Origin of the sequence: Neolewinella aquimaris, from assembly GCF_014197245.1 — a bacterium.
GTDB classification, from domain to species: Bacteria; Bacteroidota; Bacteroidia; order Chitinophagales; family Saprospiraceae; genus Neolewinella; species Neolewinella aquimaris.
The window spans coordinates 57,672-115,342 of the sequence record NZ_JACIFF010000006.1 but is presented as its reverse complement, the minus strand read 5'-3'; the positions used below and the strand labels follow the sequence as shown (position 1 = coordinate 115,342).

Below are 57,671 nucleotides of genomic sequence, written 5' to 3'. Positions count from 1 at the left end.
TTCTCCTCTCCCTGAAACGGACCCTGCACCGGGTTTCCGGCAGCATGACGCGGGAAGACGTGCGCGCCATCATGCAACTGGCCGCGATCGCCTTCATCATTCTACCCTTGCTGCCCAATGAGGAATACGGGCCATATGCCGTGCTCAACCCCCGCGAGATCTGGCTGATGGTCGTGCTCATCGTCGGACTCAGCGTGACGGCCTACTTCATCTATAAGTGGGCGGGCAAGGGCGTAGGCACCATTGCCGGGGGAATTCTGGGTGGCCTGATTTCGAGCACGGCCACAACCGTTACCTACGCCAAACGGACCGCCGGGGCGGAGGGCGCGGGCCGATTGGCGGCGCTCGTCATTTTCATCGCATCCACCGTCTCCTTCGTGCGGGTACTGCTCGAGGTCGGGGTGGTTATTCCGCAGCACCTGGGCGTGATCGGTCCGCCGATGGGTGCCATGGTGGTTTTCATGGCCCTGATTTGCCTGGGCCTCTACCTGTTCAATACCGAGAAGGACGAAGAGGAGCTGCCCGATCCCGACAATCCCGCCCAGCTCAAGGCTGCCCTGATCTTTGGTGGCCTGTACGCGCTCATCATCTTCGCCGTTGCGGTGGTGAAGGACTATTTCGGTCAGCAGGGGCTCTACGTTGTTGCCATTATTAGCGGCCTTACCGACGTGGACGCCATCACCCTCAGCCTGAGCAACACCATTCGCAGTGGTGGCCTTACCGCTGAGCGGGGCTGGTCGCTCATCCTCCTTGCCGCCCTCTCCAACATGGTATTCAAGGCCGGCATGGCCGTCGTCCTGGGCTCGCGCAGGCTCGCTACTTACATCATCGTGGCAACGGGGGCTACGCTGGGGGCGGGCGCGCTGGTGCTGTGGCTATGGCCGGAGAGCTGGGTCATTGGGTAGGCTCCGTCGAAGCGGAATCCGATGACCGTGATCGTCGCGGCACCGTGCCATCCGGTAGGACCCAGGGGCGAATCGGTTCGAGCGGCATGGAGTGCAGGCGACCGACGGTAAGGGCATCCGGATCGAGGTAGGCGGGAAGCCCGATGGTGATCTCCTCCTGCGGGATGTCCGTGCGGCGGGTACCGTGCAGCCAGTCCCAGAACGGGAGTACTACTCCGAAATTAGCGTTGAACTCCTCCTCCACGATGCTATGGTGAATGCCGTGTACCCGGGGGGTAATCATTACCTTATCCAGTGCAGCCTCTACGGTTACTGGTAAGCGCAGATTGCTGTGGTGAAAGGCGGTACACCCCTCGAAAACGGCTTCGTAGCCGAGCACCAGTTTGGCGGGGGCACCGATCAGGGCGATCATACCGCCCCGGAAGAAAATGGAAAACACCTGTTCGCCCAGGTGGAAACGGAAGCCGGTGGTCACGTCCATATCCAGATCGCTGTGGTGCACCCGGTGCATGCGGAAAAGCAGGGGAACGCGGTGGGTGAGTACGTGCCAGAGGTAATTGGTGTAATCCAGCAGCAAAAAGCTCACGGCATACTTCATCTCCCGGGGAAGACCCAGCCACTGCACCAGACCGAAACGGCGGCGGTCGGTCAGCTCTCCCGCCCACACCATTGCCGGTAACAGCGCCGCCCGCACTACGGCAAATCCGGTGGCGGCGACCGCCGTATTTATCACCGAGCGTTTGGCTTTGGATTGGTGTTGTTCCCGCAGGACGAGCACCTCCTCGAGTAGGTACAATCCGGCAACGATTCCCGCCAGTACGGGAAAGGCCTTGCGGTCGAACCAGGGAAAGAAAAACCGTAATTTGGGCATACCGATTGAATGCGGCTACGCCCGCCAATGTTCCACCAGCACAACGCGGTCTCCCCCGATAACCATCGGGGCGCCAGTACAACGCGGTCTCAGACCGCGAAAGCACAAAGCGGTCTCCGACCGCGCAAACAAAATGTGCCCCCCCCCGATAGCTATCGGGGCGTCAACTTAAACTATGCGCTATCTACTTTTACTTCTCCTCGCCACGACCCTCCTCCACGGCCAAACGCCCATTCCCGACTACACGCCCGTCGATCCGGAGCTCTACCGCACCATCCTCAACCTGGACAAGCAGTACTTCGATGCCTACAACAGCTGCGACTTAACTACCCAGGAAGTGATGTACTCCGACGACTTTGAATTTTACCACGACCGCGGCGGCCTGGCTACCTCAAAGGAACAGCTGCTCGCGGCCCTGAAGGCCAACATATGCGGCAAGGTTACCCGGTACCTGCTGCCCGAGACGGTGGAGGTGTACCCGATTCCCGGTTTCGGGGCGGTACAGCTGGGGTATCACCGCTTCGAAAACGCCGAGGAGCCGGATGCCCCTTCGCTGCCAAGTCGCTTTTTCGTAATCTGGAAGCAGGACGGCGACAACTGGCAGTTGCACCGCATCGTGAGTTTGCACTAATCCCCGTTGCCACGGCACACCGCTTCCTGGAGTTAACCCTGCACCCGCGTACCCGCCCAAACAGTGAACCAACCAGACCGGTGGAACCGACGTTCATAACAAAACATCTACACCGTATGGGCGCCGACCTCCAAAGCAACACTTACCTATCTCCCGGAATTCAGGCAATGCTTCCGTTTTTGTATGCAGCGTGGTCGGACCGTCACCTGAGTGTGCCGGAAATTCAGTCGTTACGACGGGAAGCGGGCAAGTTGCCCTTTCTTACGGAGGAAGACCGGCAAATCCTCAGCGACTGGAGCGATCCCGTGCACCCGCCGAGCCGCGAGCGTTTTCAACAATGGCTGACCAGTGGTCGCCGCGCCGCAGAGGACCTGCCCGAAGACCGCACCGCCAGCCTGGCCGAACTGGGTATCTGGCTGGGTCTTGCCGCCGAGGACGAACCGGAAGCAAAGACTACCTTCTGGCAGGAGCAACTGCCCGCCCTCCACCAGATCGAGGCGGGCCTCGGCGGGATCCGGGAAGACACCTACCGGGCGCTTTTTCCCCAGTACGATCAGCGCGAAAAACTCCACGAGGCCATCCGGGAATCGACCGTCGACCCGGCCGAACTACAACGAATTCTGGAAGGGGACCACGCCGCGACTATTGCCCGGGTGAGGGAAATACTGCTGCGCCCCTCCTTCGAGCGAACCACCCTGCGCATTAAAGAAGATTACCGCGAGCAGGTCCTGCGCTGGTGCAAGGAACTGGCCCGGGAGGGCATTGGCGCCCTCTCCTACCCCCGGGAGTACGGCGGTCAGGACAGCATGGCGGACTACGCGGCGGCCTTCGAGACCATTGCGTACCACGACCTGAGCCTGACCATCAAATTTGGGGTACAATTCGGCCTCTGGGGGGGCGCGATCTATAACCTCGGGACGAAGCGGCACCACGATGCCTACCTGGAAGCTACCGGCAAGCTGGAACTGCCCGGCTGCTTCGCCATGACCGAGACCGGCCACGGGAGCAACGTACGCGGACTGGAAACCACCGCCGTGTACGACCATGAGAACCGCGAACTGATCGTACATACCCCCAGCGTCGCCGCCGGTAAGGAATACATCGGCAACGCCATGCACAGCCGGATGGCGGCCGTCTTTTGTCAGCTGATCGTGAATGGGGAAAGCCACGGTGTACATGCCGTGGTGGTGCCGATCCGCGACGAATCCGGTCATACGTTGGCGGGAATTCGCGTCGAGGACAACGGCTATAAGCTGGGCCTCAACGGTGTGGATAATGGCCGCCTGTGGTTCGATCAGGTGCGGGTGCCGGTCGATAATCTGCTCGATAAGTACGGGGGAATTGATGAGGAGGGGCGTTACGTGAGTCCGATCGAGAGTGCTAGCCGTCGCTTTTTCACCATGTTGGGAACGCTGGTGGGCGGCCGGGTATTCGTACCCCGGGCGGGACTGAGTGCGGCCAAGTCGGCCCTGGCGATCGCCGTGCGGTACGGGTTGCGGCGGCGGCAGTTTCCCTCCGAATCCATGCGGTCGGAGACTATTATACTGGATTACCCGAATCAGCAGCGCCGATTGTTGCCCCTCGTCGCTAAGGCATACGCCGTCCAGTTCGGCCTCGATCACCTGCTCGACCGCTACGTCAGCCGGACGGAAGAAGAAATGCGCGAGATCGAAGCGATGGCGGCCGGCATGAAGAGCTACGCGACCTGGTTTGCCACCGCCGCAATTCAGGAGTGCCGGGAAGCTACCGGGGGGAAGGGCTACCTGGCCGAAAACCGCTTTGCCGACCTGAAGGCCGATACCGACATCTTCACCACTTTCGAGGGGGACAATACCGTGCTGATGCAGCTGCTCGCCAAGAGTTTGCTGACGGAGTTCAACAAATCCTTTCAGGAAGACGGCAACATTGCCGTACTGAAGTACCTCGGTCGGCGGGTCACCACCATCGTCACCGAGCAAAACCCCTACGTGGTGCGGCAGACCGACCGTGAGCACTTGGAGAATCGCAGCTTTTACGTCTCCGCTTTTCACTTCCGGGCCCGGCGGCTGCTGAGTACGCTGGGATCGCGGTTGCGGGCCTACATCAAGGGGGGAATGAGCAGTTACCAGGCCGGTCTGCTTTGTCAGACCCACATGATCAAGGCCGCTGAGGCTTACGTAGAGCAATTGGTGCTGGACGAAAGTTTGAAGCGGGTGGAAATGGTACGGGAGCAGCAGCATCTGTCGGACGGTTTGGAACCGTCCGACGGAACTGCTGCTACTACTGCGGATCTGCTGGAAAAAGTGATCACGCTATACGCCGCCCATACCATCGAGGGGCACGCCGCCTGGTACCTGGAGAGTGGCTACATCAGCGGGCAGAAGAGTAAGGCGGTGCGTAAGCTGGTCGATATTCTTTGTGCCGAGTTGCGACCGGAGGCGGGGGCGCTGGTGGATGGGTTCGGGATACCGGATGGGTTGCTGGGGGCGCCGATTGCGCTGTGAGGGGGGTGGAAACCGTCCGACCGCTTTCATACCGACGGGGTCACCCGGTCCGCTATTTGAAATGCCGGACGGGGTGACCCCGTCCGACGGCTTAAGCGGTGGGACGGCTCACCGTCATCCCCCCGTAATCATTCCCGTGTAGCTACATCAATTAGAACTCCCGCGTACCCACTCCCGTTACACCAGCAAACCCGAACCAAATGTTAAACCATCTCCTCTCCGAGTACCAACTCGGCAATACCACCCTGAAGAACCGCGTCGTCATGGCCCCCCTCACCCGCTCCCGCGCGGAGGGAAATGTGCCAAACTCCCTGATGACCACCTATTATGCCAACCGCGCTACCGCCGGCCTAATCATCACCGAAGGCACCTCCCCCAGTTTCAACGGACTCGGCTACCCCCGCATTCCCGGCAATTTTTCGACCGAGCAGGCGGAAGGCTGGAAGAAAGTGACGGAGGCCGTTCACGAAGACGGCGGCAAAATCTTCCTCCAACTGATGCACTGCGGCCGCGTCAGCCACCCCGATAACCTGCCCGCCGGCGGTCGGGTACTCGCCCCCAGTCCGGTCGAGATGACGGAAACCCAGATGTACGTCGATGGAAAAGGTATGCTCGACATCCCCGTTGCCCAGGAAATGAGCATCGACGACATCACCTTCGCGGTAAAGGAATACGCTACGTCAGCTAAATTGGCGATCGACGCCGGCTTCGACGGGATAGAGCTACACGCCGCCAATGGTTACCTGCTCGAGCAATTCATTCACCCCAAGACCAACCTCCGCACCGACCAGTTCGGCGGCTCGGTAGAAAATCGCCTTCGCTTCATCCGCAATGTAACTGAGGCCACCGTGGCGGCCATCGGTGCCGACCGCGTAGGTATGCGCATCTCCCCCTACGGCTACTTCAACGAAATGGGCGAGTTTGACAGCGTAGACGAAACCTTCACCACCCTCGCCGAAATGATGAACGAGATCGGCATCGCCTACCTCCACCTTGTCGACCACGAAGCCATGGGCGCCCCGGCCGTCCCCCAGTCGATCAAAACCCAACTCCGCGAAACCTTTAAGCGCACCATCATTCTTTCCGGTGGATACACCGCCCAGGATGCCGACAGTGACATCGGAGCCGGTAAGGGAGACCTCGTCGCCTTCGGCCGCCCCTTCATCGCAAACCCCGACCTCGTCGAGCGCTTCCGCGAACAAGCCGAACTCAACATCCCCGACCAGGATACTTTCTACACCCCCGGTCCCGAAGGATACATCACCTACCCCACCCTGGCCGAAACGGTCTAGAGTAGGTAGCTACCATTAAAAAGGGCCGAACGTCAGTTGACGTTCGGCCCTTTTGTCTTTGCTATCGCTTCGCCTTGAAGTCTTTCACCTTCGCCCCGAGGTCGTACACCTTAACCCCGTCGTCCAGGAACTTTCGCAGCAGACTGGCTCCGATCGCCGACTGGTATCCGCCCCCGCAGTGGACTACAATAGGCCGATCCCGGGGAATCTCCTGCCAACGGTCACGCAGTTTCCAGACGGGTACGTTAATGGCCCCGTAGAAGCGAGTGTCTTCCATAGCCGCTTTCGGCGGACGTACATCGACAATAGTATACCTGCCAACGTGCCCCTTCTTGAAGTCCGCCATATCCAGCGGTTCTTCCGTTTCCGCAGCGAGTCCGCCCGCCCACAGCACGGCTCCCCTGACCTGAGCGTCGTAGCCGATTTTGGCGATACTCTGGGCTACATTATAGGCGTGCTCCGAATTATCGACCAGCACGTAAAAATCTTCTCCCGGTCGCACGATCGAGCCCAGCCACAGCGCAAAGGGACCCTCGGCCTGCACATTAATGGCATTACGGGGATGTCCGGCGCGGAAATCGGCGGCGGGGCGTGTGTCAATAATCAGTTCATCCGTACCGAGGGGAAGAGCAACGGGCGCGGACGCAGGAGCAATGTGCTTCCCGTCAGCAGCATCTTCTGGCGTCAGGATCACGGCTCCCCCCTGACTATTGACGATGGGTTGGTTGAGCTTAATTGCCTCCTGGTGTTCCGGTGCGAGCAGTTCGCGGAAGGGGGCCAGTGCCTGGGCCCAGACGGGATAGCCTTCCGGGTTTTTCGCCTGGCAACCCGCAACGTAAGCCGGAACGAATGGGTAGTCCTCAAGTAGCCAATCCGCAAACAGGTCAGCCGTTTTGTGCTGAAATAACGGATTCTCAGACTGCGCCTCGGTCAGATTAAATTGGCCATGGGTCGAGCTGCCCATCTTGCTGAAGTGCGCATCTTCGCCAAATCCCGCATAAACGGTAGCCCGTGGCGCGAATCCCTTTATTATATTCGTAATGCTTGCGTACATCTCCTTCGCGTAGGTCCGCTTATTGTGGAGTGGGTTCATGTCCTCGGGACGGGGAAGCGGATAGCCAGTCCCCTCATTGAGCAGGGTGGCACCGGTGAAGATACCCTGCGTGTCTCCCTTGGCATCCATGGCGACCAGGCTGATGCTATCGGCCGTATATCCGGGGGTTAACTGGGTCATAACGTGGCAACCATTCCCGAATTCGATCATGGTAGCACGACCCGCCTTGCGGTATTGTCCCTCGCCGTGAAAGCCGTAGGTGGAGGCGCCGACCACATCCGCGCCACTCAACTGCCGCAGTTCGGCCCAGCCACTAGCGAAGGAACCCGCGCGGTGAGTTAGAATGATTGCGCGAAGCTTGAGTTTGTTATCCTCCAGATATTCAATGTAGGGCCCCACGTTCCGATTAGGGTCTACAGAGATGGCCTCGCCTCCTTCGACAATGAGGTAGGAATACTGATCGATGGTTTCGTCGTGGAATCGTTGTACGGTCATACTTGGATAACCGAAGCCGGGGGGGCGTATGTTTAGTACCTCCTGCTGATCATCGGGCCGTGGGCTCCGGGGCCGCCGGGCCGCTTGCGCAATTCATCGAGGCGATCCCGACAGGACTCACAGGATGCCAGGTGCTCGCTGATTTGCCGGTAGGCCGTGGGATCTTCGGTCTTGGTAATATTGTTCCAGTAATCCTGCAACTCCTCGTCCTCGGGATGACGGAAACTGCCCATTACTTCCCGGCCGATGCGGTAGATGATGTAGCCGGCTACGGCACTGATGATGAGTACATCCATACCCCATGAACGGTCGGAGGGCACGCACGGTTTGCGCGGTGGAAAAGGTAGCCCGGGCCACTCATCCGTTCGATTTCCGCATTCGTAGAAAACCGGCGGCGATTCCGAACCTCGTCCGTACTTTGTCCGGATGTCCCTCGCTACCCGAGAATCCATAGTTTCCCCTCTGAGCAATTTCACCGAGCGGCTGGGAAGTACTTTGGTTCGCCGTCCGTTCTACCACGGGCTCGGTTGGCTGGCCTTTTTCGGCATCCTGGTCATTCTACAGCTGCAGGCGGGGGAGTACAGCATCGGCCTCGTGTTGGTCAATGAGCTCATCACCATTGTCGTATTCATGGTGGTCGTTTACACCAACCTGCTGTTTCTCTTCCCCAACTACCTCAAACCGGGTCGCTTCTGGATCTACCTGGCGGCGCTGATCGGCCTATCGGTGATCTTCACTCCGATGGAGCTGGTTATCAAGTACTTCCTGTTCTCCTACCGCGAACAGGTGCAAGTCGACCTCCTCAACAATATGGAAGCCTACTTCCTCGGCAATTTTCTCATTGGCGGCGTCAGCTCCATGGGCAAGATCATGACCGACTGGATCGCCGAGAACCGCAAGAAACAGGAAGTAGAAAATGAAACGATGCAGTCGGAACTCCGCTTCCTCAAATCCCAGATCAACCCCCATTTCCTCTTCAACACCCTCAACAGCCTCTACGCCCTCACCCTCAAAAAGTCAGACAAGGCCCCCGATATCGTCATCAAGCTCTCCGAGATGATGCGCTACATGCTCTACGAATGCAACGAGCCGCAAGTTCCCCTCCGCAAAGAGATCAACTACCTCAGAAACTACCTTGACCTCGAACGCCTCCGACAGCGTGAAGGCATCGACATCACCCTCGAAGTCAAAGGTCAGGTTGTCGATCAGCAGATCGCCCCCCTGCTCCTCATTCCCTTCCTCGAAAACAGTTTCAAACACGGCATCAATGCGGCCATCCGCGGCGGCTTCGTCCACGCAGTCCTCCAAGTAGAACAAAAATCCATTCACTTCGAACTGGAAAACACCAAGGGCAACGTCCTCCCCCGCTCCCCCGATGCGGCCCGCCCCAGCGGAGGCATTGGCCTGGTCAACGTCCGCCGCCGCCTCGAGCTCCTCTACCCCAACCGCCACCAGCTGGAAATCACCGAAACGCCGTCTACTTACGCGGTACACCTTAATTTGATATTGTAATGAGGGGGTGAAGGAATGAGGGGGTGAAGGAATGAGGGGGTGAAGGAATGAAGGAGTGAAGGATTGAATTTGCGGGAATGCTCGCTGCGCTCGTTTCACCGCTTGTTCTACCACGCTCATTGCTCCTGCGTCCCCGGCCATCTTCAACACCCTTCAACCCCTCTACCCCTGTAACCCTCAATCCCTCACCACCTTCAATCCCTCACCCCTCAACCCCTGTAACCCTCAATCCCTCACCACCCTCAATCCTTCAATCCCTGTAACCCTCAATCCCTCACCACCCTCAACCCCCTCCCCCATGATCAACGCCATCATCGTCGACGACGAACCCCTCGCCCAGGACATTCTGGAAACCTACCTCGAACGCATCCCCGAGATCGAGCTCGTAGCGAAGTGCGACAACGCCTTTGAAGCGAACGACGTGCTGAAACGCGAAGACGTAGACCTTATGTTTCTCGACATCAACATGCCCCAACTCACCGGCACCGACTTCCTGCGTGGACTCACTGATCCCCCCGTCACCATCTTCACGACGGCCTACCCTAATTACGCCCTAGATGGTTTTGAGCTTAACGCCCTCGACTATCTCGTCAAGCCCATCAGTATGGATCGTTTCCTCCAGGCCTGCAACCGCGCCGTGGAACAGGCCGAACTGAAACAAAGGGCCAAAGCACTCCCCGTACAGGACGGCGGACCGGGCTACTTCTTCGTCAAGGCCGACAAAAAGCTCGTCCGCGTCAACATCGACGAGATCGTCTACATCGAAGGCCTCAAGGACTACGTCATCATCCGCCTCCCCAACGACCGCGTCATCACCCTCCAAACCATGAAGTCATTGGAAGAAAAGCTCCCCACCTCCGACTTCCAGCGCATTCACCGCAGCTACATCGTCAACCTCCGCCGCATCGAAGCCCTCCAGGGCAATATGGTCGAAGTAACCGAAAAGGGCAAGATCACCTCCCTACCCGTCGGCAAAAGCTACCGCGACGTGCTTGCGGAACGGATTGAGAAACTTAAGCTGTGATGTAGTACGGTAGTACAGTAGTACAGTAGTACAGTAATTTCCGCGCACTACCGTACTACTGTACTAACTGACTACTGTACTACCCTACTAAACAACTACCGTACTACCACCCTTCCCCCACCACTATTCCCCCCAAACTCCGGAGCGTACATGCACTGCACCCGGCCGAGGCCATTGCTGAAACTGCCGGCGTAGGTCGTGAAGAGGTCGTACTCCAGGGTGTAGGTGCCTTTGGGTAGGTTGTCGATGAAGAAGTTTGTGGCCAGGTCGCCAGGGGCGAAGTAGTAGCCGAGTCCGTTGGCGTAGTGGTAGGTCGAGAGCGCGTCGACGGGTTCGAAGGTGGCGGCGCGGCGGTCTTTGAGGTGAACGTAGTCGAGGTCGCGATCGCTGCGGAGCGTGAGGCGTACGGTGATGCGGTCGCCGGGGGTCAGGGGGTCATTTTCGGTGATCGGATGGAGTTGGTCGCCCACTTTTTTGTAGAGTTCTCGTTGTAGCGTGAGCGGTCCGTCGTTGCTGGCTTCGACACGCTGGGCAAGCTCGGTGTACTGCCAGTAGACGCCACCCCACACCAGGTCGTTGCCGCGGTTTTTCACCATTACGGAGGCTAGGTCGGTGCTCACTTCTTCGGCAGGTAGGCGTAGCGTAAACTGACCCGTGGCCGCTTCGGCCGTTTCCTGTAGGGCGCGGACGCGGGTGCTGAGTTCTTTACCAAGGGAGCCGGCCCAACTGGCTTCGACCGGACGGGCATTCTCCTCCGCGACGTAGTTTTCTCCTCCGCTTAGGATCGCGTATACGGCGGCGGCGGTCGACTTGGTCGTGGGCCAGTGGTTGGTACGCTTGTTGGTCAGAAGCCAGAGACGCATCTCGTCCAGTTCTTCCTGCTGGGGATCGATTGTTCTAAATGCTTCCAGGATGCGGGTGTGGGTCTCGATGGGTAGGTTGTACCAGCGGTAGCCGGGGGCGTACTTCCAGTACATGCCGAACTCATCGGCGTGGAGGGCGCGTTCACGCATGCTTTCCGTGATTTCTTTAGCCTTCGGATGCTTGCTGGCGTGGGCCGCGAGCGCGATCAGGGCCTGTTCGTACAGCCCGTAGTCCGTCCACGTAGCGAGGGCGCGTTCGCGGTAAAAGTCGAGGGCACGCTGGTCGTCCGGGAGCTTGACCTTACTGGTCGAGCGGGCATAGAGGTAGTGCACCTGCAGGGCGGAGGGGCGGTACGTTTTTCTCAGATCGACGGAATCGGTGACGTTGGCAAAGAGCCGTTCGTAATCGTCCTTAAGCTGCTGATCGAGGTAAGCCACGGCAGCTACGGAAATCCGTTGTACGGTTTCTTTCTGATCGCTGGCTACCACACCGAGCTGGCGCATGCGGACGAGGGTTTCGACGACGTACTGTGTCATGTAACGATCGGAGCGGCCGTCGGGGAACCAGCTGTAGGCGCCGTCGGACTGCTGGCGGGCAGCGAGCTTCGTCAGGGCCTGCCGTTGTTCTTCGGCAAGTCGCTTGAGCTGGAACAGGTCACCGATGCGGGCCCGCTGGGCTGATTCGGACTGCGCCTCGCGCACCCAGGGCGTTTCCGTGAGCAGCGCATTTTTCAGGTCCTGGTTGCGCTCGAGTTCGCTGAGGAGGGCCGTGCTGTCGGTCTGCCACTGACGGAACACCCGTTCCAGCACCGGTTTGGAGGATACCGTCGCGTAGGCCAGCTGGTTGGCGAAGTAGCGATTGACCAGCTGCTCGGTGCAATCATAGGGGTACTCCATTAGGTAGGGCAGCGCCTTGAGTGCCAGCCAGGCCGGATTGGTGGTGGCCTCGAAGGTGTAGCTTACGTTGGTCAGGCTCGGCGAAGACAGATCGGCAAGGCCCGGAATGGTGATCGTCTTGGTGTCCTTGCGTTTCAGGTAGAAGGGCTGGCTGACGGTGATGAGGGTACGGTCGGTGAGTACCGGTACCACGTTTTCCTCACCGTCGCTAAAGTTGTCGCTGCGGGCAATGACGCGATAGCCGAGCGGTCCGTCGAGCGAGGCACCTTCGGGAATGGACAGGGGGAAACGAACGGCTGCGGATGCATTGCCCGCCAACGTTGCTTGTTGGGTTAACGCGGCACCTGCGGCCCCGCCAAAACCGGTGACGGCTTCGTTGGTGAAGGGATTAAAGAGCTCCAGCTCTACCGCTACATCCATCGGTTGGTCGGTGGTGTTGGAGATGCGGACGGTGAGCTCGATCTCGTCGCCCTCCCGGAGAAAACGGGGGACGTTGGGCAGTACCATCAGCTCCTTCTGGGTAACAACCTCGCGTTCGGAGATGACGTAGTTCAGGGATTTATCGTGAGCGAAGAGCCGGAATTTCCAGGCAGTTAGTGCTTCGGGACTCGTGAAGGAAACTTCCAGGGTACCATCGGGTCCGGCCGTAAGACGGGGCAGCCAGAAGGCGGTTTCCTGTAGCTTGGTCCGTATCTGGGGCGGCGGCTGCGGGGCAGATTCTTTGGCGTTCGGCGGCGGGGGCGGGGGCGCGACAGCCACGACCTCCTGCAGGTCACCAGATTCTTGCATCTCCGCATCCTGCATTACGGGGGCGGCACTCATACGCATGTTTGCTCGCCCCTCTACGGCAACGCCGTACACCTTTCCCCGCAACAAGTCGGTAGCCCGATCAAAAAGGTTCAGGCGGGGTAGATCGGGAAGGGTATCCTTGACCAAAAATCTGATCGGCGCACCGAAGGTTTGTCCCCAGTCGCTACCGAAACTGGAAGCGTTGACGAGGGACCGTTCTCCGTAAAAACTGGGGTACGGCGAAAACTGCCAGTTCTGTGCCGCATAAAGCTGATCGAGGCTTGCATCGTACATGGTAGCCAGGGCGGCGGCCGCTGCGGGGAGGCTGTCGTTCGAACGCAATCGAAGGGTCCAGCGCTCGGGCTCACCGGGGCGCAGCTTGTTGCGGAAGGTCGCGTAAGTAACGGTGAGTTCCTTATTCTTCCACGTGAGGGGGATTTGGCGACGCTCTTCAATCACCTGATTCAGGCGCACAAATGCGAGACTGAAGTACAGTCCGCCGCGGTCCGCTTCCGTAGGGGTGTAGGTAAAATCGACGGTGCGTCCGTTATTTTCTTCACGGGCCGACTCGATCCCCTTACGGCTCTGCCACTGGTAGTGCACGAGCGGAAGGTCGAGGGCGGAAATGAGGCGCAGGGTGATCGGTTCCCCTACCTCGACCTTGTCCGTTGTCCGATCGAGCTGGTACAGGACCCCTTCCGGAAGCTCGGCGGTAGCGGAAGCATACACGCTGAAGGTGGTAGGCTCACCTGCGGTGCCGTCCGCGTAGGTCCAGTCGATGCGGTAGTGACCGACGGTAAAATCAACCGGCAGGGCCAGCTCGGCACTTCCATCGGTAATGGATACGGCGGCATTGGTATACACGGCACTACCGGTAGTAGGCCATTCCGTCAGCTCCGGCACCGGAGCGTAGGCGAGATAGGGAAAGTTACGTTCGAAGGCCCGTCGTTCGATGACCGGCCGGTCGGGCATCCCCCAGCTTCGTCCGAGCAGGGCGGCGTTGGGTTTGGTGACCGGTACGATACGCAGCGCGATCCTGACGGTGGTGTCGCGTGCGTCGCTGACAATATTCAACCGCAGGGTGTCACCCCGGTCGACCGTTTCCTCGCGGGGACTGACGGCAACCGCCGATCGTTCACCCCGGATACCGAAGGTGGTAGACGCCGTATGGGTCTCTCCGGTGGCGTCGGCTACGTCGGTCTCCACCACGTACTGGAATCGCCGGTATCCACCGGTGTATAGGTTTTCGGAGGTGGTGAAATCGAAGAAAAATCTACCCTCCGCGTCCGATTCCGCAGTCCCGTTTGCGAGTAGTTCGCGCTCGCCGCCACCGCCACCGCCGCCCCGGAAGTAGTGGAACATCCAGCGTACTTCTTCGAGGTAGATGCGGTAGCTTATCCGGGCATCCGCTACGGCGGGACCGGCGTAGGTCATGGCCCGGCCGTTGATCGTGACCGTTTCGCCGGGGGCAGCCGCTTCCTGCTCCTCCAGGGTGACGGAGAAGCGGGGTCTTTTGTACTCCTCGACGCGCAGGCTCACGCTGCCGTTTTCGGTGTCGATGGTGAAGTCTCCGGTCAGCCCACCGGACGGCAGCTCAAAATCGAGGCTAAAACGCCCGTACGCATCGGAGTTTACCCGTTGGCTGGCCACCTCCTGGTAGTTCGCATCGCGCAGCGTGACGGTTACCTGGTCGTTGGGAAGAATGGCAGGCATCAGGTCGGCGTCGGTCTCGTAGCGAAGGCCGTAGACATGCACTGTCTGGCCGGGACGGTAAATGGGGCGGTCAGTAAGCAGCGTGGTGTACGTATCGCGGCGGTTCGGACCGTAGCTGTTCGAATATTCGCTGAGTTCCGTGACTAGGCGATCCTTTGAAGTTGGATCGGTGAGGATCAGTTGGTAATTGTTGTAGCGATCGACCTGGGGTAGCGTAAGGGTACCCGACGCATCGCTGCGGCGGGTTTCGACCTGGAGGTACTGCCGGTTGCGGCGATTTTGCTGGCGTACGGAGACGGAAATGCCCGGTCGGGGTGCACCGGTGGTCCGATCGACGACCTGCACCAGATCCTGTCCGGCCCCGGTGATTTTAACAATGCCGAGGTCGGTAACTTGGAAACTGGTCACGGTCATAACGCCCCAGTCCGTCCGAAATCTGTCGTCGCTCGAGACGACCAGGCGATATCCGCCCGCAGCCAGGGCATTCAGGTCGAGCTCGGTAAGGTGCTGACTGTAATCGTCGTTCGCCGCCAGTCGCTGGCTTCCGGTAGCTACCGGTCTGCCGGACATCAGAGCCGCTAACCGCTCGTCGTTGCGGTAAATACTGCGCTCCGACTCGGCCGGGTCGTAGGAGTAGACGCGGTAGAATACCCGTTCTACGTTGCGGTAGGTGAGCCCGACGAGCAGGTGCTGACGCAGGGGATAGAAGCTATAGGACTGACTCTGAAGCGAGGGGGCCGTAATCGTCGCCCGCAATTGCTTGGCCTCTACGCGGGCCAGTTCGTCCTGTTCCCCTACCCGATCGAGTAACTCCAATGCCCTTACCCGGGGTCGTGGGCCGAGCTCGGTATCGTCGCGATCGAGGAGGCGGGCCATTTCCACCAGCACCCGGTCGCGTTGCGGTAGGCCGGTGTAGGAAGTATACATACGTTCCAGGGCGGAGAAGTAAGTAGAATCGGCGGCTCCGTTGCGGTGTACGAACCGCATCCGTTCCAGGTCGGCGTAGAACAGGGCCGGACCGCCTTCCGTCAAATGGTAAGCGATCCACTGTTGGTAAAGCAGGAGCTTCCGGGGAGTGCCTTTAGACAAGTCGTAGTTCAGACTTAGGTCAATCTCTACGAATTCCGCCGCCGGTACCAGCAAACGCGCGGGATCAGCCATCCGCTCGTCGGTGACCGAACCGAGGGAGCTGCCCAGGATCGTCATGGCCCGGTCGATGAGCAAGTCGTAGAGCGTAGGTACTTCGGCGCTCCTCTGTTGGCTACCAGTGATCAGGGCCGGAATACGGGTCAGGGAGATTTGATTTTCCCGGGCCACATCGAGTCCGCGGTAAAGGTGCCGGCGGCTGGTTTGCAACAGCTGGTCCATGCTGTAATCGCTCAGTACGGTAGTATCGGTCACTTCCGCCCCGGCTATTTCGGTCGCGTTACGGAGGCGGTAGCTGTTTTGCTCGGCGTACTGGTAATAAACGTGTCCGAGCATAATGTGGATGAGTGACGCCACGACCGGCATACTCTGGTGGCCGTCCAGTTCTTCACGCAGCAGGTTGATGGTGGCCTGCGGTCCGTCTTCTTCGAGTTCGGAAGTGTAGGCGATTCGGTAATCCAGTGCCTTCACCATCTGATCGGCCTCCCCCGCTTGCTCCGCGGCGGAGTAAATCTCATCGGCCAATTTCAGGGCGCTACGGTACTTGCCGGCATCCGCTAGTGCGTTCAGTTCTCGGTACCGGTCGGAGTAATCCTGTGCCATCAGCGAGCTTGCAAAGAGTAGGGCGAAGAAGAATGAAAGGTAGCGCATGGGGGGAAGAAATGTCGGGTGTACGAAAGGTAGGTTACGGCTGATTGATGCCACCACGAAATCAATTGCACAGTCGGCACACGTTAAGGAAAGCCTAAATGAACGTGGCCGGCGCGCGCGGGTGCGATGAAGTGTGGCCTTGGGGACGAACAAGGGCCGGAAAATCCGGGTAAGTCTGGTGTGCGAAATTTCATCAAGCGACGGCGTGCCGCCTTCGATCCGCCGCGCTTCCAGGGGTGGGGCCGTAACGGCCCGTACTTCGAGGGCTGGTACTTTAAGATCGTGGTGCCCGCCCACAAGCTGGCCTACGCCTTCATTCCCGGCGTCAGCTACGGAGAAGACGGAACCCGTCACGCATTTCTTCAGGTACTGGACGGGGTGGCCGCCACCTCAAGCTACGTAGAATACCCGGTGGAAGCCTTCGTACCCGACAGCAACCGCCTCGACTTCAAACTAGGTCCCCATCGCTTCTCTACCGACCGGCTCCAGATTGATCTTCCCGACCTCCAACTGGACCTCGCCTTTGAGGACATCACCCCCTGGCCCGCCCGCCCGCTGGCTCCCGGCGTGATGGGGTGGTACGGCTTCGTGCCCAGAATGCAGTGTTACCACGGCCTGGTCAGTTTTCATCACCGGCTGCGGGGTACCATTCGTGTGGACGGTCGCGCGCTGGGGGCTTCTTCCGGCATCGGATACACCGAAAAGGACTGGGGAACGGGCTTCCCCGACGCCTGGATCTGGGCGCAGAGCAATCACCTCTCCGGTACCGAACAGCCCGCCAGCCTGATGGCCAGTGTCGCTAGTATTCCGTGGTTGGGATCGAGTTTTACCGGCTTTCTCTGCACCCTCTTGCTGAACGGACGGCTGTACACCTTTACTACGTGGACGGGCGCGCGGGTGCAAGTGCAATTCCCCGAAGGAAGCGAAGCCGTTGGGCTCACCTTCTCTGATCGGTCCCACCGCCTCGTACTGACTGGTCATCCGGCACCCGGCGGTCACCTTGCCAGCCCCATTGCCGGTGCCATGACCGGTAAGATCAACGAAAGCCTACGGGCGGAGCTGGAAGTAGTACTGGAAGAGGGGACAAGGGAAATATACCGGGGCACCGCGAGCTGGGCCGGACTGGAAGTAAGCGACAACGCACGGAAAAGACTGCTGTCCTGAATGTCGCTTAGGTAAAATAAAGAACCTCCGCTTCGGGAAAATCGCGCGCGATGCGGTCAGTAAAATAGCCCTTGAGTTCCTGCATTTGTTCTCGCGGGTATACGAACTTGTGGCTACCGAATTTATTAAGCTTCTTCGATCGCCGTTCTTCGTCGAAATCCAGGGAGGTATTAGGATACCAGTCTAAAAGTATCTCCTTCGAGCCGGGCGTAAAGCGATGGGTGATGAGCTCGAAGGTGAGGTCGACCGGAAAATCGAGGGTGCTACGCAGTCGGTCGAGCAGATCGGCGTAATCCTCCTGCCAGTTTTCGAAGGGCATCAGGGGGGCGAGTACCGCTCCGATTCGATAGCCGGCTTCGGCAAGTCGGCGCATGGCACCCAGCCGCGCATCGAGATCAGCGGTACCCCCCTCCAGCCGCCGCGTGACCCAGTCGGCGTTGAGGCTGATCCGGCAGCGGGTCTGCCCGTTGTGGGGGAGATCGAGTAAGGGCGTGACGTCGTCGTACTTCGTGACCCACCGCAGTCGTGCCGCAGGCTGATCGCCGAACCAGGAAATGGTGCGCGCAAGCGAGCCCGTCAGGTGTTCGATGCCCAGGGGATCGGTATAGCAGCTTGCCTCGAAGGTGGTCAGGTCCTTATTTGGATCGATGTACGCCGCGTTGTTTTCCAGGATTTGATCGAGATTGGCGTAAGCCCGGGTTACCGGTGCTCCGGGAAGACTGCCGGCTAAATAACAGTACTGGCAGTGTGCCGGGCACCCCTTTGCCAGGTGAAATTGCCAGTCGGCCGAGGGGGGAATGGGGGTCAACCTGAATTGGCTCGGCGGGGCATTGACGATCGCCAGCGTATTCTTGGCCTTGCGGTAGGTCTCCCTGGTCGTGGAGCCGCCCAGCTTCGGCAGCCGGTTGGCCTTCATTACTTCGTAGGATACGTCCAAGCCGTCGAGCCGTTCCGCGATCCGACGGCCGTGTTCCTCTTCCCAGGCGGCGGCGGTAAAGTATACGTGCTTGGGCTTCCAGGCGCGGGCGGACCGACCCTGAGATTGAAAGGTGGTTACCGGGGGTGCATCCGCCTGGGAGATCGGCTGATCGGCATGACCTGCGGGGAGGCGCGCACTAAGGTGGGGGGCTTCGGAGAGAGGGCGGGGCATCGGCGGACGACTTTCCCTTATAATGGCACCGCGTCTTTCTTGTTGCGGATTAGTACGCCATATTACCCGGTCTAGTAGTCGCTCAGCTTCCGTTTGGTTTGTTCTACCATACGTACCTGTTCCTCGATCTGCCGCTGCTTGGTTTCCTGGTCAACGATGTTGCGCTGAATGTCGGCTTCGAGTTCGGCGATGCGCTTCTGGGCATCCACGATGTCCTTTTCGGCACGCTCCTTATCCTTCCGGAGGCGATCGAGCTCCTTCTCCAGGTCCTTGAGTTTGTCCTCCTCTGAATCGACGTCCTGTTCGATTTGCTCCTTGCTTACGGCCAGGGCAAAGCGCATTAGCATCTTCTCGGCTTCGAGGTACTGGCCCTGGTTCAGATCGGGGCTCACGTAGCCGTCGGGGGTAGCGATCCAGATCGTAAGCTCGCTGCCGTTGCCGACTTCCTTGACCGTGGAGTACATATCTACCTTTCCACCCGCGCTCACGCCCGGCAGGCTGAAGTTGAGGGAAGATAGCTCGCCGTTCCGGGCTTTCTTTGTCTTACTGGTTTTGACCTTGTAGTTGTCCTTCAGCCAGTCCTCCCAGACGTCTCCGACCAGTTTGGCATCCGCGCTGGGTAGTTCAAGGATGAGGGCCTCGTTGTTGCCACGGCTCATCATTTGCTGCTGGCTGGTAACCTGGGCGGTGAGCCGCGCGCCGGCAAAAACCAACAGGGCAATAAAGGTCAGGGAGTAGAATAAATCTTTCATATGCGGTGTGTTTGCTAATCCGGCCGAACGGTTGCTCATCCGAGCGGACCCTACTAAGACGCTACTTTCGGGATAGGTCACTAATATATTCCTTTCGTGCCGGTTCTTTGCGTGCCGTTGATCCCGGTAGAACTCCGACAACGCTCTACGACTTCTCTACCTGAACCCGCTAAAGCCAACCCCACTTGACACCCAAACAGCTCACCGCCACCGAAATTCTTGCCCACCTCGTCACCTTCCCCGTGCTCGGCGGCCAGAGCAACCTGCCCGTCCTGCACTGGATCGAGGGTTACCTGTCCGATCACGGAATCGAGTACACCCTGGTACCCAATGACGACGGATCGAAGGCCTGCCTGCACTGCCGCATCGGTCCGGCCGTCGATGGCGGGGTGATCCTAAGCGGTCACATGGACGTGGTGCCGACCGAAGGGCAACCCTGGAATACGGATCCGTTCGAACTGGTGCGGCAGGGCGACAAGCTATACGCCCGCGGCAGCTGCGACATGAAGGGCTTCATCGCCTGTTGCCTGGCATCGGTGCCCGGCTTACTGGCCGCTGACCTGCAGCGCCCCGTATACTTTGCCTTCAGTTACGATGAAGAGATTGGTTGTATGGCCGGTGACATTATTGCCGCCGCGATAAGGAATCACTATCCAGAGCGCCCGATGGGGGCCATCATCGGTGAGCCGACGATGCTGCAACCCATGGTAGGCCAGAAGGGGATCATGGTCTACACCACCGAGGTCAGGGGAAGCCAGGGACACAGCAGCCGCGTGAAGCAGGAAGTCGACGCGGTACACGAGGCGGCCCGCCTGGTGGTGTGGCTGGAGGAAAAAATGGATGCCCTCATCGCCGCCGGCCACACCGACGACCGCTTCTCCCCCAACCACACGAGCATTCACGTGGGCAAGATCGCGGGGGGCTCAGCCTTCAACATCATCGCGAACAAGTGCCGCTTCGAGTGGGATTACCGGACGATCCCCCGCGACGATGCCGAGCAACTCTTTGCCGACTTCGAAGCCTTCTGCCGGGAGCGGGAGGAGCTACGCCGGCCGGTCTATCCTGACTTCAGCATCGAGCACTTCCCCCTCCACCCCTTCGTGCCCCCGCTCGATACGGCCGAAGGCGATCCAATGGTCGACTTGGTCAAGGAAATCAGCGGTTGTGACCGCACCGGCACCGTCGCCTTTGCCGCCGAAGCGGGTCAGTTTTCCAATGCTGGCTTTCCCAGCGTCATCTGCGGTCCCGGAGATATCGCCCAGGCGCACCGGGCCAACGAATTCGTTGCGGTTGAGCAAATGGAAGGGTGTATGCGGATGATCGAACGGTTGACCGTGCGGCTCAGCGATTAACCGAAGCGGTCGATGAATGCCTGCTTCTGCCGCAGGTATTCCGGATCGACTTTAGCCTCGTCCCACTTTGCCTTAAAGATTCGGGCCGATTCGGCCTTCACGGGATCTTCTGGCTGACGCTCCAGCTGCTCCCGTCCGTGGGCGCCGCTTTGTCCCTTTTTATCATCGGGTACGGGGCCGTCGTATTTCTTGCCCCCCCGGTAGTTGGCGTACCGACGTGAACGGGTGTACCCCATTTGTAGAAACTTCCGGGCCATGTCGGCGCCCACGAAGTCCTTTTGCCCGAGATAAGCGAGGAACATTTTATAAATTGTATCTGCGGACACGGTGGCCGTGGACGGATCCTTGAAGCGCCAGTGCGGCAGGATTTCGGATTTGTAGGGCTCGACCAGCAGTACGCCCTGTTCGCCACGGCCGATGGCGTAAAGTTCCGGATGCTGGCGCAGGTCCAGTTCTTTGTAATTGAGGGAGTAATCAAACTTGCGCACCCGACTGTAACATAATCTTTGCACCAATTTGTTGACTCACACGTTAGTGTAATACTATGGATGAGACGAGCCGGTAGCCCAGGTTGCCATCGTCGACACAACTGAAACGAGATGCGTTATTTCTATCTGTCCTGGTTGTTGCTGATCGGCTACGCGGTCGCCGCTCAAACCGATGGCACCATCACGCTGGTAAATCCTTCCTTTGAAGACATGCCCCGCGTAGGCGCCGCTCCGAAGGGCTGGACCGACTGCGGCTTCCCCGGAGAATCCGCCGTAGATATCCAACCCGACCCCCTGCGTGAATTTAAAGTAGTGAAGCCCGCTTACCACCAGTATACTTACCTCGGTATGGTCACCCGGGACAACGATACCCACGAGCGGGTCGGCCAACGCATGAACGTTGCCATGGTGGCCGGACAGTGCTACGAACTCCGGATCCAGCTCGCCCGCTCGGAGCTTTACATGTCCAAAAGCCGCCTGACGGATAACGACGAAAACTACATCACCCCCATCAAGTTGCGCATTCGTGGAGGCTTCGACGTGTGCGACATCGGCGAGGTGATGGGAGAAAGCCCCCTGGTCTCCAACTGGAACTGGAAGGAATACCGCATCAAACTCAAGCCGCAGCGCGACTATACCTACATCGTACTGGAGGCCTTCTACCGCCAACCCATTCTTTTCCCCTACAACGGCAATATCCTACTGGACGACGCAAAGCCAATCACCGTAGTCGACTGTGATGAAGACCTCGACGCTCCCGGCCGGGATAATCCGGGTGAGGACGCACTTGCCGAAGAAGAACCGGATACCGACGATACTCCCGGAGTACGCCCCCGCCCCGCTACGCCAAGCCAGAGCAACCGGAGGCCCCAGGAACCGAAAGCCCCGGTGGTCGAACTTGGCAAAACGCGTGGGGAGCTGAAGATCGGTCAGGTATTTGAAATCGAGAACATCACCTTCCGGGCAAACAGCGCCGAACTGGAGCGGGAAAGTGAGGCCGCCCTGACCGAAATTGCGGACTTCCTCCGTCACAATACCGATGTCGTAGTGGAGATCGGCGGTCACGCAAGCTACCGGGCGGGACCGGTGTACGCCAGCCGAATCAGTCAGGAGCGCGCCATTGCGGTGATCGACTACCTCAACTCCCTCGACATCGGTACTTCCCAGATGCTCCCCCGTGGATACGGCAGGTCGCGTCCCGTCTGTATTGAGGACACCGAAGAGTGCAACCAGCGCAATCAACGCGTCGAGGTAAAGATCCTGAAGGTACGGTCGAGCAGGTAGGCTGCGAGTTACCCGCCCACCCCCTTCTCCCCCCAGCTTCCACGGTCCAGCGTACGGAAATTGATCGCCTCGGCCAGGTGGGTCGTAAGTATCTCGGGGGAGGATTCAAGATCGGCAACTGTACGGGCTACTTTGAGAATACGGTCATAGGCCCGGGCACTGAGCTGTAGCTTTTCCATTGCCGTTTTCAGCAGGCGGTTGCCGGCATTGCCGGGGCGGCAGTACTGCCGGACCAATCTGCTCGGCATCTGGGCGTTGCAGTAGATTCCATTCTGCCCGGTGAAGCGGGTAGCCTGGATTTCCCGGGCTTGCTGCACGCGTGCGGCAATCGCCTTACTGTCCTCTCCGCGAGCATCGTCGGGTGCGGTGAGTTTCTCCAGGGGCACGGGGGTTACCTCTACGTGGAGATCGATGCGATCGAGCAGCGGTCCGCTGATCCGATTTAGGTAACGCTTCACTACGCCGGGCGCGCAGACGCATTCCCGATCGGGATGATTGAAGTAGCCGCAGGGGCAGGGGTTCATACTGGCGATGAGCATAAAACTCGAAGGGAACTCCACGGTGATTCTGGCCCGACTGATGACGATGCGGCGCTCCTCCATCGGTTGCCGCATCACCTCCAGGGCGGACCGTCGGAACTCGGGCAGCTCATCCAGAAACAGGACACCGTTATGCGACAGGCTGATTTCACCGGGGGAAGGAAAACTTCCACCCCCCACCAGGGCTACGTCGCTGATCGTGTGGTGGGGCGACCGGAAGGGCCGGGTGGTGATGAGAGCAGCATCCTCCCCCAACGTACCCGCGACGGAATGAATCTTAGTCGTTTCCAGCGCCTCGCGCAGGCTCAACGGAGGCAGGATGGTGGGCAATCTGCGGGCAAGCATGGTTTTGCCCGCCCCGGGGGGACCGATCAGTATCACGTTGTGCCCACCCGCTGCGGCAATGGTGAGCGCGCGTTTGATGTTTTCCTGACCGCGTACGTCCCGAAAATCGACGCCAAACGCCATTCGATCGCGGAAGAACTCCTCCCGGGTGTCCACCTTCGTCGCCGGTACCTCCGTAATTCCGGTAATGAAGTCGGCCGCCTCCCGGAGTGTACCCAATCCATGGACCTCAATACCGTCGACAATAGCGGCCTCCCGGGCATTTTCGCGCGGCACCAGCAGGCCCCGGTAACCCAGTTGCCTGGCCTTAATGGCAATCGGTAGGGCACCCTTGATGGGCCGCAACTCTCCACTGAGCGAGAGCTCCCCCATCATGAGATAGTCCTTCATTCGATTAGAATGGATCTGGCGGCTAGCCTGCAGGTAAGCCATGGCAATGGGCAGATCGTAGGCAGCCCCCTCCTTTCGCACGTCGGCCGGGGCAAGGTTTATTACGGTCCTGAGTCGCTTATTTTTAAATCCGCTATTGCACACGGCGGTCTCTACGCGGTAGCTTCCTTCGCGGATGGCGCTGTCGGGGAGGCCGATGACATTGTACCAGGGCTTATTGTCGGTGACGGTGCCGCCAGCATTTACTTCTACGATGATAGACTGGGCGTCCACTCCCTGGACGGCGCTGGCAAAAGTCTTAACTAACATACGCTACGGTTTGCAGCGCGTTTCCTTCGGCAGCAATTATACACTCGTTTGTTCTGTATTGCAAATTAACCACACAATTTATTTTAATCTACCTTTGTGCCGATGCCAAAAGCCCTCACGGAAAGGTTCATTCAGAACGCCGTCGCCGAGCGCCTGAACGATAAGTACTACGGTCGGAAATCCGCTTACGTGAGCACCGAAGTGTACACGCGCCTGAAGCGGGCCGACGTGCTGCTGTCCTTCATGCGGGCGAAGGGCCGGCCCTATGTCGTAGTGGTGGAAGCGAAGAGTCGGACTACCATCCACCAACTGAAGCTGCGTAATAATCCGAAGAAAGTGCAGTGGACGGGTCGCTTACTGACGCTCGCTTTTTTCATTGCCCTATCGGGGATCATTGGGTACGAGTGGTACTTCAATGCGCTCAATACGACCTTGTTGCTGCTCCTGTTCGTGGCCGGCTCATTGATCATCACCTCCGTGGTAGGTCGGCTGAAACTGAGCGTGACCAAGTCTATCTCGGCCATCGAACAGCTCGGCCGTTACCCCGCCAACGAAAGCTGGATCGCCGTAGGGGAGGATACTTTTGTCAACGCGGAACAGTTCGAAACCCTACGTCAGCAGTGCCGGAAAAACGGCGTGGGGCTACTGATCGTGGATGCGCGCGGCCGCCTCACGATCCGGGAAATCCCCAGGCCCCGGCATATTTTTAACGACTACCTGTCGCGTTACGGAAAGCGCCGGGAAATCCTTGCCGTGATCGATCGCAATCCTTCTTACGGGGCCACCCCGCCAGAACGGAAGCAGAACCGGCGTCGGTTCCTGAATATCGGCCTCCTCCTGCTAGTTACCGCACTGCTCGTACTGCTTGTTTACGAGAAAAGCTACGGTCCCGTGATCCCAGACCCCTTTGCTGACCCGCGGTTTGATAGCCCGGCAGATGTTCGGATCGGGGAAAGAACAGTTGAAGCTCCGGAAGGCTCGGAGTCAACCAGTGGCACCGCACCCGCGCCCCCGCCCGCTGACGATTGCAAATCCGCGGAGGGCAACCAACGGTTGTACATCGTGGTGGACGCGATCCTGCCCGCGGAGGAAGCGACGGTCCGGCTCACGCAACTGCGTGCGGCGGGAATGCGGGGTCACCGAACCCTAAACGAGCACTGCCTGACGGAGGGGCCGACCTCGGAAAGGGTGGTGATCTACACCGGTACAACGTACGATGCTCCCACGCGGGCTGACGCCGCAGCTGCCGACTACCGCCGGCTGCTGAACCAGCTCGGTCAGTCACCGATTATCGCGCAAAGTTGGGAGTTGAAGTGACCGGTGGGTGGGGGAAAACCGGGAATCCGGTTGCTATTTTCCCGGCCGTCCAATATTTCCGGTGCGGGGACGGTTATCTGTACCATTGTCAGCGTCGAATAATTCGACCGACTGCATTTATCAAAATTATTATTTTGAATATCTACACTCTCATTGCCCGGGCCTTTGCCTCCCTCTTTCCCGCCACTCCCGCCGTGTGCCCAGTTCCCCAGCCCATCCGGGTGGTAAAGCAACCCACCCGTCCCGGTCAGATGGGACGTCGGTAGTATTTCCCCTCAGCCCTCACCACCACCGTGCCGTCTTGCCCTACCCAGGACGAGCGGACGCTTTGCCCGCACCAAAGGATAATTTACCAGAACAAGTAATCCTCAAGGTGTCTCCTCGGGGAAGGGCAAAAAAAACGTCCGCCCCTGAATGAGGAACGGACGAGAGTAAGTCTAAAACCGAAATTTGTTCAAAGTGTCAAAATGTAGCCTATAAAATCTAGAACAAAGAACAGGTTTATAATCGTCCTTCATATTCACATCGGTTAAAAATGTGGTAGAAAGATGGTTTATTTCATACTTTGTTTGATCCGGCTCAGCGATTGGGGAGCTACTCCGATGTAATTCGCCACAATTCCGGCCGGCACGTGGGCCATAATTTTGGGGTGCCGTTCCATAAAGTATAGGTACCGGTCCCTGGCCTTTAGGGGCAACATCTGAGATTTTTCGTTGATGAGGGCGATCAGGTGGCGGATCGCAATGTCCTGTAGAAAGGTCATGGTCCGCAGGTCATTTTTCACCAATGACTGGTGAAACTGGTCGATCACTACAACGGTACAGTCGGTAATGCACTCCGCCGTGAGTTCCGAATCCTTATTGTACAGAATAGCGCTGATGCACCCGACAAAATCCCGCGGGCCCGCCAGAATTTTAACCATCACGTCGCCCGAACTGTCGGTCGAGTACAGGCGCACGTAGCCCGACAGGATGTAAAACGCGTCCGGTAGTGCATCGCCCTCCGTAAACAGCAATTCCTTGCTGCGGCAGCGGCGCTGGTGCAACTGACGCGCGAAGCAATCGGCGAGATCCCGATCGACGCCGACCTTTACCAATTTATCGATGATTGGCCTGAATATTTCACTACTCATCCTGCGTAAACTACTGTGCACTCCCGCCAAAATTGGCGATTTAAGACTGTTCAAGTGGTGGAAAAACCCCTATTTAGTTTTACAAGTTACGCAACGTCAGCATTACCACATTCTCAATGTGGCTGGTATGGGGAAACATATCGACCGGCCGCGCCCTCCGTACGACGTACTTCTCCCCCAAAGCTGCCAAGTCGCGCGCCTGGGTAGCCGGGTTGCAGCTGACGTAGACAATTTTCGGCGGGGCGAGCTGCAGCAGCATCTCCACGACCTTCGGATGCATACCGGCCCGCGGCGGATCGGTGATCAGCACGTCGGGCTTCCCGTGCCGCTCAGCAAATTCCGGGGTAAGAATATTGCGCACGTCACCGGCGTAAAAAACGCCGTTGCCGACGCCGTTCAGCCGGGCGTTCTCCCGGGCGTCCTCGATCGCGGGGGCAATTTCTTCGATGCCGACCACCTGACGGCACATCCCGGCTACGTAAAGCGCAATGGAGCCGATACCGGTATATAAGTCATACACGTTTTCCTCCCCCGTCAGCCCGGCAAATTCCCGCGTGATGGCGTACAGGTTTTCGGCCTGTGCGGTATTGGTCTGGAAGAACGACTTGGGGCCGATCCGGAAGCTCACGTGGCCCAGCCGCTCGGTGACGTAGGCCGGCCCGGCGTAAGGCACCATCTCCAGGTCCATCAGGTATTCGTTGATCTTCGGATTGATGCAGTAGAACAGACTGGTGATCTCCTCCCCGAAGCGGGCCAGGGCGGCATCCAGGAATCGGTTGATCGTCTCCCGCTCGTCGCTGTAGAAGGCAATCACCAGCATGCATTCTCCAGTGGTGGTGGTCCGGACCATCATCTGCCGCAGCAATCCGGTGCGTTCCCGCATGTCGAAAAACTCGATGCCGAGTTCGGTCGCCAGTGCGCGCAGGCCGTTCCTGAGTTCGTTGCTCGGCCCGTGCTGCAGGTGGCAGTGCTCGATCTGGATGAGTTTGTCGTAGGCTCCGGCCTTGTGAAACCCGATGACGGGCTCCTCGTTGCTGATGTCGGTGCCCACTTCCTCCGTCGGAAGCCAGCGGCGGTTGGCGCAGCCGAATTCCAGCTTGTTGCGGTAGTACTGGATCTGCTTGCTGCCCAGGATGGGTTGCCACTCGTCGACTTCCACCTTGCCGATCCGCTGAAAGGCGTCGTGTACCATGCGTTCCTTCTCCCGTAGTTGGCCGGTGTAGGCAAAATGTTGCCACTTGCAACCGCCGCACACCCCGAAGTGCTGGCAGAAAGGCTCCACCCGTTCGGTCGATCGTTCGATGAAGCGCAGCGGAGCGGTAAAGAGCACTTTTTTCTTCTTGCGGAATGGGCGCACGTCGACGACGTCGCCCGGCGCCACATCTTCCACGAAGACGGTCATCCCCTCCGGAGTTTTGCCCACGCAGAAGCCCTTATCGGCCAGGGAGGTGATCGTAACGTTGTCGATGCGCTCGGGCATACGGTTCTTCCTTCGGCGGGCCATGGGTGTCGTTTAGTTTTCGGGCGGGGACGCGGGTGCAAGGTAAGTCGCAAGTGCGATGCAAGCCTACGCGATAAACTGCCGCAGGTAATCGTGGCTCTGCCGCAACGAACGCTTCCGCAGCTCCAGGTCGCCCTCGTAGGCCCGATCCTCTACCTCGACACATACGGGGCCCCGGTAGCCGGCATCGGTGAGGTGACTGAAAAATTTGCCCCAATCCACGTCGCCCATACCGGGCAATTTGGGAGTGTGCCACAGACCGGGATGGGAAAAGATGCCGTGGCGGTCGAGTTTTTCGCGGTCGATCCGCAGGTCCTTGGCGTGTACGTGAATCATTCGCTCGGGATAGTCGCGGAACGGACGGGTGTAGTCCATCTGCATCAGCACCAGGTGGCTCGGATCGTAGTTCAGGCCCCAGTGGGCGGCGGGAATGTCGCGCCACATGTTTTCCCACACGTCCGGACTGACCGCCAGGTTGTTGCCCCCCGGCCATTCGTCGGCGGTGAAGCGCATGGGGCAGTTCTCGATGCCGATGCGCACGCCCAGCTCCCCGGCCCGCTCGACGAGGGGTTTCCAGATGGTAAGGAAGTCTTCCCACTGCGCTTCGATGGTGCGGTCCTTGTCGCGGCCGACGAAGGTGGTTACCGTATTGATGCCCAGGGCCGCGGCGGCTTCCAGCAGGTCGTAGAGGTGGTCGATGGCCACTTGCGCTGCTCCCGCGTCCCCGCCCAGCACATTGGGATAGTAACCGAGGGAGGAAATGAAGACGCCGTAGCGTTCCTGCAGTTCTTTGACCCGTTCGATGCCGGCTTCATCGAGGGTGGAGATGTCGATGTGGGTCACGCCCGCGTACCGGCGCTCCGCCTTTCCCGGGGGCCAGCACATAACCTCCACGCAGTCGTAGCCGATGTCGGCGGCGGTGCGCAGTACTTCTTCGAGGGATTGATCGGGCAGAATGGCGGTAACGAAGCCGAGTTGCATGAATTACTTGGTTTGGCCGAGGGCGACCAGGTTAGCGAAAAGTCGGTAGGCACCGGGTACACCGGCGGGCAGCTCGCGGAAAAAACTGTAGCCGGTGTAGACAAAATGCCCGGAGCCATACCGGGCGACCAGCAATCCGCCGTCGTGCTCCTCCTCCCCCGGGTCGCTGCTGCCAAGGAGGGGGGTGTATTCGGGTGCCCACTTATCGGGAAAGTAAAGTCCGCGCTCCTGCACCCAACCCTCAAAATCGGCCGCGGTGATCTTATTCGGAAAATTCAGGGCGGGATGATCGGGAGCGAGGATCTTGACCGGCGCTTCCTCCACCGTGACCCGGTCGCGGCTGAGTTCTAGCGGGAAGGGGCCGAGTTCGCTTTCCTTTACCCGCAGTCCGCGGTTGGTGTTGTACTGTACGATGAGGGTGCCGCCCTGTTTGACGTATTCCAGCAGCCGCGGCTGGTAGACCGGCATGCGGGACAGGGTATTGTACGCGCGCACGCCCACCACGATGGCGTCGTAGTCGCTCAGTTTCCCAATCGATGCTTCGGCATCCGTCAGTATCGTAACGTCGAGTCCGATGGCGGTGAGTGCTTCGGGGATCGCATCGCCCGCGCCGGGTAAGTATCCGATGCTCCGGCCGGCGGTCTTGAGGTCGACGCGGGCTACGGACGCCCCTCCGTTCAGATCGGCCAGCTGGGTGGGAATGTGGGGGTGATCGATGGTAACCAGCTTGCGGGAGTACGTGACGTTCGGTTTGCCCGTCAGTTGCAAATTGGGTACGATTTTGCCCTGCGATTGTTCTACGGGCGGGCTGAGGTGAAAGGTGTAGAAGCTTTCCTGTCCGCGTCGCGCGAGTTCGATGCGCTGGGATGCGGGTTCCGCTTTCCATCCGGCCGGCGTTGCCAAACTCAGGTTGCCCGCGATGTTGTCGGTGGCCGCGGTGACCTTTACCGTTACGGGTTCCGCTTCGTCGTTGGTGAACAGATAGCTGGTTTCACCTACTTCCACGAAGACCGGGGGCATCACCTCGAAGGGTTGAAACTGTTCGCCCGCAACGGGGTCGGTGTAGTGGTAGCGGACCGGCCGGTTCAGGATGATGGACTGGCCGTCCACTTCGATCGTAAAGTCGACCGTCACCGGATCGGCCCCTTCGGCCCGGCCGCGCAGCTGTTGGTCCGCTACGCTGTACATGCCGAGTTTCCACTCTTCCTGTAGCCAGTACGGACCGCTCAGTTGTTTGTCGTGCAGTACCGTACGGAGGGTGTCGAACCGGGGCTCGCCGTTGTTCAGGGGCTGCTTTTGTACATCCATTTCGGTATCCCCGCTTATGGCGATCCGGTCCAGGTCTACCCGCACGTCGCTGCGATTGGTGATTTCCACCTTAACGGCCAGGGTATCTCCGGGTGCCGCCATACGGGTATCGACGGTGGCACTGAGATATAGGCCCAATGCGCCGGCAATAATGTCGTCGAGTTCGGCAAGCTTCGTCTTACGCCAAAAGCCTTCCTCCAGGACACTGATCTTACGGCGTACGTCGAGCAGGCCCGGGACGGAAGCCGCGGGATCGTCGAAGTCGAAGTCGGTTTCAATCTGTTTTAGGGCGGCATTGATGGGCGCTCCCCCACTTACCCGCGACCAGTCGGTGGTGATGCCGGCGAAGGGATGGTCCTGCTTGCCGTTGCTGTCTCCCTTGATCTGCTCCAGGCGTTCGGTGTACCTTTCCCGGCTGCCGGAGCTGCCGAACCCCTGGCTCTTGTGCTGGCTGCGGCTGCGGGCGGCGATTTCGGCTACGTTCTCCCCGAGTTTTGGTAGGTAGGTGCCGATGTCGACGGTGATGAGGTCGCTCGTATCGACGTAGTCGGGCAGGGTGTCCCGCCCCCAACTGTAGGCATTCCAGAACAGCCGCTCGGGTTGCCAGGGCTCCACGTATTCGAGTTGTTCGGGAAAGGCACTGGGGTCACCGGCCAGGTCGAAGGCCTCCATGCCGATGATCGCCGAGGCCGTATGGTGACCGTGGGTAGAACCCGGAGCGCGGGGATCGAAGCGCAGGATCATGATGTCGGGCCGCTGTTGCCGGATCACCCACACTGCATCCGCGAGTACTTCCCGTTTGTCCCAGATGTTGAAGGTTTCGTCGGGGTGTTTGGAGTAGCCAAAGTCGTTGGCCCGGCTGAAGAATTGCTTGCCCCCGTCGATACGCCGTGCCGCGAGTAGTTCCTGGGTACGGGTAAGGCCGAGCAGCTCGCTGATGTCGGGCGCGATGAGGTTTTGTCCGCCGTCGCCCCGCGTCATGCTCAGGTAGCCCGTCTCCACCTTTTCCACGTTGGCCAGGTAGGCGATCATGCGGGTATTCTCGTCGTCGGGATGAGCGGCTACGTAAAGCGCCGAACCCAGCACGCCCAGTTTCTGGATCGCGGCGTGCAGCTCACCCGAACTGGGCCGATCGGGTGCCTGACCCGCAAGGGTGGCGGTAAGAAACAAAGCAGACAAGAGGGTAAGAATGCGCACGCTCGGGAAATTGAGGTCTGAAACAATAAGGACAAGAATTAGGTAAAGGTAGTTTTACGCAGTGATTGCCCCGCTGAGAAAGTAGCCATATGCTAAGGAACATCAAAAGGTCGCTCATCGATGTGCTCCAGCTGCCCACTTACTGGAAGCACGGCCGCGAAGTGCGTGGTCGGATGAGCTGTAGCATCCGGCGTTTCGCCTACGGGCCCCACCCCCGCCAGTACTATCTACTCCTGGAACCGGAAGGTTTCGCCCCCACCGCTCCCCTGTCCTGGGCGTTCTACCTGCACGGAGGTGCCTGGACCTTCGGAACCCCCGAAGCCTTCCGCCCGGCCGCCCGCCCCTGGCTGGCACAGGGATTTCGGGTGGTGCTGCCCAGCTACCGACGGCCGCCGCGCTACTCCCTCCCCTCGATCGTGGCGGACTGTAAATCAGTAATCGCGGCGGTTGCCGCAAGCGGGATGCCGCTCTCCCCGCCCCAGATCGGGGGCATTAGTGCCGGCGGACACCTGGCGGCGCTCATGGCCCTGCACCCCGACTGGTGGACCGCCGCCGGCTGGCCCGCCGGGCCCGATCGGGCCCTCCTCTGTGCCGCGCCACTGAACCTGGAACTCTTACGCCCCGGAAGGTTATTCCGACGGTATGCGGACCACGATCCTATAAACAAACTTCACCACGCCGGGTCCCTGGACTGGTTGCTCCTCCACGGCACGGCGGACGGGATGGTCGACTACCGCCACTCCACCTCTTTTGCCCTCCGGGTGCCGGATGCCCGCTTGCTCACCATTCCCGAGGGGGGCCACCTCGATGCCGGCCGCTGGACCTACGACGATCGGGATCCCTACGCCGGAGCCATTGCCGACTTTATCCGTTCAGCCGCGCCAGCCCCTCCAGGGCCAGCGTAAAGTCGGGTGACATCCGCAGGGCCGTTTCGTAGTCGCTGCGGGCCGCCGCGACATCCCCCATCAGTTCACTGGCGTATCCGCGGTAGAAGTAGGCGCGAATGTGAATGGGATCGTTCTTGATCGTGATGTTGAATTCATCGTAGGCGCGCCGTACGCTATCGAGCTCCATAAGCAACAGTCCGGCGTTGAAGTTGCCAGCTACGTACTGTCGGTCCGTAATGCTGGCCCGGCGGTACTCCGCAATGGCCCGTTCCAGGTCACCCGTATCCCGGTAGTAGTCCGCCCGCGCGTGAATGGCGATCACGTCGCCGGGATCGATGTCCACGGCCGCATTGAAGTATTCGATGGCCCGGGGGTCTCCCTTCGCGGCGGCCAGCTCACCGAGCAGCAGGTAGGCGTCGGTCATGTCGGGGTTGATCTGGGTGGCTTCCTCCGCTGCGTTCGTGGCCCGCAGGGTGTCTCCGGTTTCGGCGAATACCTGGCTGAGCAGGTAGTAGGCTTCGGGATTGCGGGGATCCAGCCGCACGGCCTGGTTCAGGCTGGCGATCGCATCGTCGTACTGCTTCAGGATCAGCTGGGTTTCGGCCAGACGAAGCTGGGTTTCCAGTTGATCGGGGTCGAGGCGGGCGGCGTTTTCCAGGGTTCGGAGGGCCAGTCGGCTCCGGTAGTAATCGAGGTATACGTCGGCCAGTCGGTAATGGTAGTCGAGGTTGGTGCTGTCGATGGAAAGGGCGGTCGTCAGATCGGCGATGGCGTTATCGTAATCTTCCACGTCGTAGAACATCAGCGACCGCTGGGCGTACAGGTCAGCCGCTTCGGGCTGCTGAAGAATCATTGCACTGAGTCGGTTGATTCCGGGATCGCCGGAGGGTGGGGCGGTTACGGCATCGGGGCCATCCTCCCCGCAGCCGGTCAGCAACAGCAGGGCGGCAAGAAGTGGTAAGACAGAAAGGTAACGCAACATTGATTTTCTTTGCTTGAGCTTAGTTGTACGGGCCGCACAAGCTCTAAACGCCCGAGTCCAATAAATTCCTATGCCCACTCCCGCCGCTCCCCTCATCGAATGCGTCATCAACGTGAGTGAAGGCCGCGACCTTGGTGTGCTGGATCGCATGTCTGAGGCAATCGACTCCGTCGACAACTGCTATCTACTGCACCGCGACATCGGCCACGGCGCTCACCGGACCGTTTTTACCTTCGCGGGCGCTCCGGAGGGGGTTTACGAGGCCGCGTTTCACCTCTACCGCATTGCCGACGAACACCTCGATATGCGGCGGCACCGGGGCACCCATCCGCGGAGTGGAGCCATCGACGTATGTCCCTTAGTGCCCATTGCCAACATTCAGGAAGCGGAAGTAAGGGCGGGGACGCAGGAGCTGGCCAAGATGGTTGCCGAGCGATTCAATCTCCCGGTGTACCTCTACGAAAACAGCGCCGCCCTACCCCACCGGGCGAACCTGGCAGCAGTGCGCAAGGGCGAGTTCGAAGGGCTGACGGAAAAGATGCAGCTGCCCGACTGGCAGCCCGATTTCGGTCCGTCAACCCCCCACCCCCGTCTCGGAATTACGATCATGGGCACCCGCCCCTTTCTGATTGCGTGGAACATTAACCTGAGTGCGGAGGCTACGCCGGAGCAGGCCAACCAACTGGCCGCCCGGCTGCGGGGCAGCGGGGCGGCCGGTCGGCCGGGGCTGTTCCCCGGACTCAAAGCCATTGGTTGGTACATCGAAGAGTACGGACGTTGTCAGGTCAGTTGCAACGTAGTGGATCCCGACCAAGTCAGCCTTGCTCGCGTATACCTAACCGCTACGGACTTGGCTGCGGCCATGGGAATTAAGGTAACGGGTTCCGAACTGATCGGACTGATCCCCGCACGGCACCTGCGCGCCGCCGCCCGCAACTTTAGCTTTTCGAGCGATTACGAAGAGGAGATGGATACGGCGGTTTCAATCCTCGGACTGGCCGACCTGGAGCCGTTCAACTGGCGGCAGCGTGTGTTGGAAGAGGTATATCGTTTTGCCGCTCAAACAGATCGTCGGAACCAATAAAGTAGGTGTGACCGTTGCGCATGCGGATGCAGATGCCACGCCGCCCCCCGAAGTCGATGCAGCTGAAAGTGGACGACGGATGCGTGAGTGCTCCCGACCAGCGAGCCGACGGAGCAACGTCAACGTAAGTGCAATCAACAATGTCGGCGGTTGGCAGCTTCAGTTGCCGACCGAGTACGCCCTTCATCTTTACCTTTACGTGCTTGTCGTTGATCTTAATGCGCAGCCGGGAGCGGTAAACCGCGTACCAGCAGCCGGCAACCAATAGGGCGATGAGTCCGGTAATCACGAGTTGGCGTGCGCTGGCTCCGCCGAAACCAAGTAGGGCAACCCGGTACCCCACCAGTCCTGTCATAAGTATCATAAGCGCGATCAGTCCCGGATTGCGAAGGCGTTGCTCCTCTTTATAGTAGGTCATGGGCAGAGTTTATTGCTTCAGGTGAAATATAACAACGCTGCCACTTAAAACATAGTTTACCTAGAGTTTACAATGAATTAACATTAACAAACCATTTGGGATCACCCCTTGACGATTCTAAGCTCGTTCTCCCCCCAACGCAGGAGGTACATCCCCCGAGCAAGGCCAGCGGTGCCAATGACGGCCCGACGCTTGCCGAGTTCACGAAGTTCTATCAATTCGGTAACCTCCTTCCCCTGAAGATCGAACAGCCGGGGTATAGTTAAGGGAGCATCTTCGGGAAGTTCTACCGTCAATTGGTCACTAAAGGGATTGGGGTAAGTGATGAGCTTGCCGCCCGTCGGTTTTTTCCAGTCAACCTCCACTACCGTACTCAGGTGCTCCGTGCCGTCGAAGTCGACCTGCACGAGTCGGTATAGGGTATTCCCACCCCGCGGGTGAGGATCGGTAAACTCGAAGGCGGCATATACCTGCGTCGTTCCGTTTCCGGCCACTTCACCCAGATCGGTCCAGGTTTTCCCGTCCGGGGAACGCTCGATACGGAAATAGTCGTTTTCCGTTTCCGAAGCTACTTCCCAAAAAAGTTTGACCACCGTGGCCTGAATTTCGCCGCGCAAACTAAGCCACTCCACCGGGGCAGCAACGGCTTCGACCACGCTGAGGGACAGGGCGTTGCCGCTCAGCTGCAGACATACCGGATTACCATCCCCGTCGGTCTGAATATCGGTGGTTGTTTCGCTGATGAATGATTCCTCCTGTACGAGCAGAGTATCGTAGTTGACGCCGATGACGTCGTAACTCCCGGCGGGCAAGCCGGTAAAATCGCCGGTCTTACTGACTTCTCTGATGACCTCTCCCTCCGTATCGGCGGCGAGATAGATGTAGTCGTAGTTAGCGGCAAAATCATCTTCTACAACGAAATTTTCCCCGGCGTACATGGTGGGCGGCGTGCCCCCGGAGGGATCGGAGACGTTAATGGTGTAGGGGAGCGGGTAATTGATCTGCCCTCCGGTGAAGGGAGAGACCATGAGGTAGTACGTCGTGCCGAGCACCATATCTATCGTCAGTTGGAGCCGATTTATCCCCCCGCCCGCCGTGGTGAAGCTGGAGGCTACCCAGTTGGGGCCGCAACCGTCGTCGGACGCAAAAGTGTCCCGAAAAATGGTGAACTGCAGCGAATCCTGCGATCCGGGATCCTTGCTGAAGGTGACCCTGCCGCTCCGGTTTGGGGTGAGTCGAAACACATCGTAGCGTGTATTGTACGTTTCACCCGAACGGTCTACCGCGATGCAGCTTTCGGGAGTCGTCGCGGCGTTGGTACGGTATATCTTGGTGGTTCTCGGGCTCGTACTTTCCACCCGATCGCTTAGGGGGAAAGTGACGACGGGGCCGGTTTGGTATCCCAGTGCCAGATTTGTGCCTTCGCTTCCGGCCTCTACGGCGAAGAGGACATCGTCCGTAGAGACTTGGCTATTTATCGCTCCGCAGGGTTGCGCCGAAAGGATGGGGGTAAACAAAAAAAGGAGGGTCGTCGCCGACCAATAGAAGTAGTGTGTGAAGTTCATAGCTTTCTAAAGTGGAAACAAGGCAGACATAAAACCTGGGTCATGAAAACCAATATGCCTTAAGGGCCGCAAATTACATACAATACGGAAGCCTCCCGGAAGGGTTTGGTCGATAAAGTGTTAAACTTGTCCCCTAACCGCCATTAGTATGAAACTATCTACACTGCTTCCACTGCTGTTCCTCTGCCTCGTAGCGTGCCGAACGGAAAACCCTCCCGGAAGCAACAGCACTACCACCACTACAGTCAGTCCGTGGCTCACCGGTTTCGAGAAGCCGGCGGAAAATCCAATCCTACAGGCCGACAGCACCTACACCTTCCTCGATCCCATTACCGAACAGACGGTTAGGTGGCAGCGCGCGGATGTGTTTAATCCTGGGGCCGTAGTAAGGGGCGATAGCGTCTACCTGCTGTTTCGTGCCGAAGACAATCCGCGGGCCATCCTGGGGCGGCGTACCAGCCGCATCGGGCTGGCGGCCAGCGCGGACGGCATCCACTTCGAACGCCGGCCCGAACCCGTCCTTTACCCCGCCCGCGACAACAACCAGGAATTCGAGGAACCCGGAGGCTGCGAGGACCCCCGCGTGGTGGAACTGGAAGACGGTACCTACCTGATGCTCTACACCGGTTGGAACCAGGACGTCGCCCGCCTGTGCTCCGCTACCTCCGACGATTTGCTGACCTGGCAAAAGCACGGCCCCGTTTTCCAGGATGCCTACGGGGGAAAATTTCACGACACCTGGTCGAAATCCGGCTCCGTCGTGTGTAAGCTCGATGCCGACGGCCACCTGGTCGCCACTCCCGTAAACGGAAAGTACTGGATGTACTGGGGAGACGCGGTGGTCGGTCTGGCGTACAGCGACAACCTACTCGACTGGACGCCCGTGCTGAACCCGGATTCCACTCTCTATGATCCCCTACCCCGCCGCCCCGGCACGTTCGACAGTGGCCTCAGTGAGCCCGGCCCCCCTGCCCTGCTTACCGATGCGGGAATCCTCGTGCTCTACAACGGAAAAAACGAAATGGCCGATTCGCTCCGCTATATGGACACCGGCCCCGGCGCTTACTGCGGCGGACAGGCGCTCTTCAGTGCCGAGGACCCCACCAAGCTGATCGACCGGATGGAAGAACCCTTCATTTGCCCGTCCCTTCCCCACGAAATGACCGGACAGTACGCATCGGGCACTACCTTCATCGAAGGGCTGGTCTACTTTAAGGACAAGTGGTTTTTATACTACGGTACCGCGGACTCTATGGTAGGGGTTGCCGTACGAAATTAAGCGGGGGCACCCGGGTATTTTTCGTCCAGTTTGACGGCACTAACGGGTTTTTACCAAAATAAAATCGGGCCATTTGCTGATTTATTAGAATTTCGCAGGGTATTTTGGGGCCGTCATCTGACACCCTAACCAACCCTTCTCTCTATGAAATCGAGACTTTTACTCCTTATCGGCCTCATGGTCGTAGGCAACTTCGTGTACGCCCAGCGCAACTGCGGCTCCATGGAGTACCTCCAACAACAGATTCTCCAGGACCCCATCCGCGAACTCCAACTCGAGCGCATCGAGCGGTTTACCGAGCAGTACGACATCCAGCTGGAAAAGGCCTTCTCCGGGGGCATCCTTACCGTTCCGGTCATCGTGCACGTGGTGTACGGCAATAGTACAGAGAACATCTCCGACGCCCAGATCGCCAGTCAGATCGCGGTACTCAACGACGATTTCCGTCGGCTCAACGGCGACCGCAGCAACACCCCTGCTGATTTTCAGGGCGTAGCGGCGGATACCGAAATCGAGTTCTGCCTCACCCAAACCATTCGTAAGTCGACTACCCGGAGCAGTTTCGGGACGAACGACGACGTGAAATCTTCCAGCACGGGCGGGTCGGATGCCATCACGCCCACTCAGGCGCTCAACGTATGGATCTGCGAGATCGGCGGGGGCATCCTCGGGTATGCCCAGTTTCCCGGAGGCCCGGCCGCAACCGATGGCATCGTGCTGGACTATCGTTACGTCGGCACCACCGGTACCGCTACGGCTCCCTTCAATCTAGGGCGTACCGCTACCCACGAAGTTGGCCACTGGCTCAACCTCCGCCACATCTGGGGCGACGGCGGCTGCAACGTCGATGATTTCGTAGCGGACACGCCCAGCGCCGGCGGTCCCAACTACACCGGAGGAGGCTGCACCTACCCCGGACCCAACAGTTGCAAGCCCAAGGGGAAGAACAGCGGCGGCGACCTGCCCGATATGTTCCAGAATTACATGGACTACTCCGACGACGGTTGCATGAACCTCTTCACTTCCGGCCAGAAGGACCGGATGTGGGCAGCAATCTCCTCCGCCCGTCCGGAACTCATGTCCGCAGCCTGCGACGGCACTACCCCACCGCCGCCGCCACCCACCGAGCCTCCCACCGCCGGCGACTGTGACGCGCCTACCGGATTGGGCAGCTCCCGCGGCAAGGGCGGACGCCAACTGACCATCTCCTGGAATGCCGCCAGCGGTGCGCAGACCTACGCCGTGGAAATATATGACGGCAACAGCCTGTATGCTTCCGGATCGGTAAGTGGCACCTCCGCTTCCGTCAACGTTAGCAAGAACGTCACCTATACCTACCGCGTACGTTCGGCCTGTGCGGGCGGAGCGGTGTCCGCCTGGGCGGAAGGTAGCGGCCGGACCGCTCGCCTTGCCGGTACCACGGATCGGGAAGTCGGCATCTTTCCCAATCCGACGAACGCACGCGAAGTGACCCTGACCTGGGACCTGAATCCCTCCATCCTCACCGGCGTTAATCCCATCCTTGTTGCGGGTGGGGCCGAGCAGATTCGGGTCGAAGTGCGCGACCTCACCGGTCGGGTTCTCCGTCAGCTGACTGTAGCAGACACTGGTCAGACCAGCCTGAACGTAGGTGACCTGGTGGGCGGAGTTTACCTGATCAACGTAAGCAACGAAAATGGCTACACCGTAAGCACCCGCCTGGTGAAGTTATAGTCCGATCCGCGATTGATTCCCTCGGGCCCCGCCGGCACTATGCGCCGGCGGGGCCTTTTTCATTCCGGTCGCCAGCGAACGTGCGCCCCGCATCGCCGGTTAAAGCCCCCAAACCCCTCCCCGTATGCACGTTCTCGTCATTAACGCCGGCAGCTCGTCCCTTAAAGCCGCCGTAATCGACGCAGCCACGGGGGAACGCCTCACCGAACTTACGGCCGATTTGCCCGCCGGCAGTAGCGACCACCGGACTAAAATGCACCCGTTCATGCTGCAACTAAGGGAGAAGGTCAGGGGCATTTCTCTCTCGGGCGTGGGTCACCGCGTCGTGCACGGGGGCGCTGACTTCGACGGGGCGGTCCGCCTCAACGAAGCAGTAGAGGAAAAAATCGAAGCGCTTAGCGATCTCGCCCCCCTTCACAATCCCGTCCACCTGGCCGCAATCCGGCTCGCCCGGGAGTTGTGGCCCGACCTTGCCCACTTTGCCGCGTTTGACACGGCCTTCCACCACAGCTTGCCGCGCCGCGCCCAAACTTACGCCCTCCCCCGCGACCTTATCCGGGAATACGATATCCGGCGGTACGGATTTCACGGCCTGAGCCACCGCTACGTGGCGGGGCGGGCGGCGACCTTCCTCCGGGACGATTACCGCAATCTTCGTCTCATCAGTTGCCACCTCGGCAACGGGTGCAGCGTGACGGCCATCGAGTTCGGTCGCAGTATTGAGACCAGCATGGGCATGACGCCGCTGGAAGGTTTGGTGATGGGCACTCGCTCCGGCGACCTCGATCCGGGCATACCGGCCTACCTCCACCGAAAGACCGGTCTGGAACCACACGAGATCGATAAATTGCTGAACCGTGAGAGTGGGCTGGCCGGTCTTTCCGGTGCCGGTCACGACATGCGCCACATCCTGGAGCAATCAACGGCCGGAGATCCCGATTGCCAGCTTGCGCTGCAGGTATTCACCCACCGCCTGCGCAAGTACATCGGGGCCTACGCGGCCGTAATGGGGGGCGTCGACGCCATCATCTTCACCGGCGGTATCGGTGAAAACAGCAGCATCGTGCGACACCGGGCCGCCCAACGACTCGATTACCTGGGAGCCGTGATCGACGAGGATAAAAATCACTCCGCACAACTTACCGTCACGGAGGACGTCGTCGACTTCAGCCGGAGCCACAGCCGCGTGAAACTGCTGGCCATTCGTACGGACGAGCAGTTGGCCATCGCCCGTGATTGCGCCAAACTGCTCCGCAACGAGGATGAGGTTAATACCCTACCCAGTATCCCCATTGCCGTTTCGGCCCGCCACTGTCACTTGACACGGGAAACCTTGGATCAGCTCTACGGCCCCGGCTACGAACTGACCGTCAAGAAGTGGCTTTCTCAGCCGGGCCAGTTCGCCGCCGAGGAGACGGTGACGGTGGTCGGTCCCCGCAACCGGATCGAGCGGGTGCGGATACTCGGCCCCCTGCGCTCGGTCGATCAGATTGAGATATCGCGGACCGACGAGTTCTTCCTCGGCGTAGACGCCCCGGTGCGGGAATCCGGGAAAGTTGAGAATACCCCGGGTTGCCAATTGCTCGGGCCTCAGGGTTCGGTGGATCTGGAAGACGGCCTGATCTGCGCGTGGCGACACATTCACATGACGCCCACCGACGCCGAGCGGTTTGGCGTGCAGGATCGCGACACGGTGGAAGTGACCGTGAACGATGCCGAGCGGGGGCTCACGTTCGGGAACGTGCTTATCCGGGTATCACCCGACTATAAACTGGAGATGCACATCGACACGGATGAGGGGAACGCCGCCGAGATCGATTCCGGCGACGCCGGGGTACTCCAGGCGACCGGGCAGCGGGGCACCCTGCGGCGACGGGCTACGATGGCGACGTGACCAGTAGTTCGGCGGGTCGGAAGCCGCCGTCTTTGAACTCCCAGACGGCTTCCACGCCCAGCGATCGCAAGCCGGCGTAAGTCTCCCGAAAACCACCCACGATGTGGCGGGGTTGGTGGGCGTCCGAGTTTACCTGCAATTTAATGCCACGCGCATGGGCCCGGCGCACGATCCAGTAGCTCGGATACGTATCGCTGATCTCGTTCAGGTAGATGCCCCGCGTATTTACCTCCATGATCAGGTCGGCACCGGCGATGGCATCCAGTGTTTCTTCCACCGCGGCGACGTACCAGTCGGCGTGCTCGTCCCAGTACGCTCCGTTCACGTTGCGGCGCTTAATGCGATCGAGGTGGGCGACGACGTCGGGTGGGTGCAATTCCACCATTTCCCGGACCAGGGCGTAGTACCGCTCGACCATGCGGCGGGGGCTATCACCGAAGATGGTGCTGATCCCGCGCTCGAACACCGGGTTGGGCCGCTGAAAGCTCCAGGGTTCGCCCTCACTGAGGTAACCGACGTAGTGAACGGCACCGATGGTGTAATCGAGCCCGGCAGCCAAAATGTGTGGGCTATTGACGTTCATCACTCCTGGAAGGTAGTCTACCTCCAGGCTTTTGTGTAGCGTGATCTCGTGCGCGTGAAGGTCGCGGAGGCGGTCGATTTCCTTGCCATATTCCCCCAGTTCGTGCAGCTTCATGGACCCGATATCGCCCGATGGTATGGGCGCGTGGTCACTGAAACCGTAGCTGGTGAGGCCTTCGGTGAGGGCCTGCCTTACGTAGTCTGCCGGCTCACCTACGCCATCGCTGAAGCGGGTATGGGCGTGGTGGTTTGTTTTCATCCGGTAAAGATAAACGCGGGCCGCCCACCGGTAAACCGTACTGTGTTAAGGCTGTGTCAATTACCCCTTCAGCTCGCGTGGCTTGGCGAAGGGCTGCTCGTACACCCGCTCTCCAGAAGCCCGGTAGATGGCATTGGCAAGTGCTCCGATGACGGGCGGCAGGGAGGGCTCGCCGAGTCCGGTAGGCGCGATGCCGTTGTCCACGAAGTGAGTGTGGATCGACTGCGGTGCCTCCGCATGACGGATGAGCCGGTAGGTGTCGAAATTCTGCTGGTCGGGCTTGCCGTCGGTAAACGTCACCGCGCCGTAGAGGGCGTGGCCGATGCCGTCGATGATGCCTCCCTGAATCTGGTTGAGCGCCCCTTCGGGATTGACCACGATGCCGCAGTCGACGGCGCAGTGCACTTCGGTCACCCGTGGCTCACTGCCCTTCATTTCGAGTTCGAGTACCTGAGCGACGTAGGAGTTGTGACAGTAATAGGCCGCGACACCGCGCTTGTCGTCGTTCGTATTCCAGCCCGACTTATCGCGAACCAGTTCCAGCACGCCGGCATAGCGCTCGGCGTCGTAATCGTTGTCTTCCCCGACCGGATCGGTTTTGGCCCGCTCAAACAGTTCGAGGCGAAACTCGATCGGGTCCTTGCCGGCAGCCTCGGCCACCTCGTCCAGGAAAGCCTGCTCGGCACCGGCGATGAAGTTGGACCGCGGCGCTCTCCAGGCTCCGGTAGAGACGTTCGTTTCGATGCTGAGGTTCTCGGCCAGGTAGTTGTCTACCGTACCCGCCGGAAAGCGGTTGGCAAACACCGGGCTTTCGTTAGCTCCCGTTCCCCGTACGTGAAAGGCGATGAGCTTACCGTCCTCGTCCAGTCCGGCGCGGTAGCGCACCAGATATTCGGGGCGGTAGGTACCCTGGGTCATATCGTCCTCGCGGGAGTAAACCAACTTTACCGGGATGCCGCCGGCGGCCTTACTGATCAGGACGGCTTCCACGCCGAAGTTTCCGTAAAGCCGGCGACCGAAGCCACCACCCATTCGGGTCATCATGATGTCGATCTTCTCTTCCGGCATATTCAGCAGGGCACTCACGGTTTTACGCAAGAACTCCGGCGTTTGGATCGGTCCCACCAGTTCCGCCTTATCCTCCGTCACGTGGGCGAAGAAGTTCATGGGCTCCATGGTGTTGTGGGGCAGGAAGGGCGCAGAATAGGAGCGTTCCACCACGGTCGCGGCACTGGCGAAGGCGGCTTCGGGATCACCGTCGCGCCGGGCCTCCTCGGCCTTTCCGTCGTTGAGTAGGTCTTCCAGGGCACTCCGGTGGCCGGCAGTGGACTCCGGTGCGCTGTCGCTTTCCCACTCGATCTTGAGGGCTTTTTTCGCCTGCAGCACCCGCCAGGTATTGTTGCCTACGACGGCTACGAGCTGGGGAAAGGCATTCACGTCAGACCACTGTTGCTCTACCCCTTCCGGGCGGGCATCGATGGTGACTACGTCGTGAATACCCGGCATGCTGCGGGCCTCCGTATCGTCGACCGATTTAAGCTTCAGTCCGAAAGCGGGCGGGTGCACGATGGCGGCGTACATCATTCCCTCCCGTTGCACATCGAGGCCGTACAGTGGCTCGCCCTTAACGATCTTGCGGGCATCGACATTTTTCTTGCCGTGGCCGATGATTTTGAAGTCGGCCGGATCTTTAAGGGTTACTTCCTCGGGCGGAGTAAGGGTAGCAGCCAGGCTGGCTACCTCTCCGTAACCGAGGCTGCGGTCGCTGCCGTCGTGGTAGATCACGCCGTTCTCGGTGCGCAATTCGCTCGCATCGACTTCCAGTTGCTGGGCGGCGGCGGCTACGAGCAGGTAACGGGCCATGGCGCCGGTCTTGCGCAGGGGTTCCCACCCGTGGCGGATGGACTGACTGCCCCCGGCCAACTGACGGGTGTAGTTTTCGGTATCCAGGCCGGCTTGCTCTACGATCACGTTTTTCCAGTCCACGTCGAGCTCTTCGGCTACGATCATCGGCATGGAGGTCTTGACGTTCTGCCCGATCTCGGGGTTAGGCGACATAATGGTGACTACACCGTTGTCGCCAATTTTCAGGAAAGCGTTGACCGTCACCCACTCTGCGGGCATCTGTAATTCGGGATCGGCCTTGTTGGCCTTATCGCTTTCGCAGGAGGTCAGCCAACTCAGGCCGAGCATGAGCCCTCCGCCCGTGGCGGCCGAGACCTTGAGGAAGGAACGGCGGGAAGTATGTTGCACTGACATCTTAGCTCATTTTTTTGGCGGCCGTTTTCACGGCGGCGTGGATTCGGGTATAGGTTCCGCAACGGCAGATGTTACCGCTCATCGAGGCACTTATCTCGGCGTCGTCGGCACCGGGGCTGTTGCCGAGCAGGGAGGCGGCGCTCATCATCTGGCCGGCCTGGCAGTAGCCGCACTGAGGCACGTCGTGCTCCAGCCACGCCAGTTGTACCGGATGATCTCCGTTCTCGCTGAGTCCTTCGATGGTCGTGATCGCTTCTCCATCCAACTGTCCGACGGGCAGGGAGCAGGAGCGCATCGCAATTCCATCAAGGTGGACCGTACAGGCCCCACAGGCGCCAATGCCGCAGCCGTATTTAGTGCCGACCAGTCCAAGTTCATCGCGTAGCACCCACAAGAGGGGCATGTCGGGTTCGGCTTCCACGCTGCGTGGAGTGCCGTTTACGGTAAGGTTATAAGTTGCCATTTGCGTTACATTGATCTACGGAGCTAAAGATACGGTTTTTGGGCGGGGACGCGGGAGCAATGAAATTTCGCTCGTCGGCCGCTCGTCGGCTGCTCGTCGGCTGCTCGTCGGCCGACTCCAAGTCGTCCGCCGAGTACGGCCTGATCCGCCTAGTTAGCTTAGTCCGTTTAGTCGGCGGACGAGCCTCGTGCCTCGGTCGGCCGACGACACCGACGACACCGACGACACCGACGACAGGGCTAGCGCGCCAGGAGTACGTCGATCATGGCGTCCGCGGAGGCGCGTCCTTTCTGCTTTACGAATTCCCGGTCCGTATCGTCGCCGATTTCGTAGGTGATGGCTTCGGCGTTGAACTGGGTTTTGAACCAACCGGAAGTCGTCGGTGGTCCTAGTGGTCGCGGTTCTTCATTCACCCTGAAGCCGTTTCCGATCCGATCCTCAATTCCGCGCAGCCAGGCGTCCGTGAAGCCCGGAAGCACGGAGGGCGGTGTGTCATCGTCAAAGGTGTAGTACACGTCGTGGTAGGTAGAGTGAAAATCCATACCCAGTATGACCTGGGCTTCATTTTTCTTCGCCTTGCGCACTACGTAATCGGCTACCTGCCGGGCTTCGGGCTGGTTGTAGTAGGCCCAGTCGCGATTGGAATCGATGCCACCGGCGTTGTGCCGCCAGTGTCCCAGGTCTACGCCATCCGGATTCAGGATCGGGAAAACGAGCAACTGGTACCGGTGCAGAAATTCTTCCACCCGGGGATGATCGACGATGCCTTTGACGAAGGCCTGTAGCGCCAGGTACCCCGTCACCTCCGGCGGATGTTGCCGGCTGAACAGCACGATCATCGGCCGCTTTGCGTAGCGGTTCTCGGCACTCAGGCGCATGACGGGTATGGCACGACCGAGATGGCTTTTTCCTGCTTCATCGATCCGTACGTACGATTGGCGGAAGGTCGATAACCACCCCATCACGTCACGACTACTGACGATCTCCTGACCGGCTAGGAATGTTTCCCCCGCTGCTACCGTCAGCCGCACGGACAGTCCGGTGCTGTCGGTGTTGTAAGTGAGCCGGCTGCTATCTACCGGCATCCATGCATCCCTATCCCGGCTTACCTTGGGAAAGTACCGGTGGCGGGTCTCGGGCGGGTAGGCCAGTCGAACGGTAAGCTCCCGGTTGCGGTCGGATACAATGCGCATGGCGTACCACGGACTCGGATTAATGGGCGCATTTTCGGGTTGAATCGTCGCTACGAAGGTGCTGTCGTTCAGCCGCTCCAACTTATTTAGTCGGGCACCGTCGAACTGGTTGTCGAAGGTCAGGCTACCGTCGTCAAAGGCGTACGACCGCTTCACTTGTTCGGTGATCGGGTGATCGGTCGTGTCCACCGGCCGGGGAAAGTCGTAGGGTTGGGCCCGCCGGCTGCAGCCGACTACCAGTAGGAGGAGGAGAACTAAGAGACCGTATTTCATGCGGCGAAAATATAGTAGCACCGCCCCTTTTTTTCATTGCTCCTGCGCCCCCGCCCTACTGATCCCAGAAGATGGGGTCCGTCATGGTGACCACGGGTACGTTAGCGGCGTTGCGGTCGGTTTCCGTATTGGGGTACTGGATGCGGACGGGAAAGGTGTTAAGGGCGGCGTTTTCGGCCAACTCGAAGTCCGCGTAAGCGTAATCGTAGCGGCGGGCATCGACCCAGGTCTCGGGGCTGAGGAAGATTGCTACATACTTTTCCCGGAAGATGTCGTCGCGCGTCACGTCGTCCGACCCGTATTCGGCCGCAATGTAGTCGGTGGCGGACTGGTCATCCACCCCGATCTGGGACATGCTGGTCCTTACGCCTTCCGCGAAAGCCTCATTGGCACGTTCCTGGTTTCCGGCGGCGAGGGCGGCCTCGGCTTCGATGAATTTGAGCTCGGCGTAAGTGATGATGTTGAGGGGACTGGACTCCATGGAGAAGGCTCCGTCGAGTACCAGGTAGGATTCCAGCGTTTTGGTACCGTCTCCCTGGCGACCGGCACCGTTGGGCGTACCTACGAATTCACCGTCGTCGTTGCGGTTCGTAAGCAGGGGCAGCCGGGGATCCTCCGTACCGTACGTTGTCCCGTTCAGTGCATCGATGAACTGTTCGGAGAGCCACCCACCGAGAAGCAGGTTGGCGTTGTTGTCCGCCACCTGGGCCCAGGGGTTGCGCACCGTGAAGCTGGTTACGGCGGCATCCTGTTCGGGACCGGTGAAGCCGGCATCCACGGCGGCCAGCACCGCGGAGGGGTCGTACTGGGAAGTTTCGCTGAGGTGATTCAGGTAACGGGCGCGCAGGGATGCGGCGGCGCGGGTCCACAATTCGAGATCGCCGTCGTAGACAAAATCGCTGCCGCTACGTACGTCCGGGGCATCTGCGGCGGCGGCCAGCTCAGAAGTGGCTTCGTTCAGCAGACGGAAAATGGTGGCGTAGAGGTCTTCGGCACTGTCGTAAGTGGGGCGCAACGTCTCACCGGAGAAGGCATCCGAGAAGGGCGCATTGCCCCAGTTATCGACGACCAGCCCCAGATTGATGGCCATAAGGACCTTGGCGATGGCGACGTGGCGGCCGAGGCCGTCCTCCTGTCCGAAGCGGATGAGGTCGTCAAGGTCGGTCATCACATCGTAGAGTTCGCCCCAGGCAATCCCGTTACTGATCTCCAGGTAGGTATCGGTGGTGTTGCCCTCATTCGGACTGGCGAGGTACTGGACGTAGTAAGCGGCGTGGCCGTTACTGACCCGGAATTGGTTCTGCGCCGTGTTATAGGAGGCACTGGCCAGCAGACCGTCGAGCGGCGGGCGGGTGGCTACGTTGGGGTTGTCGTTGATGTCGAGGTAGTCGGCACCGCAGGCGGTCATGAGTACGACGACGCAGGCCGAAAGCAGGTAGTGTAGGATGGTCTGTTTCATGGGTCGTCGGGGGGTTAGAAGCCAAGGTTGAGGGTGACGAAAATGCTGCGTACGCTGGGGTAGGTGAATCCACCGAAACCGTCGTCGCCGTTGCCGTTGCCGCGGTTGCCTTCGGGGTCGAAGCCGCTGTAGGGTGTTTCGAGCCAGAGGTTGTTTCCGGTGAGGGTGATGCCGGCGGTGCGGATGAAGACGGTTTCCAACAACGCGGCCGGCAGTTGGTAGCTCAGGCTCACGTTACGGAGCCGGAACCAGTCGGCATCCTCCACAAAATTCTCGGTAGATCCGCGGTAGCGATTACGGTAGTAGCCGGCACCGTAGTTTTCTCCGTCCGGACCTTCACCCTGGCCGAGCCAGACCGGCTTGGTGTTGGGGCTCCCATCGGCGGTGACGCCCTCGAATACGATGGTTTCGTTCCGGTTAAGGGTGTAGGGGGCCGTTCCGAAGGCGGCAAAGAAGTTGCCCTGCTGGTTGTACTTCTGTACGCCCTGGCGGGTATCGAACTGGAAGGAAACTCCGATGCCCTTGTAGTTTATGTTGTTCGTGAGGGCCCCGAACCACTTGGGCTGGGTGTTGCCGAGGATTTTCTGTTCGGTTTCGATGACCGGAAAGCCGTCGTCGCCAATCAGCAAGGGCTGGCTGTAATCGATGAAGAGGTTATCTTCATTATCGCCACTGGGGTCATACCGGGCGTAGCTGCGGCCGTAGATGTTGCCGTAGGGCTCTCCACGGATCAGCCGGATGCTCGCCGATGAACCCGCGTAGCCGAAGGAGCTACCGATCAGAATGTCTTCCACGCCCTCGAAAATGGTGAGCACCTCATTCTTGTTGCTGGTGTAGTTCAGGTTCACGTTCCAGGTGAGGTCAGCCGTGGAGATCGGCGTACCGCGCAGGGCCAGTTCGACGCCGCTGTTGCGCATCGATCCGGCGTTCAGTACGAAGGTGGAGAAACCCGTAGCGTTGGATACCGGTACCGGAATGATCTGGTCGATGCTCTTGGCATTGTAGTAAGTGAAATCAATACCGAGTCGGTTGTTGAGGAACCGCAGGTCGGCGCCGAACTCCAGGGTATTGGTGCGCTCGGGCTTCAGGTCGGGGGCACCCTGCTGATCGTCGCGCGTCCAGCCGGTCACGTTGTTGATCGGAAATCCGGTGGCATTGCGGTACACGATGTTGGTGCGGTACGGATCGGTGTCCTTGCCGATGCCGGCGTAGGAGGCCCGTAGCTTGGCGAAGCTGATGAGTTCCGGGAGTTCCAGCACCTCACCGAGCAGTACACCCAGGCTTACCGACGGGTAGAAAAAGGAGCGGTTGGCCTGCGGTAGTGTACTCGACCAGTCGTTGCGACCGGTGACGGACAGGTAGACCGCATTTTGGTAAGCCAGGGAAAGCTCCCCGTACAGGCCCAGGAGCCGACGATTGACGAGTGCAGCACTGGTGCGAATGTCGGCCGCGTTGTTCAGGCTGAAGAGGTTGTAAATGTCGAGGTCGTTACCGATGGTGGTCACCCCATCGTAGCTCGAGTCGAAGGCATCGAAGCCGCCGAGGAAGCGCAAGTTGAGGTCGGGCGTCAGGTCGCTGGTGTAAATAGCGTTGATGTTAGAGGTCACGTCGCGCCGACGGATGCTGGTCTCCACCACGAAGCCGTTGCCGTTCGATAGGTTGTCCTCGAAGTTGGGCGCGCCTGCGTACACCGATCCCTGACCGTAGTTGTTGCGAAAATCGCTGTACTGGTCCAGTCCGAGGGTATAGTTGATGCGCAGCTGCGGCAGTGGGGAATAACTGAAGGTGAGGTTACCGATGTAGCGGTCTACGTCGTCGATAAATTTATTGGTGGCCTCGCCGTATACCGGATTGTTCCCTACCGTGCCATCGTTTCGGTAACCGATCATGGAACCGTCTTCGCGGATGTAGTTGTTGACGTCGGCCTGGGGAGCCCAGTAGACCAGTCGTTCGTTGAAGCGGTCGGCGTTGACCCGGTTGCCGCCGCTGCGGATGTAGTTGACGCCGCCACCAAAACTGAATTTCTCGCTGGCCTGGTAATTGGCGTTGATCCGGAAACTGGTGTTGTCGTAGGTGCTGAAGGGCAGCACCCCGTCGTGGGTCAGTCGCGAAAGGGAGGTACGGAAGGTGGCTTTTTCGTTGCCGCCCGAGACACTCACCGTGTTGCGCCACTGGTCGCCCTGAGTGTAGGCGTTTTCGAAGTTATTGAACAGGTCGTTGGGGCGGGGCAATCCGTTTTCCGCCGCGAACGCCCGGGCCTCCTCCACCGACGGCCCCCAACTGGGCCAGAAACTATTGGGATCGTAATTGCCGGCAAAGCCCTGAGTATAGGTCTTCTGGGTTTCGGGAAATTTATTCACCTCCTCCGTACCGTAGGTAGAGGTGACATCCACCGATACGCGGCCGGATTTTCCCGACTTAGTCGTGATGATGATCGCTCCGTTCGCCGCACGCAGTCCGTACAGTGCCGTGGCCGGACCACCCTTTAGCACGGTCATCGTCTCGATGTCCTGGGGGTTGATGTCGGCGATGCGGTTGCTTACGTTGCGACTCCCGCCGCCCCCGACCGTCAGGGTTTCGTTGGAAACCGGGATTCCGTCGATTACGAATAGCGGTTCGTTGTTCGCGTCCGGGTCGAGGGAGTTGATGCCCCGAATGATGATGCGCGACGCCTGGCCGGGTCCGCCTCCCGCACTCGACACCTGCACCCCGGCCACCTGCCCCTGCAGGGCATTGACCAAGTTGTTTTGTCTGGACTGTACGATCTCCTCGCTGTTCAATTCCTCGACGGCGTAGCCGAGGGCTTTGCGTTCCCGACTAATGCCGAGGGCGGTCACCACCACCTCGTCGAGCTGGGCTCCCGCCTGTAGTTCGACGTCGATCACGGAATTGGTACCGACGGTGCGCGTCACGGTGCCATAGCCAGTGTAGCTAAAGACGAGCACGTCGCTTTCCTGAGCGGTAATGGTGTATTCCCCCTCAGCGTCGGTGACCGTGCCGCTGCCGGTCCCCTGGATCAGGATGCTCACTCCAATAAGTGCTTCGCCCTGGTCGCCGGTAACGGTGCCCGAAACGGTAGTCTGACCGTAGCTATTGGTGCTTAAAAAGAGTAAGGTGAGCAGGCTCATCAGCCCACTGCGGATAAAGAGTTTCATACAGCGAGTGTTTTGGTGCGCGGAGCGCTACTGCTCCCGAACACTCTAATTTAGCTGGTAAACTCGCTTATCCTAAGGATTGGGCGTAAAATTGCCGACAATGTGGGTAAGTCCCGAATTGAAGATCACGCTTCCTAGGTCACCGGCCGTCGGGGAGGGTGGCTACGTTGCTCACTGGTAGCACCTGTTCGGGCGTATCTTCCGTAGGCGTCTCATCGATCTCTTCCACGATTTGGACTGGCGGAATAAATTCCGAACACCGGAAACTTTCACGCACCTCGTCCGATATTTTCGGAAAGTCGTCGCCCAGTTGAGCGACCAGGGCCGTATCGTTTTCCATATTCTGCAGAAAGTAAGCCCAGATCGGCAGGGCCGAGCGGGCACCGTTGCCTAGATCTCCGGAACGGAACCGTACGCCGGTATTCTCTCCGCCCACCCAGGCACCGCCGGTAAGGGCGGGGGTGGATCCGACGAACCAGCCGTCGGCCATATTTTGGGTCGTCCCCGTCTTACCAATGCTAGGCCGCAGGACGCCGTATTCCCAGCGCAGTCGGCTGGCCGTACCCCGTTCGACCGCATTGCGCAGCAGCTGAACCATGGTCGCCGCCTGCTCTTCTTCCAGGACGGCCGTCGAAACCGCCTCGTGTTCGTAGATGACCTCCCCGTCGCCGTTCTCGATGCGGCTGATCACATAGGGCTCCGTATGCCGACCGCCGTTGGGAAAGGTGGCGTAGGCACCGACCATCTCGTAGAGGGTACTCTCCACCGTACCGAGGGCGATGCTGGGGATGGGCCGAATCTCTCCGCCGATTCCCATCGTGTGGGCAATTTCCACCACAGGCTCCGGCGTAGTTTCCATAATCATCTTGACGGCGGCCACATTGCTGGAGTGGGTCAGGGCACCGTGCATACTGTACGTTCCCCCGTGCACCCAGTCGGAGTTGTGGGGCGTCCAGGGGCCGTCCTCATCGGCGTAGGTACGCAGCGAGTTGCTGATGCGGTAGCAGGGGTCGAAGCCCTCCATCAGGGCTGCCGCATAAACGAATGCCTTAAAGGTCGATCCCGTCTGTCGCCGGCTGGTTACGTGATCGTAGTGGCTGAAATTGAAGTCGGAACCGCCTACCCACGCACGCACGGCCCCGTCCGCGTGGTCGAGCACCAAAAATCCGGCACGCAGGTATGAGAGGGAGTGCTTGACGCTGTCGAGTGGCGAAAACTGTCCCACCAGCGGCTCCCCGTTAGGTATGGGCAGCTCCATCGCCATCTTGGTATTGAATGCTTCGACCAGGGCGAGGCTGTCTATGCCCGCCGCTTGTCCGGTACGCCACCGATCGCTGTTTCGTATTGCTCCGCGTAGGGAAGCCTCCGTCTCCCAGGCATCGCGGCCCCGCAGGTGGCGTTCGAAACTGCGTTGCACGATCTTCATCTGCCGCACTACGGCCCGTTCGGCGTGCTGCTGGTACCGCAGGTCGAGGGTAGTGTAGATGCGCAGGTTATCGGTATAGAGATTGTACGGTCGTCCTTCCCGGTGCTGGGTGCCGGACAGTAAGCGGGCCGTCTGCTTTTTCATCTCCTGAGTGAAGTGGGGGGCCTGCACGACGCGGGCCGGCTCACGGTAATAGGCCAGGCAAAGGTCATCAGCCTGAGCTTCCGTCACTTCCTCGGGGCTGAGGTAGCCGGCCCGGCCCATCAGGGTAAGGACGAGGTCGGTACGACGGGCGTTCCGTTCCGTTGCACGCCGGGGGTCGTAGCTCGTCGTCCCCTTTAGCGAAGCGACCAGGCTGGCGGCCTGCCGCACGGTGAGCTCATCCGGTTCCCGCTGAAAGTAGCGGCGGGAAGCGGCGGCAATGCCGAAGGTGTTGCTCGGGAAGCTCACGGTATTCAGGTAGCGCTCCATGACTTCCTCCTTCGGCATCACGGCTTCGAGGCGGCGGGCCAGGATCCCTTCCCGCAACTTGTGCAGGAGCAGATCGACGCGGGGGCCGTAACCCAATTCGGGCCGTCCGTAGGCATTCTTGATCAGTTGCTGGCTCAATGTGGAGCCGCCGCCCTGGTCGTCTTCTCCCATCAGGATAGTCCTGTAGGCGACCCGTCCGTATGCTTCCCAGTCTATACCGGAGTGGGTGTAGAAGCGGCTGTCTTCCGTAGCCACCAGGGCGTGAACCAAGTGTTCGGGCAGTTCGGAGTAATCCGTCTCTTCCCGGTCCTGCTTGAAGAAACGGCCCAGCGATTCGCCGTTCACGTCGAAGGCCTCGCTGCCCACGTCGTTGCGGTAATCAAGCAGTTCCTGCTCGCTGGGCATGTGCCCGAAGGCACCGTAATTAACCAGCAGCAGTAGCCCCACAACGGCGACGATACCGGTAAGGGACAGAGCTAACAGAGCGGAAAGGGAATAAAACGTAATTGGCCGTTCGGTACGCCACCTGCGGATTCGCGTGCGAGCGCCGGCTAGGCGTTGGGAAATAGGATTCATCGGCTGAATGAGGTGCGTTGCAATAGTGGTCAAACATTAAAACAAGTCAACCGGACGATGGTTTGGTTTCGGTTTCAAGTAGCTTTCGGTTTGGGGTGGGGTCGCTGCGCGAGGGTTTTTTCAACGCAGATTCAGGCAGATTTTGTCGCGGATTTTTGCGGATTTAGGGTTGCGGTGCAAACTGGGGGGCATCACTTCACCGCTACCACCTGGTGTACGATCTCCCGTCCATCTTCAATCTGTAGGTGACACAGTCCAGGTGGGAAGTCACCGAGATTCAGGGAGAGGCGGTTGTTGCCGGGCCCAGCGGTGTAGCGGACACGTTGGAGCAGGCGACCGGCCGAATCGAACAGTTGAATGGCAACTTGCCGGGTTGCGTCCGTTCGGTAATCCAGGCTAAGCCGGTCCGCGCGGACCGGATTTGGGTAAGCCTGGCCGATACTGGTTCCCGCGACCTCGAAACGTAGCGTGATGATCGGGCTGTAGGTAGCCGTACCGTCGAAGTCGATTTGTCGCAGGCGGTAGTGGTTGGCGCCCAGGGAAGGCGAGTCATCCAGGTACGTATAGTCCACTTCCGTATGCGTTGTGCCGCTTCCCGGGAGGCGGCCGATGCGCTCGAACGGTGCCTCATTGCGGCTCACTTCTACTTCGAAGGCCTCGTTGTCGCGTTCGGAGGCCGTCTGCCATTCCAGCCTCATGCCCCTATCGTCGGGGGCACCGGTGAAGGCCAGCAGTTCTACCGGCAGTCCGGCAGCCGCGGCGGGCCAGCCGATATTGGTCATCACCTGTGCCGCTTTGCCTACATCGTGGTTTGCACTGCCGTAGCTCAGTGCGTAGTACATGACCTCCGTAGGGTCGTTAAAGTGACTGTACGAACTCCCCGGTTGAAAGGTACCGGGAGTATAGAGTTGCAGCTGCTCGGTGCCCGTATCGAAGTCGTTGATGTTCGTCTCGTCGAAGAATAGGCCGGTGTTGCCTCCGGTAAATGCGGTAGCCAGGTCAGGACCCGGATTCGGCGAAACGGACGTCAGCGCCGCCATATCGGAACCGCGGTCAACGAAGAGGTCATATACCGCAGGATAGTATTCCGCTCCCGCACCGGTGGCATCGAAGAAGTAGCCCAGGCAGCCGTTGCCGGCCACGCCGTCGCATTCCACGTCGCTACCGGTTCCGGACGCATCCTCTCCGTCGTCGATCCGGGCGCTGCCGAAAAAACCGAGCCCGTGGCCCAGTTCGTGCACGGCCAGGCTCACAAAATCGATCTGATCGTTTGGGGGATTGGCGTCCGTACCGAAGTAAAAATCATCGAAGTAGTTGGCATTGATGTACACGCGGATGTCGGCCGTAGGGTACTCGATATCCACTAGTTGCTCAACGATCGCCTGGGGGAAGACGACGGCATCATAGCCCAAGAACGGACCGATCCCGCGCAGGCTGGCACCCGCCGACCCCAGGGTATTTCCGGTCAGATCGGAGGTATAGCAGCCTTCCACGTTGACGATCTTGTCGTTCTGCAGGGCGTCGGACCAGATTGCGGCAGCGTATTCAAAGGCCATCTCTGCCCCGGCGGGCCAGGTCGAGCAGGCGAATCCGTTCAGTGAATCTCCGTCCGTAAGGTAATTGATGTCGTAGGTGAGGGTTTTCGGCCGTACCGCATCCCGGAATGTATAGGGTCGGGAAAACGTATAGTCACTGACTACCGGTGGCAGGTAACAGCCGCCGTGGCGGTCGCTGATTGGTGGCAGAAGTTTCTGGGCTTGCACCGGACCAATCGGGAGGACGATCCCTACAATAAGTAGGATGCAGAGTAATCGCATACGTCGGGTGTTTAGGGAGAGGAAATGCAACAGCCTACCTGCGCAGAACCGGCGACTTACCCATAAGATAAGGTTTAACGGAAAAACCCATTTTCAGTCGTCGGCCGACCGAGGTACGAGGCTCGCCCGCCGACTAGACGCGGGGAGCCCTAAATAACAGCCTAGTGTCACAACATTCAGAATGCGGGGTCGCGGGAGCAAAGTCCGCGTGGAAGGAGCCAACTTTCAAATCCGGCAGCTTGTTAGCGCAACTCATTATGTGACGGGGCCGGATCGACCCACCCGAAGAATCAATTTATCGCCGCCCAGCAATTACGTCCTGTCCGAGCATTGGGGCACGACGAAGAATGAATTCCGTATGAAGTTCCTGCATCTTTTCGCCCCCCTCCTCGTGGCGGGGTCGGTACTCGTATCGTGTGCCGACGATTCCGCCCGGGTGCCCGCCGGTCCCCCGCCCGGCCCTCCATCGTTCGCGGTACTGACGGTGCCTACTCAAACCGTAACGACGCAGCGGGAATACCCCGCTCGCCTCACCGGCATCGTCAACAGCGAAGTACGGGCGAAAATATCCGGCTACGTCACCGAAGTTCTGGTCGATGAGGGCCAGCGGGTGCGTCGCGGTCAGTTGCTCTTCCGCCTCGAAACCCAGTCGCTCAACCAGGATGCCGCCGCCGCCCGCGCCAACGTCAACGCGGCCCAGGTAGAGGTAAATAAGCTGGAGCCCCTGGTGGAAAAAAACATCATCAGTAACGTGCAGTTGGAAACCGCCCGGGCACGGCTGCAGCAGGCGGAGAGCGGCCTCGATGGCATCTCCGCAAACATCAACTATGGCCGGATCGTGAGCCCGATCGACGGCTACCTCGGCCGCATCCGGCTACGCAAGGGGTCCCTGGTGAGCCCCAGCAGCCAGGAGCCCCTGACGACGGTATCCGATATTAGTAAGGTGTACGCCTACTTCTCCATGAACGAGGGGGAATACTTCGACTTCTTCCAGCAGACCGCCGGCGAAACCATGGAGCAAAAGGTGGACAACCTGCCGCCGGTTGCCCTGGTACTCAGCAACGGCAGCCCCTATACGGGATCCGGCACGATCGAAACGGTAATCAACCGGGTTAACGACCAGACGGGCACCGTACAATTCCGCGCCGTATTTGACAATCCGGCCGGCCTGCTCAGCGACGGCAACAGCGGCACCATCCGCCTTCCCCAGACCTTCACCGATGCCGTCGTGGTGCCCAAAACGACCACCTACGAGCAGCAGGGCAGGACATACGTATACAAGGTAAACGGAGACAGCACCGCCGTATCCGCGCCCATCACGATTGCCGCGGAAGTGGATAACCTCTTCGTCGTCTCGGCCGGAGTGACCGCGGGCGACCGCATCGTGGCCACCGGCATTGCCAAGCTCCGGGGAGGAACCAAGGTGAAACCCGTGCAGACCGCCTTCGATAGCATCGCCCAACCACTTCCTACCGTCTTCCGGTAACCCCAAGATCCGCCAACGATGCTAAAGGTATTCATCGACCGCCCGGTGCTCTCCACCGTGGTCTCCATCATCATATTGATCCTGGGATTTCTGGGCTTGTCGCAGCTGCCGATCACTCAGTATCCCGACATCGCGCCACCTACGATCACGGTCGCGGCCAGCTACCCGGGTGCCAATGCCGAAACCATCCTCGAAAGCGTGATCATCCCGCTGGAAGAGCAAATTAACGGCGTGGAGGGCATGACCTACCTCACCTCCACGGCAACCAATAGTGGTACGGCGGCCATCACCGTCTACTTCGACCAGAACGTAGACCAGGACATCGCCGCGGTCAACGTGCAGAACCGCGTGGCCCGTGCCAATCCGCTGCTGCCGCAGGCCGTGATCCAGACGGGCGTCACCGTACAGAAGCAGCAGACGAGTGCCCTGATGTTCGTCTCCTTCTTCAGCAAGAACACGGACTACGACGACATCTTTATTCAGAATTACCTGAAGATCAACGTCATCCCCGAGCTACAGCGGGTCAATGGAGTGGGCGACGTAAACGTATTCGGTGCCAAGGATTACGCCATGCGCATCTGGCTGCAGCCCGATAAGCTGGCCGCCTACAAGCTCATCCCCAGTGACATCACCGCCGCCCTGCGCGAGCAGAGTCTGGAGGCCGCCGCCGGATCGCTCGGTGACAATAACGGAGAGGCCTTTAGCTATACCATTAAGTACAGCGGTCGCTTTAAGACCGAGCAGCAGTACAGCGACATCATCATCAAGGCCCTGGGCGAGGGCGAGTACCTGCGGCTGTCCGACGTGGCGGAAATCGAACTCGGGGCCCAGTCCTACCTCGGCACCTCCCTGACCGAGGGCTACCCCGCCGTGAACATGGGCATCTTCCAGATCA

General features: G+C 59.6%; 41 protein-coding genes (2 of these 41 cut by a window edge). 18 read left to right on the top strand and 23 right to left on the bottom strand.

Annotated elements, in window-relative coordinates; translation table 11 throughout:
- On the top strand, window positions 1–905 hold the 3' portion of the coding sequence (locus GGR28_RS12160; RefSeq protein ID WP_183496075.1) for an MgtC/SapB family protein. The gene continues 367 nt to the left of window position 1, outside the view; only the last 905 of its 1,272 coding nucleotides appear in the window; its start codon lies off the left edge, out of view; the stop codon is at window positions 903–905.
- Here GGR28_RS12160 and GGR28_RS12155 read toward each other — a convergent pair.
- Window positions 895–1,776 (bottom strand): sterol desaturase family protein, encoded by an 882-nt coding sequence (locus tag GGR28_RS12155; RefSeq protein ID WP_183496074.1) that lies wholly within the window; start codon window positions 1,774–1,776, stop codon window positions 895–897. The two genes, GGR28_RS12160 and GGR28_RS12155, sit on opposite strands and share 11 nt — an antisense overlap.
- 175 nt (window positions 1,777–1,951) lie before the next feature.
- Here GGR28_RS12155 and GGR28_RS12150 point away from each other — a divergent pair, with 175 nt between their 5' ends.
- The 3 genes from GGR28_RS12150 to GGR28_RS12140 all read left to right on the top strand — a co-directional run bounded on the left by GGR28_RS12150 (window position 1,952) and on the right by GGR28_RS12140 (window position 6,182).
- Entirely contained in the window at window positions 1,952–2,407 is a 456-nt protein-coding gene (locus GGR28_RS12150; protein ID WP_183496073.1) for a nuclear transport factor 2 family protein, read from the top strand.
- A gap of 116 nt (window positions 2,408–2,523) precedes the next feature.
- Window positions 2,524–4,890, top strand: coding sequence for an acyl-CoA dehydrogenase family protein (locus GGR28_RS12145; protein ID WP_183496072.1), 2,367 nt, complete (start codon window positions 2,524–2,526; stop codon window positions 4,888–4,890).
- A gap of 200 nt (window positions 4,891–5,090) precedes the next feature.
- On the top strand, window positions 5,091–6,182 hold the full coding sequence (locus GGR28_RS12140) for an alkene reductase (RefSeq protein ID WP_183496071.1): 1,092 nt from the start codon (window positions 5,091–5,093) through the stop codon (window positions 6,180–6,182).
- Between the two features lie 61 nt (window positions 6,183–6,243).
- Here GGR28_RS12140 and GGR28_RS12135 read toward each other — a convergent pair whose 3' ends face one another.
- Both GGR28_RS12135 and GGR28_RS12130 read right to left on the bottom strand, forming a co-directional pair.
- The gene (locus tag GGR28_RS12135; protein WP_183496070.1) at window positions 6,244–7,731 is read right to left on the bottom strand and encodes a rhodanese-like domain-containing protein; all 1,488 of its coding nucleotides are present in this window, start codon (window positions 7,729–7,731) and stop codon (window positions 6,244–6,246) included.
- Window positions 7,732–7,763: 32 nt separating this feature from the next.
- Window positions 7,764–8,027, bottom strand: a complete 264-nt coding sequence (locus tag GGR28_RS12130; protein ID WP_183496069.1) for a hypothetical protein — start codon at window positions 8,025–8,027, stop codon at window positions 7,764–7,766.
- A gap of 130 nt (window positions 8,028–8,157) precedes the next feature.
- Here GGR28_RS12130 and GGR28_RS12125 point away from each other — a divergent pair, with 130 nt between their 5' ends.
- Both GGR28_RS12125 and GGR28_RS12120 read left to right on the top strand, forming a co-directional pair.
- The gene (locus tag GGR28_RS12125) at window positions 8,158–9,243 is read left to right on the top strand and encodes a sensor histidine kinase (protein ID WP_183496068.1); all 1,086 of its coding nucleotides are present in this window, start codon (window positions 8,158–8,160) and stop codon (window positions 9,241–9,243) included.
- A gap of 298 nt (window positions 9,244–9,541) precedes the next feature.
- Complete coding sequence (locus GGR28_RS12120; protein ID WP_183496067.1) at window positions 9,542–10,267, top strand: LytR/AlgR family response regulator transcription factor; 726 nt, start codon at window positions 9,542–9,544, stop codon at window positions 10,265–10,267.
- Window positions 10,268–10,362: 95 nt separating this feature from the next.
- On the opposite strand, the gene GGR28_RS12115 is transcribed toward GGR28_RS12120, so the two are convergent.
- On the bottom strand, window positions 10,363–16,326 hold the full coding sequence (locus tag GGR28_RS12115; RefSeq protein WP_183496066.1) for an alpha-2-macroglobulin family protein: 5,964 nt from the start codon (window positions 16,324–16,326) through the stop codon (window positions 10,363–10,365).
- A 180-nt stretch (window positions 16,327–16,506) separates the two neighbouring features.
- On the opposite strand from GGR28_RS12115, the gene GGR28_RS19365 reads away from it, so the two are divergent.
- Complete coding sequence (locus tag GGR28_RS19365) at window positions 16,507–17,490, top strand: tocopherol cyclase family protein (RefSeq protein ID WP_183496065.1); 984 nt, start codon at window positions 16,507–16,509, stop codon at window positions 17,488–17,490.
- A 7-nt stretch (window positions 17,491–17,497) separates the two neighbouring features.
- Here the strand turns inward: GGR28_RS19365 and GGR28_RS12105 are convergent, their stop codons facing one another.
- Together GGR28_RS12105 and GGR28_RS12100 are read right to left on the bottom strand one after the other, a co-directional pair.
- The gene (locus GGR28_RS12105) at window positions 17,498–18,640 is read right to left on the bottom strand and encodes an SPL family radical SAM protein (protein ID WP_221233880.1); all 1,143 of its coding nucleotides are present in this window, start codon (window positions 18,638–18,640) and stop codon (window positions 17,498–17,500) included.
- 71 nt (window positions 18,641–18,711) lie between these two features.
- A complete protein-coding gene (locus tag GGR28_RS12100; RefSeq protein WP_183496064.1) occupies window positions 18,712–19,392 on the bottom strand; it encodes a hypothetical protein in 681 nt (226 codons plus the stop codon).
- 185 nt (window positions 19,393–19,577) lie between these two features.
- Here GGR28_RS12100 and argE point away from each other — a divergent pair, with 185 nt between their 5' ends.
- Window positions 19,578–20,744, top strand: a complete 1,167-nt coding sequence (gene argE / locus GGR28_RS12095) for an acetylornithine deacetylase (RefSeq protein WP_183496063.1) — start codon at window positions 19,578–19,580, stop codon at window positions 20,742–20,744.
- Here argE and GGR28_RS12090 read toward each other — a convergent pair.
- Window positions 20,741–21,256, bottom strand: coding sequence for a DUF4385 domain-containing protein (locus GGR28_RS12090; RefSeq protein ID WP_221233879.1), 516 nt, complete (start codon window positions 21,254–21,256; stop codon window positions 20,741–20,743). The two genes, argE and GGR28_RS12090, sit on opposite strands and share 4 nt — an antisense overlap.
- An 87-nt stretch (window positions 21,257–21,343) precedes the next feature.
- On the opposite strand from GGR28_RS12090, the gene GGR28_RS12085 reads away from it, so the two are divergent.
- Window positions 21,344–22,516, top strand: a complete 1,173-nt coding sequence (locus tag GGR28_RS12085; protein ID WP_183496062.1) for an OmpA family protein — start codon at window positions 21,344–21,346, stop codon at window positions 22,514–22,516.
- Between the two features lie 8 nt (window positions 22,517–22,524).
- On the opposite strand, the gene GGR28_RS12080 is transcribed toward GGR28_RS12085, so the two are convergent.
- Window positions 22,525–24,099: a YifB family Mg chelatase-like AAA ATPase gene (locus tag GGR28_RS12080; protein WP_183496061.1), complete on the bottom strand. Its 1,575-nt coding sequence runs from the start codon at window positions 24,097–24,099 to the stop codon at window positions 22,525–22,527.
- Between the two features lie 102 nt (window positions 24,100–24,201).
- Between GGR28_RS12080 and GGR28_RS12075 the strand changes: the two genes are divergently transcribed.
- On the top strand, window positions 24,202–25,416 hold the full coding sequence (locus tag GGR28_RS12075) for a hypothetical protein (protein ID WP_183496060.1): 1,215 nt from the start codon (window positions 24,202–24,204) through the stop codon (window positions 25,414–25,416).
- A gap of 134 nt (window positions 25,417–25,550) precedes the next feature.
- The gene (locus tag GGR28_RS19215) at window positions 25,551–25,682 is read left to right on the top strand and encodes a hypothetical protein (protein WP_262890776.1); all 132 of its coding nucleotides are present in this window, start codon (window positions 25,551–25,553) and stop codon (window positions 25,680–25,682) included.
- A 287-nt stretch (window positions 25,683–25,969) separates the two neighbouring features.
- On the opposite strand, the gene GGR28_RS12070 is transcribed toward GGR28_RS19215, so the two are convergent.
- From GGR28_RS12070 to GGR28_RS12055, 4 genes are all read right to left on the bottom strand, one after another.
- Window positions 25,970–26,548 (bottom strand): Crp/Fnr family transcriptional regulator, encoded by a 579-nt coding sequence (locus GGR28_RS12070; protein WP_183496059.1) that lies wholly within the window; start codon window positions 26,546–26,548, stop codon window positions 25,970–25,972.
- A gap of 79 nt (window positions 26,549–26,627) precedes the next feature.
- Window positions 26,628–28,052 (bottom strand): 23S rRNA (uracil(1939)-C(5))-methyltransferase RlmD, encoded by a 1,425-nt coding sequence (rlmD, locus tag GGR28_RS12065; RefSeq protein WP_183496058.1) that lies wholly within the window; start codon window positions 28,050–28,052, stop codon window positions 26,628–26,630.
- Between the two features lie 63 nt (window positions 28,053–28,115).
- Window positions 28,116–29,030: a sugar phosphate isomerase/epimerase family protein gene (locus GGR28_RS12060; protein WP_183496057.1), complete on the bottom strand. Its 915-nt coding sequence runs from the start codon at window positions 29,028–29,030 to the stop codon at window positions 28,116–28,118.
- Window positions 29,031–29,033: 3 nt separating this feature from the next.
- Window positions 29,034–31,535, bottom strand: a complete 2,502-nt coding sequence (locus GGR28_RS12055) for a PIG-L family deacetylase (RefSeq protein ID WP_319936726.1) — start codon at window positions 31,533–31,535, stop codon at window positions 29,034–29,036.
- A gap of 89 nt (window positions 31,536–31,624) precedes the next feature.
- Between GGR28_RS12055 and GGR28_RS12050 the strand changes: the two genes are divergently transcribed.
- Entirely contained in the window at window positions 31,625–32,440 is an 816-nt protein-coding gene (locus GGR28_RS12050; RefSeq protein ID WP_183496056.1) for an alpha/beta hydrolase, read from the top strand.
- On the opposite strand, the gene GGR28_RS12045 is transcribed toward GGR28_RS12050, so the two are convergent.
- A complete protein-coding gene (locus GGR28_RS12045) occupies window positions 32,400–33,404 on the bottom strand; it encodes a tetratricopeptide repeat protein (RefSeq protein WP_183496055.1) in 1,005 nt (334 codons plus the stop codon). The two genes, GGR28_RS12050 and GGR28_RS12045, sit on opposite strands and share 41 nt — an antisense overlap.
- 70 nt (window positions 33,405–33,474) lie before the next feature.
- On the opposite strand from GGR28_RS12045, the gene ftcD reads away from it, so the two are divergent.
- Window positions 33,475–34,488: a glutamate formimidoyltransferase gene (ftcD, locus tag GGR28_RS12040; RefSeq protein WP_183496054.1), complete on the top strand. Its 1,014-nt coding sequence runs from the start codon at window positions 33,475–33,477 to the stop codon at window positions 34,486–34,488.
- On the opposite strand, the gene GGR28_RS12035 is transcribed toward ftcD, so the two are convergent.
- Window positions 34,418–34,906, bottom strand: a complete 489-nt coding sequence (locus GGR28_RS12035; protein ID WP_183496053.1) for a hypothetical protein — start codon at window positions 34,904–34,906, stop codon at window positions 34,418–34,420. The genes ftcD and GGR28_RS12035 overlap by 71 nt on opposite strands.
- Window positions 34,907–35,007: 101 nt before the next feature.
- A complete protein-coding gene (locus GGR28_RS12030) occupies window positions 35,008–36,471 on the bottom strand; it encodes a T9SS type A sorting domain-containing protein (protein WP_183496052.1) in 1,464 nt (487 codons plus the stop codon).
- Between the two features lie 148 nt (window positions 36,472–36,619).
- Between GGR28_RS12030 and GGR28_RS12025 the strand changes: the two genes are divergently transcribed.
- The 3 genes from GGR28_RS12025 (at window position 36,620) to GGR28_RS12015 (ending at window position 41,357) form a co-directional block, all read left to right on the top strand.
- The gene (locus GGR28_RS12025) at window positions 36,620–37,750 is read left to right on the top strand and encodes a glycoside hydrolase family 130 protein (RefSeq protein ID WP_183496051.1); all 1,131 of its coding nucleotides are present in this window, start codon (window positions 36,620–36,622) and stop codon (window positions 37,748–37,750) included.
- 144 nt (window positions 37,751–37,894) lie between these two features.
- Window positions 37,895–39,463, top strand: a complete 1,569-nt coding sequence (locus GGR28_RS12020) for a M43 family zinc metalloprotease (protein WP_183496050.1) — start codon at window positions 37,895–37,897, stop codon at window positions 39,461–39,463.
- A gap of 124 nt (window positions 39,464–39,587) precedes the next feature.
- Window positions 39,588–41,357 (top strand): acetate/propionate family kinase, encoded by a 1,770-nt coding sequence (locus tag GGR28_RS12015; protein ID WP_183496049.1) that lies wholly within the window; start codon window positions 39,588–39,590, stop codon window positions 41,355–41,357.
- Here the strand turns inward: GGR28_RS12015 and GGR28_RS12010 are convergent.
- The 8 genes from GGR28_RS12010 to GGR28_RS11975 all read right to left on the bottom strand — a co-directional run bounded on the left by GGR28_RS12010 (window position 41,341) and on the right by GGR28_RS11975 (window position 55,290).
- On the bottom strand, window positions 41,341–42,198 hold the full coding sequence (locus tag GGR28_RS12010; protein WP_183496048.1) for a histidinol-phosphatase: 858 nt from the start codon (window positions 42,196–42,198) through the stop codon (window positions 41,341–41,343). The two genes, GGR28_RS12015 and GGR28_RS12010, sit on opposite strands and share 17 nt — an antisense overlap.
- A 60-nt stretch (window positions 42,199–42,258) precedes the next feature.
- On the bottom strand, window positions 42,259–44,457 hold the full coding sequence (locus GGR28_RS12005) for a xanthine dehydrogenase family protein molybdopterin-binding subunit (RefSeq protein ID WP_183496047.1): 2,199 nt from the start codon (window positions 44,455–44,457) through the stop codon (window positions 42,259–42,261).
- 1 nt (window position 44,458) lies between these two features.
- Window positions 44,459–44,920, bottom strand: a complete 462-nt coding sequence (locus GGR28_RS12000) for a (2Fe-2S)-binding protein (protein WP_183496046.1) — start codon at window positions 44,918–44,920, stop codon at window positions 44,459–44,461.
- A 239-nt stretch (window positions 44,921–45,159) separates the two neighbouring features.
- The gene (locus GGR28_RS11995; RefSeq protein WP_183496045.1) at window positions 45,160–46,386 is read right to left on the bottom strand and encodes a M14 family metallopeptidase; all 1,227 of its coding nucleotides are present in this window, start codon (window positions 46,384–46,386) and stop codon (window positions 45,160–45,162) included.
- Between the two features lie 55 nt (window positions 46,387–46,441).
- Window positions 46,442–47,845 carry a SusD/RagB family nutrient-binding outer membrane lipoprotein gene (locus GGR28_RS11990; RefSeq protein ID WP_183496044.1) on the bottom strand — a complete coding sequence of 468 codons (1,404 nt, stop codon included), beginning with the start codon at window positions 47,843–47,845 and terminating at the stop codon, window positions 46,442–46,444.
- Window positions 47,846–47,859: 14 nt separating this feature from the next.
- Window positions 47,860–51,000 carry a SusC/RagA family TonB-linked outer membrane protein gene (locus tag GGR28_RS11985; RefSeq protein ID WP_183496043.1) on the bottom strand — a complete coding sequence of 1,047 codons (3,141 nt, stop codon included), beginning with the start codon at window positions 50,998–51,000 and terminating at the stop codon, window positions 47,860–47,862.
- 139 nt (window positions 51,001–51,139) lie between these two features.
- Window positions 51,140–53,473, bottom strand: coding sequence for a transglycosylase domain-containing protein (locus tag GGR28_RS11980; protein ID WP_183496042.1), 2,334 nt, complete (start codon window positions 53,471–53,473; stop codon window positions 51,140–51,142).
- 191 nt (window positions 53,474–53,664) lie between these two features.
- On the bottom strand, window positions 53,665–55,290 hold the full coding sequence (locus tag GGR28_RS11975; protein WP_183496041.1) for a hypothetical protein: 1,626 nt from the start codon (window positions 55,288–55,290) through the stop codon (window positions 53,665–53,667).
- A gap of 358 nt (window positions 55,291–55,648) precedes the next feature.
- On the opposite strand from GGR28_RS11975, the gene GGR28_RS11970 reads away from it, so the two are divergent.
- Together GGR28_RS11970 and GGR28_RS11965 are read left to right on the top strand one after the other, a co-directional pair.
- Window positions 55,649–56,776 carry an efflux RND transporter periplasmic adaptor subunit gene (locus GGR28_RS11970; protein ID WP_183496040.1) on the top strand — a complete coding sequence of 376 codons (1,128 nt, stop codon included), beginning with the start codon at window positions 55,649–55,651 and terminating at the stop codon, window positions 56,774–56,776.
- A gap of 18 nt (window positions 56,777–56,794) precedes the next feature.
- Window positions 56,795–57,671, top strand: the start of a protein-coding gene (locus GGR28_RS11965) for an efflux RND transporter permease subunit (RefSeq protein WP_183496039.1). 2,285 nt of this gene lie beyond the right edge of the window; the window shows 877 of its 3,162 coding nt (coding positions 1–877); it begins with the start codon at window positions 56,795–56,797; its stop codon lies off the right edge, out of view.

What these genes read in the sequence shown, in the direction of transcription:
- GGR28_RS12155 (WP_183496074.1), bottom strand. Translation starts at nt 1,776, where the DNA reads ATGCCCAAATTACGGTTTTTCTTTCCCTGGTTCGACCGCAAGGCCTTT.
- GGR28_RS12150 (WP_183496073.1), top strand. Translation starts at nt 1,952, where the DNA reads ATGCGCTATCTACTTTTACTTCTCCTCGCCACGACCCTCCTCCACGGC.
- GGR28_RS12145 (WP_183496072.1), top strand. Translation starts at nt 2,524, where the DNA reads ATGGGCGCCGACCTCCAAAGCAACACTTACCTATCTCCCGGAATTCAG.
- GGR28_RS12140 (WP_183496071.1), top strand. Translation starts at nt 5,091, where the DNA reads ATGTTAAACCATCTCCTCTCCGAGTACCAACTCGGCAATACCACCCTG.
- GGR28_RS12135 (WP_183496070.1), bottom strand. Translation starts at nt 7,731, where the DNA reads ATGACCGTACAACGATTCCACGACGAAACCATCGATCAGTATTCCTAC.
- GGR28_RS12130 (WP_183496069.1), bottom strand. Translation starts at nt 8,027, where the DNA reads ATGGATGTACTCATCATCAGTGCCGTAGCCGGCTACATCATCTACCGC.
- GGR28_RS12125 (WP_183496068.1), top strand. Translation starts at nt 8,158, where the DNA reads ATGTCCCTCGCTACCCGAGAATCCATAGTTTCCCCTCTGAGCAATTTC.
- GGR28_RS12120 (WP_183496067.1), top strand. Translation starts at nt 9,542, where the DNA reads ATGATCAACGCCATCATCGTCGACGACGAACCCCTCGCCCAGGACATT.
- GGR28_RS12115 (WP_183496066.1), bottom strand. Translation starts at nt 16,326, where the DNA reads ATGCGCTACCTTTCATTCTTCTTCGCCCTACTCTTTGCAAGCTCGCTG.
- GGR28_RS12105 (WP_221233880.1), bottom strand. Translation starts at nt 18,640, where the DNA reads ATGCCCCGCCCTCTCTCCGAAGCCCCCCACCTTAGTGCGCGCCTCCCC.
- GGR28_RS12100 (WP_183496064.1), bottom strand. Translation starts at nt 19,392, where the DNA reads ATGAAAGATTTATTCTACTCCCTGACCTTTATTGCCCTGTTGGTTTTT.
- GGR28_RS12085 (WP_183496062.1), top strand. Translation starts at nt 21,344, where the DNA reads ATGCGTTATTTCTATCTGTCCTGGTTGTTGCTGATCGGCTACGCGGTC.
- GGR28_RS12080 (WP_183496061.1), bottom strand. Translation starts at nt 24,099, where the DNA reads ATGTTAGTTAAGACTTTTGCCAGCGCCGTCCAGGGAGTGGACGCCCAG.
- GGR28_RS12075 (WP_183496060.1), top strand. Translation starts at nt 24,202, where the DNA reads ATGCCAAAAGCCCTCACGGAAAGGTTCATTCAGAACGCCGTCGCCGAG.
- GGR28_RS12070 (WP_183496059.1), bottom strand. Translation starts at nt 26,548, where the DNA reads ATGAGTAGTGAAATATTCAGGCCAATCATCGATAAATTGGTAAAGGTC.
- rlmD (WP_183496058.1), bottom strand. Translation starts at nt 28,052, where the DNA reads ATGGCCCGCCGAAGGAAGAACCGTATGCCCGAGCGCATCGACAACGTT.
- GGR28_RS12060 (WP_183496057.1), bottom strand. Translation starts at nt 29,030, where the DNA reads ATGCAACTCGGCTTCGTTACCGCCATTCTGCCCGATCAATCCCTCGAA.
- GGR28_RS12050 (WP_183496056.1), top strand. Translation starts at nt 31,625, where the DNA reads ATGCTAAGGAACATCAAAAGGTCGCTCATCGATGTGCTCCAGCTGCCC.
- GGR28_RS12045 (WP_183496055.1), bottom strand. Translation starts at nt 33,404, where the DNA reads ATGTTGCGTTACCTTTCTGTCTTACCACTTCTTGCCGCCCTGCTGTTG.
- ftcD (WP_183496054.1), top strand. Translation starts at nt 33,475, where the DNA reads ATGCCCACTCCCGCCGCTCCCCTCATCGAATGCGTCATCAACGTGAGT.
- GGR28_RS12035 (WP_183496053.1), bottom strand. Translation starts at nt 34,906, where the DNA reads ATGACCTACTATAAAGAGGAGCAACGCCTTCGCAATCCGGGACTGATC.
- GGR28_RS12030 (WP_183496052.1), bottom strand. Translation starts at nt 36,471, where the DNA reads ATGAACTTCACACACTACTTCTATTGGTCGGCGACGACCCTCCTTTTT.
- GGR28_RS12025 (WP_183496051.1), top strand. Translation starts at nt 36,620, where the DNA reads ATGAAACTATCTACACTGCTTCCACTGCTGTTCCTCTGCCTCGTAGCG.
- GGR28_RS12020 (WP_183496050.1), top strand. Translation starts at nt 37,895, where the DNA reads ATGAAATCGAGACTTTTACTCCTTATCGGCCTCATGGTCGTAGGCAAC.
- GGR28_RS12015 (WP_183496049.1), top strand. Translation starts at nt 39,588, where the DNA reads ATGCACGTTCTCGTCATTAACGCCGGCAGCTCGTCCCTTAAAGCCGCC.
- GGR28_RS12010 (WP_183496048.1), bottom strand. Translation starts at nt 42,198, where the DNA reads ATGAAAACAAACCACCACGCCCATACCCGCTTCAGCGATGGCGTAGGT.
- GGR28_RS12005 (WP_183496047.1), bottom strand. Translation starts at nt 44,457, where the DNA reads ATGTCAGTGCAACATACTTCCCGCCGTTCCTTCCTCAAGGTCTCGGCC.
- GGR28_RS12000 (WP_183496046.1), bottom strand. Translation starts at nt 44,920, where the DNA reads ATGGCAACTTATAACCTTACCGTAAACGGCACTCCACGCAGCGTGGAA.
- GGR28_RS11995 (WP_183496045.1), bottom strand. Translation starts at nt 46,386, where the DNA reads ATGAAATACGGTCTCTTAGTTCTCCTCCTCCTACTGGTAGTCGGCTGC.
- GGR28_RS11990 (WP_183496044.1), bottom strand. Translation starts at nt 47,845, where the DNA reads ATGAAACAGACCATCCTACACTACCTGCTTTCGGCCTGCGTCGTCGTA.
- GGR28_RS11985 (WP_183496043.1), bottom strand. Translation starts at nt 51,000, where the DNA reads ATGAAACTCTTTATCCGCAGTGGGCTGATGAGCCTGCTCACCTTACTC.
- GGR28_RS11980 (WP_183496042.1), bottom strand. Translation starts at nt 53,473, where the DNA reads ATGAATCCTATTTCCCAACGCCTAGCCGGCGCTCGCACGCGAATCCGC.
- GGR28_RS11975 (WP_183496041.1), bottom strand. Translation starts at nt 55,290, where the DNA reads ATGCGATTACTCTGCATCCTACTTATTGTAGGGATCGTCCTCCCGATT.
- GGR28_RS11970 (WP_183496040.1), top strand. Translation starts at nt 55,649, where the DNA reads ATGAAGTTCCTGCATCTTTTCGCCCCCCTCCTCGTGGCGGGGTCGGTA.